The organism is Flavobacterium sp. N2550, from assembly GCF_025947265.1.
Lineage (GTDB): Bacteria > Bacteroidota > Bacteroidia > Flavobacteriales > Flavobacteriaceae > Flavobacterium > Flavobacterium endophyticum.
In genome coordinates, this window is the sequence record NZ_CP110007.1 from 3,576,698 (window position 1) to 3,634,368 (window position 57,671).

The 57,671-nt window shown below is 37.8% G+C and carries 61 protein-coding genes (2 of these 61 running past the window's edge); 47 read left to right on the forward strand and 14 right to left on the reverse strand.

Annotated elements, in window-relative coordinates:
- The 4 genes from OLM56_RS15930 to OLM56_RS15945 form a co-directional block, all read left to right on the forward strand.
- Positions 1-700, forward strand: partial view of a CCA tRNA nucleotidyltransferase gene (locus OLM56_RS15930; RefSeq protein ID WP_264527673.1) — the 3' end only. Its footprint begins 734 nt before the window's first position; 700 of the gene's 1,434 nt are visible here — the last part of the coding sequence; the start codon falls outside the window, past its left edge; its stop codon occupies positions 698-700.
- Between the two features lie 35 nt (positions 701-735).
- Complete coding sequence (locus tag OLM56_RS15935; protein ID WP_264527674.1) at positions 736-1,758, forward strand: COX15/CtaA family protein; 1,023 nt, start codon at positions 736-738, stop codon at positions 1,756-1,758.
- Between the two features lie 3 nt (positions 1,759-1,761).
- Positions 1,762-3,462 carry a S41 family peptidase gene (locus OLM56_RS15940; RefSeq protein WP_264527675.1) on the forward strand — a complete coding sequence of 567 codons (1,701 nt, stop codon included), beginning with the start codon at positions 1,762-1,764 and terminating at the stop codon, positions 3,460-3,462.
- An 87-nt stretch (positions 3,463-3,549) separates the two neighbouring features.
- On the forward strand, positions 3,550-3,732 hold the full coding sequence (locus tag OLM56_RS15945; RefSeq protein WP_264527676.1) for a CsbD family protein: 183 nt from the start codon (positions 3,550-3,552) through the stop codon (positions 3,730-3,732).
- A 162-nt stretch (positions 3,733-3,894) separates the two neighbouring features.
- Here the strand turns inward: OLM56_RS15945 and OLM56_RS15950 are convergent, their stop codons facing one another.
- From OLM56_RS15950 to OLM56_RS15975, 6 genes are all read right to left on the reverse strand, one after another.
- Positions 3,895-4,650: a LytR/AlgR family response regulator transcription factor gene (locus tag OLM56_RS15950; protein WP_121374781.1), complete on the reverse strand. Its 756-nt coding sequence runs from the start codon at positions 4,648-4,650 to the stop codon at positions 3,895-3,897.
- Positions 4,651-4,736: 86 nt separating this feature from the next.
- Positions 4,737-5,054, reverse strand: coding sequence for a 2TM domain-containing protein (locus OLM56_RS15955; RefSeq protein WP_264527677.1), 318 nt, complete (start codon positions 5,052-5,054; stop codon positions 4,737-4,739).
- 1 nt (position 5,055) lies between these two features.
- Positions 5,056-5,373, reverse strand: coding sequence for a 2TM domain-containing protein (locus tag OLM56_RS15960; protein ID WP_264527678.1), 318 nt, complete (start codon positions 5,371-5,373; stop codon positions 5,056-5,058).
- Between the two features lie 15 nt (positions 5,374-5,388).
- Complete coding sequence (locus OLM56_RS15965; protein ID WP_264527679.1) at positions 5,389-6,744, reverse strand: 2TM domain-containing protein; 1,356 nt, start codon at positions 6,742-6,744, stop codon at positions 5,389-5,391.
- Positions 6,745-6,776: 32 nt separating this feature from the next.
- Complete coding sequence (locus OLM56_RS15970) at positions 6,777-7,403, reverse strand: tetratricopeptide repeat protein (protein ID WP_264527680.1); 627 nt, start codon at positions 7,401-7,403, stop codon at positions 6,777-6,779.
- Positions 7,404-7,627: 224 nt separating this feature from the next.
- Complete coding sequence (locus OLM56_RS15975; RefSeq protein ID WP_264527681.1) at positions 7,628-9,781, reverse strand: TonB-dependent receptor; 2,154 nt, start codon at positions 9,779-9,781, stop codon at positions 7,628-7,630.
- Between the two features lie 164 nt (positions 9,782-9,945).
- On the opposite strand from OLM56_RS15975, the gene OLM56_RS15980 reads away from it, so the two are divergent.
- From OLM56_RS15980 to OLM56_RS16110, 27 genes are all read left to right on the forward strand, one after another.
- Positions 9,946-10,323 (forward strand): VOC family protein, encoded by a 378-nt coding sequence (locus OLM56_RS15980; RefSeq protein ID WP_121374786.1) that lies wholly within the window; start codon positions 9,946-9,948, stop codon positions 10,321-10,323.
- Between the two features lie 5 nt (positions 10,324-10,328).
- The gene (locus OLM56_RS15985) at positions 10,329-10,718 is read left to right on the forward strand and encodes a VOC family protein (RefSeq protein ID WP_182492399.1); all 390 of its coding nucleotides are present in this window, start codon (positions 10,329-10,331) and stop codon (positions 10,716-10,718) included.
- A 105-nt stretch (positions 10,719-10,823) separates the two neighbouring features.
- Positions 10,824-11,360 carry an IS1096 element passenger TnpR family protein gene (locus OLM56_RS15990; protein ID WP_121374787.1) on the forward strand — a complete coding sequence of 179 codons (537 nt, stop codon included), beginning with the start codon at positions 10,824-10,826 and terminating at the stop codon, positions 11,358-11,360.
- An 89-nt stretch (positions 11,361-11,449) separates the two neighbouring features.
- Positions 11,450-12,508 (forward strand): nucleoid-associated protein, encoded by a 1,059-nt coding sequence (locus tag OLM56_RS15995; RefSeq protein ID WP_121374789.1) that lies wholly within the window; start codon positions 11,450-11,452, stop codon positions 12,506-12,508.
- A 136-nt stretch (positions 12,509-12,644) separates the two neighbouring features.
- Positions 12,645-13,085 (forward strand): hypothetical protein, encoded by a 441-nt coding sequence (locus OLM56_RS16000; protein WP_264527682.1) that lies wholly within the window; start codon positions 12,645-12,647, stop codon positions 13,083-13,085.
- 111 nt (positions 13,086-13,196) lie between these two features.
- Positions 13,197-13,436: a hypothetical protein gene (locus tag OLM56_RS16005; protein WP_264527683.1), complete on the forward strand. Its 240-nt coding sequence runs from the start codon at positions 13,197-13,199 to the stop codon at positions 13,434-13,436.
- Between the two features lie 96 nt (positions 13,437-13,532).
- Complete coding sequence (locus tag OLM56_RS16010; RefSeq protein WP_264527684.1) at positions 13,533-14,429, forward strand: ABC transporter ATP-binding protein; 897 nt, start codon at positions 13,533-13,535, stop codon at positions 14,427-14,429.
- Positions 14,430-14,490: 61 nt separating this feature from the next.
- Positions 14,491-15,330, forward strand: a complete 840-nt coding sequence (locus OLM56_RS16015; RefSeq protein WP_121374793.1) for an ABC transporter permease — start codon at positions 14,491-14,493, stop codon at positions 15,328-15,330.
- 22 nt (positions 15,331-15,352) lie between these two features.
- Positions 15,353-17,653: a T9SS type B sorting domain-containing protein gene (locus tag OLM56_RS16020; RefSeq protein WP_264527685.1), complete on the forward strand. Its 2,301-nt coding sequence runs from the start codon at positions 15,353-15,355 to the stop codon at positions 17,651-17,653.
- Positions 17,654-17,684: 31 nt separating this feature from the next.
- A complete protein-coding gene (locus OLM56_RS16025) occupies positions 17,685-20,456 on the forward strand; it encodes a T9SS type B sorting domain-containing protein (protein WP_264527686.1) in 2,772 nt (923 codons plus the stop codon).
- Positions 20,457-20,653: 197 nt separating this feature from the next.
- Positions 20,654-23,056, forward strand: a complete 2,403-nt coding sequence (locus OLM56_RS16030; RefSeq protein ID WP_264527687.1) for a T9SS type B sorting domain-containing protein — start codon at positions 20,654-20,656, stop codon at positions 23,054-23,056.
- Positions 23,057-23,095: 39 nt separating this feature from the next.
- Positions 23,096-23,692 carry a hypothetical protein gene (locus OLM56_RS16035; RefSeq protein ID WP_264527688.1) on the forward strand — a complete coding sequence of 199 codons (597 nt, stop codon included), beginning with the start codon at positions 23,096-23,098 and terminating at the stop codon, positions 23,690-23,692.
- 68 nt (positions 23,693-23,760) lie between these two features.
- Complete coding sequence (locus OLM56_RS16040; RefSeq protein ID WP_264527689.1) at positions 23,761-24,321, forward strand: hypothetical protein; 561 nt, start codon at positions 23,761-23,763, stop codon at positions 24,319-24,321.
- A gap of 85 nt (positions 24,322-24,406) precedes the next feature.
- Positions 24,407-24,859, forward strand: coding sequence for a helix-turn-helix domain-containing protein (locus tag OLM56_RS16045; RefSeq protein ID WP_264527690.1), 453 nt, complete (start codon positions 24,407-24,409; stop codon positions 24,857-24,859).
- A 47-nt stretch (positions 24,860-24,906) separates the two neighbouring features.
- A complete protein-coding gene (locus OLM56_RS16050; protein ID WP_121374799.1) occupies positions 24,907-25,341 on the forward strand; it encodes a VOC family protein in 435 nt (144 codons plus the stop codon).
- On the forward strand, positions 25,325-25,777 hold the full coding sequence (locus OLM56_RS16055) for a DUF1569 domain-containing protein (protein ID WP_264527691.1): 453 nt from the start codon (positions 25,325-25,327) through the stop codon (positions 25,775-25,777). The genes OLM56_RS16050 and OLM56_RS16055 overlap by 17 nt, the downstream gene beginning before the upstream one ends.
- A gap of 108 nt (positions 25,778-25,885) precedes the next feature.
- Positions 25,886-26,767 carry a tetratricopeptide repeat protein gene (locus OLM56_RS16060; RefSeq protein ID WP_264527692.1) on the forward strand — a complete coding sequence of 294 codons (882 nt, stop codon included), beginning with the start codon at positions 25,886-25,888 and terminating at the stop codon, positions 26,765-26,767.
- A gap of 65 nt (positions 26,768-26,832) precedes the next feature.
- A complete protein-coding gene (locus tag OLM56_RS16065) occupies positions 26,833-27,297 on the forward strand; it encodes a hypothetical protein (RefSeq protein ID WP_264527693.1) in 465 nt (154 codons plus the stop codon).
- A gap of 58 nt (positions 27,298-27,355) precedes the next feature.
- The gene (locus OLM56_RS16070; RefSeq protein ID WP_264527694.1) at positions 27,356-27,658 is read left to right on the forward strand and encodes a hypothetical protein; all 303 of its coding nucleotides are present in this window, start codon (positions 27,356-27,358) and stop codon (positions 27,656-27,658) included.
- Between the two features lie 75 nt (positions 27,659-27,733).
- Complete coding sequence (locus OLM56_RS16075; RefSeq protein ID WP_264527695.1) at positions 27,734-28,324, forward strand: TetR/AcrR family transcriptional regulator; 591 nt, start codon at positions 27,734-27,736, stop codon at positions 28,322-28,324.
- A gap of 81 nt (positions 28,325-28,405) precedes the next feature.
- Positions 28,406-28,864 carry a hypothetical protein gene (locus OLM56_RS16080; protein WP_264527696.1) on the forward strand — a complete coding sequence of 153 codons (459 nt, stop codon included), beginning with the start codon at positions 28,406-28,408 and terminating at the stop codon, positions 28,862-28,864.
- 1 nt (position 28,865) lies between these two features.
- Positions 28,866-29,168 carry a DUF3817 domain-containing protein gene (locus tag OLM56_RS16085; protein WP_264527697.1) on the forward strand — a complete coding sequence of 101 codons (303 nt, stop codon included), beginning with the start codon at positions 28,866-28,868 and terminating at the stop codon, positions 29,166-29,168.
- Positions 29,165-29,524 carry a rhodanese-like domain-containing protein gene (locus tag OLM56_RS16090; protein ID WP_264527698.1) on the forward strand — a complete coding sequence of 120 codons (360 nt, stop codon included), beginning with the start codon at positions 29,165-29,167 and terminating at the stop codon, positions 29,522-29,524. The genes OLM56_RS16085 and OLM56_RS16090 overlap by 4 nt, the downstream gene beginning before the upstream one ends.
- Before the next feature lie 237 nt (positions 29,525-29,761).
- A complete protein-coding gene (locus OLM56_RS16095; RefSeq protein ID WP_121374808.1) occupies positions 29,762-30,148 on the forward strand; it encodes a helix-turn-helix domain-containing protein in 387 nt (128 codons plus the stop codon).
- Between the two features lie 81 nt (positions 30,149-30,229).
- Positions 30,230-30,985: an SDR family oxidoreductase gene (locus OLM56_RS16100; RefSeq protein WP_264527699.1), complete on the forward strand. Its 756-nt coding sequence runs from the start codon at positions 30,230-30,232 to the stop codon at positions 30,983-30,985.
- 1,004 nt (positions 30,986-31,989) lie between these two features.
- Complete coding sequence (locus OLM56_RS16105; protein ID WP_121374809.1) at positions 31,990-32,307, forward strand: hypothetical protein; 318 nt, start codon at positions 31,990-31,992, stop codon at positions 32,305-32,307.
- A gap of 62 nt (positions 32,308-32,369) precedes the next feature.
- Positions 32,370-33,050 carry a hypothetical protein gene (locus OLM56_RS16110; RefSeq protein ID WP_264527700.1) on the forward strand — a complete coding sequence of 227 codons (681 nt, stop codon included), beginning with the start codon at positions 32,370-32,372 and terminating at the stop codon, positions 33,048-33,050.
- A 105-nt stretch (positions 33,051-33,155) separates the two neighbouring features.
- On the opposite strand, the gene OLM56_RS16115 is transcribed toward OLM56_RS16110, so the two are convergent.
- Positions 33,156-33,377 (reverse strand): SymE family type I addiction module toxin, encoded by a 222-nt coding sequence (locus OLM56_RS16115; RefSeq protein WP_121374810.1) that lies wholly within the window; start codon positions 33,375-33,377, stop codon positions 33,156-33,158.
- A 138-nt stretch (positions 33,378-33,515) separates the two neighbouring features.
- Here OLM56_RS16115 and OLM56_RS16120 point away from each other — a divergent pair, with 138 nt between their 5' ends.
- The 9 genes from OLM56_RS16120 to OLM56_RS16160 all read left to right on the forward strand — a co-directional run bounded on the left by OLM56_RS16120 (position 33,516) and on the right by OLM56_RS16160 (position 42,513).
- A complete protein-coding gene (locus OLM56_RS16120; protein ID WP_264527701.1) occupies positions 33,516-33,926 on the forward strand; it encodes a helix-turn-helix domain-containing protein in 411 nt (136 codons plus the stop codon).
- A 29-nt stretch (positions 33,927-33,955) separates the two neighbouring features.
- Positions 33,956-34,303, forward strand: coding sequence for a hypothetical protein (locus OLM56_RS16125; protein ID WP_264527702.1), 348 nt, complete (start codon positions 33,956-33,958; stop codon positions 34,301-34,303).
- On the forward strand, positions 34,287-35,768 hold the full coding sequence (locus OLM56_RS16130) for a metallophosphoesterase family protein (protein ID WP_264527703.1): 1,482 nt from the start codon (positions 34,287-34,289) through the stop codon (positions 35,766-35,768). The genes OLM56_RS16125 and OLM56_RS16130 overlap by 17 nt, the downstream gene beginning before the upstream one ends.
- A 27-nt stretch (positions 35,769-35,795) precedes the next feature.
- The gene (locus OLM56_RS16135) at positions 35,796-36,809 is read left to right on the forward strand and encodes a hypothetical protein (RefSeq protein ID WP_264527704.1); all 1,014 of its coding nucleotides are present in this window, start codon (positions 35,796-35,798) and stop codon (positions 36,807-36,809) included.
- Positions 36,810-36,857: 48 nt separating this feature from the next.
- A complete protein-coding gene (locus tag OLM56_RS16140) occupies positions 36,858-37,430 on the forward strand; it encodes a hypothetical protein (RefSeq protein ID WP_264527705.1) in 573 nt (190 codons plus the stop codon).
- Positions 37,431-38,460: 1,030 nt separating this feature from the next.
- A complete protein-coding gene (locus OLM56_RS16145) occupies positions 38,461-39,165 on the forward strand; it encodes a hypothetical protein (protein ID WP_264527706.1) in 705 nt (234 codons plus the stop codon).
- A gap of 201 nt (positions 39,166-39,366) precedes the next feature.
- The gene (locus tag OLM56_RS16150; RefSeq protein ID WP_264527707.1) at positions 39,367-40,347 is read left to right on the forward strand and encodes a hypothetical protein; all 981 of its coding nucleotides are present in this window, start codon (positions 39,367-39,369) and stop codon (positions 40,345-40,347) included.
- Positions 40,348-40,398: 51 nt separating this feature from the next.
- Positions 40,399-41,190 carry a hypothetical protein gene (locus tag OLM56_RS16155; RefSeq protein WP_264527708.1) on the forward strand — a complete coding sequence of 264 codons (792 nt, stop codon included), beginning with the start codon at positions 40,399-40,401 and terminating at the stop codon, positions 41,188-41,190.
- A 249-nt stretch (positions 41,191-41,439) separates the two neighbouring features.
- A complete protein-coding gene (locus OLM56_RS16160) occupies positions 41,440-42,513 on the forward strand; it encodes a T9SS type A sorting domain-containing protein (RefSeq protein WP_121374816.1) in 1,074 nt (357 codons plus the stop codon).
- A gap of 391 nt (positions 42,514-42,904) precedes the next feature.
- Here OLM56_RS16160 and OLM56_RS16165 read toward each other — a convergent pair whose 3' ends face one another.
- From OLM56_RS16165 to OLM56_RS16175, 3 genes are all read right to left on the reverse strand, one after another.
- Positions 42,905-43,459: a cupin domain-containing protein gene (locus OLM56_RS16165; RefSeq protein WP_264527709.1), complete on the reverse strand. Its 555-nt coding sequence runs from the start codon at positions 43,457-43,459 to the stop codon at positions 42,905-42,907.
- A gap of 18 nt (positions 43,460-43,477) precedes the next feature.
- Positions 43,478-44,167, reverse strand: a complete 690-nt coding sequence (locus tag OLM56_RS16170; RefSeq protein ID WP_264527710.1) for a hypothetical protein — start codon at positions 44,165-44,167, stop codon at positions 43,478-43,480.
- Positions 44,168-44,372: 205 nt separating this feature from the next.
- Positions 44,373-45,107, reverse strand: a complete 735-nt coding sequence (locus OLM56_RS16175) for a hypothetical protein (RefSeq protein ID WP_264527711.1) — start codon at positions 45,105-45,107, stop codon at positions 44,373-44,375.
- A 325-nt stretch (positions 45,108-45,432) separates the two neighbouring features.
- On the opposite strand from OLM56_RS16175, the gene OLM56_RS16180 reads away from it, so the two are divergent.
- The 4 genes from OLM56_RS16180 to OLM56_RS16195 all read left to right on the forward strand — a co-directional run bounded on the left by OLM56_RS16180 (position 45,433) and on the right by OLM56_RS16195 (position 48,813).
- Positions 45,433-45,699 carry a hypothetical protein gene (locus tag OLM56_RS16180; protein WP_264527712.1) on the forward strand — a complete coding sequence of 89 codons (267 nt, stop codon included), beginning with the start codon at positions 45,433-45,435 and terminating at the stop codon, positions 45,697-45,699.
- Positions 45,700-45,945: 246 nt separating this feature from the next.
- Positions 45,946-46,620, forward strand: a complete 675-nt coding sequence (locus OLM56_RS16185) for a hypothetical protein (protein WP_121374822.1) — start codon at positions 45,946-45,948, stop codon at positions 46,618-46,620.
- Between the two features lie 306 nt (positions 46,621-46,926).
- Positions 46,927-47,472, forward strand: coding sequence for a dihydrofolate reductase family protein (locus tag OLM56_RS16190; protein WP_264527713.1), 546 nt, complete (start codon positions 46,927-46,929; stop codon positions 47,470-47,472).
- Positions 47,473-47,517: 45 nt separating this feature from the next.
- Positions 47,518-48,813, forward strand: coding sequence for an Ig-like domain-containing protein (locus OLM56_RS16195; protein ID WP_264527714.1), 1,296 nt, complete (start codon positions 47,518-47,520; stop codon positions 48,811-48,813).
- A gap of 35 nt (positions 48,814-48,848) precedes the next feature.
- Here the strand turns inward: OLM56_RS16195 and OLM56_RS16200 are convergent, their stop codons facing one another.
- The 4 genes from OLM56_RS16200 to typA all read right to left on the reverse strand — a co-directional run bounded on the left by OLM56_RS16200 (position 48,849) and on the right by typA (position 55,100).
- A complete protein-coding gene (locus OLM56_RS16200; protein WP_264527715.1) occupies positions 48,849-49,301 on the reverse strand; it encodes a hypothetical protein in 453 nt (150 codons plus the stop codon).
- 93 nt (positions 49,302-49,394) lie between these two features.
- Entirely contained in the window at positions 49,395-50,624 is a 1,230-nt protein-coding gene (xrtN, locus tag OLM56_RS16205; RefSeq protein WP_264527716.1) for an exosortase N, read from the reverse strand.
- Complete coding sequence (locus OLM56_RS16210; RefSeq protein ID WP_264527717.1) at positions 50,625-53,123, reverse strand: XrtN system VIT domain-containing protein; 2,499 nt, start codon at positions 53,121-53,123, stop codon at positions 50,625-50,627.
- 180 nt (positions 53,124-53,303) lie between these two features.
- Positions 53,304-55,100, reverse strand: coding sequence for a translational GTPase TypA (typA, locus tag OLM56_RS16215; protein ID WP_121374826.1), 1,797 nt, complete (start codon positions 55,098-55,100; stop codon positions 53,304-53,306).
- Between the two features lie 187 nt (positions 55,101-55,287).
- Between typA and OLM56_RS16220 the strand changes: the two genes are divergently transcribed.
- The 3 genes in view from OLM56_RS16220 to OLM56_RS16230 are tightly spaced (at most 36 nt apart) and all read left to right on the forward strand, a layout consistent with a single transcriptional unit that may run on beyond the window.
- Positions 55,288-56,631, forward strand: coding sequence for a sensor histidine kinase (locus OLM56_RS16220; RefSeq protein WP_264527718.1), 1,344 nt, complete (start codon positions 55,288-55,290; stop codon positions 56,629-56,631).
- Between the two features lie 36 nt (positions 56,632-56,667).
- Positions 56,668-57,099 carry a response regulator gene (locus OLM56_RS16225; RefSeq protein WP_264527719.1) on the forward strand — a complete coding sequence of 144 codons (432 nt, stop codon included), beginning with the start codon at positions 56,668-56,670 and terminating at the stop codon, positions 57,097-57,099.
- 2 nt (positions 57,100-57,101) lie between these two features.
- Positions 57,102-57,671: the beginning of a PAS domain S-box protein gene (locus tag OLM56_RS16230; RefSeq protein WP_264527720.1), read on the forward strand. Its footprint extends 2,928 nt past the window's final position; only the first 570 of its 3,498 coding nucleotides appear in the window; its start codon is at positions 57,102-57,104; its stop codon lies beyond the right edge, outside the window.

A 57,671-nucleotide genomic window follows, 5' to 3' on the forward strand; every position in this document is an offset into this window, starting at 1 on the left:
AACAGCCTTAGAAGGCGTTGATGAATCAGAAGGTCAAACCCATAAAGACAATTTTTACCATACGTTGGAAGTAGTAGACAACATTGCACCAAACACTGAAGATGTATGGCTGCGCTGGTCTGCCCTGCTCCATGATATCGGAAAAGCACCTACGAAACGCCATCACAAAAAAAATGGCTGGTCGTTTCACGGACATGAATTTGTGGGTGGAAAAATGGTCAAGAAATTATTCGAAAGACTTCATATGCCGCTAAACCATAAGATGAAATACGTTTCAAAAATGGTCATGATGAGCTCGCGTCCTATTGTCTTGTCTCAAGATATTGTGACCGATTCGGCCGTACGCAGGCTTGTTTTTGACGCTGGTGAAGACATTGAAGACTTAATGACGTTGTGCGAAGCCGATATCACGACAAAAAACCCGAATAAATTCAAGAAATACCATAATAATTTCAAAATTGTACGCCAAAAGATTGTAGAAGTTGAAGAACGCGACCATATCCGCCAATTCCAACCTCCTATTTCTGGCGAAGAAATCATGGAAACATTTGGCCTGAAACCAGGGCGAGAAATAGGCATCCTTAAAGAAGCCATCAAAGAAGCTATTTTGGAAGGAGAAATTCCTAATGAATATCAGCCTGCTTACGAATTCATGCTGAAAAGAGCGGCAAAGCTAGGCTTACAAAAAACAACAAAATAGCGCTATCCTAAAATACGCAATCCAATAAACAAAAGATGAAAAAATATTTCCCCTCCATTACCAAAATCGCATTAGTCTTAGTCTATTTGGTAATTATTGCAGGCGCCTTGGTCCGAATGACCGGTTCCGGAATGGGCTGTCCCGATTGGCCAAAATGTTTCGGTTATTATATCCCTCCGACAGATATTTCAGAACTGACTTGGTCTCCGGGCCGTGAATTTGAAAAAGGACAAGTAATCATCAGAGGTGAAAAACTACTGGTTGCCCAAGACGATTTCAAATCGGGAAGCGAATTCGATGAAAATCATTGGCAAGTCTATACAAAACACGATTATGCGCTGTTTAACCCGACGCATACTTGGGTAGAATATATCAACCGTTTGGTTGGAGCCTTGGCAGGATTAGCCTGTTTTGTCATGGCTATTTTTTCTTTCAGCCTTTGGAAAGACAATAAAAAAATCACTCTGCTTTCATGGCTTGTGGTCTTCTTGATGGGCTTTCAAGGCTGGCTAGGTGCAACGGTAGTGTATTCTGTACTCAATCCTGTAAAAATTACGATCCACATGGTGATGGCACTGCTCATTGTCTGTGTTATATTGTATATCTTAAATTTGGCCAAGCCAAAAGTTACCTCGTTGAAATTTGACAAAGTGTTTGACAGCGTCCTGATTATTTCACTGATCCTGACCCTGACACAAATAATATTAGGAACACAAGTACGCCAGTTTGTAGACGAGCAAGTAAAAATTTATGGCTATGATGCCATGCACAAAATTCTTGAAGATCCGATTATCGGGTTTTATTTCCACAGAACTTTTTCCTTTATAGTCCTGCTGATTAACGTAATTCTGATTACGCGAAATAACAAATTAAAGTTAGGCTTCAAAAAAATGAATTGGGTAATGTGGCTGCTGGCTATTGAGATTCTTTCTGGAATTTTGATGTATTGGTACGATTTCCCTTTCGGTTCCCAATCCGTTCATCTTGTCATCGCCTCGCTTTTGTTCGGAACGCAATTTTATCTAATTTTAGAAAGCAAAAACAGAGAAATAAAATAAAACATGAAGCAATCCTTTTACGTTATTTGCAGTTGTCTTTTGGTGACGGCGCTGGCTTTCGGCCAAAAGAAAAGTTCGATTTCAGATAAAGATTTGGTTACAATCTGCAAAACTTGGGGATTGCTGAAATATTACGACCCTATTGTTTCCAACGGAAAAATAGATGCTGATTCCTTATTGATAACGGCTTTAGATCAAAAACTGCCAGCCGAAAAAACGATAGCAGTTTGGATGGATTTTTTGAAAAGCAAAACTGCTGTAAAAACTTCGGAGTTGATTTCTTGCAAAGACCAAGACAACAGAAACGTTTCTACAGCATGGATCCAAAAAGATAAAAATCTTAGTGTTGCACAAAAAAATTATCTTTCAGGCTTAGTCTCGTCCAATCAAATTCCTGGAGGCTACTATTGCCAAAAGGCAGATAACATCCGTTATAATGGCCAGAACGAAAAAGAATACAAAGAAAAAGCACTGGAAGAAAATTACCGCATCCTGAACTTATTCAGAGCTTGGAATGTTATTGAATATTTCTATCCGTACAAATATGGGATTTCCAAAGATTGGGACGCCGTCTTGAAAGAATTTATTCCTTTGGTTAAAAACGCGACAGATAAGCTTTCTTATAAAAAGACAATGATGGCTTTTTCGGGTGCTATCGAAGATACGCATTCGAGAATTGAACCAAAAAAATACACTGAAATTTTCGGAAACTACGGTGCGCCTTTTACGTATCAGATTGCCGAAAATAAAATTGTAGTTACAAAACCAGTAAATATCGAAACCTGCCAAGCTTTAGGCATCGAATATGGCGATGTAATCGAAACAGTTAATGGTGAATCGATTGATAAAATTATCCAACGTAATTCAAAATATATTTCGGCTTCAAACAATTCCGTAAAACTTAGGGATTCTTACCATTATATGTTTTCTGGTGAAAAAGGAAGCAGTTTTACCATCAAAGGTTATGACAAAAACAAAAAACCGTTTGAAAAGAAGATAGAAAGAATTGACAGAAGTAATGGCATTTGGTTTGAAGACGGACTTCCAGATAACAATTTATTACGTTATGATGAAGTCGCACAGAAAGCAATCTATTCGGTCATAAACAAAGACAATGTAGGCTTTATAGACTTTTCTTTACTTGAAACTTCTGAGATTGATAGCATCATGAAAGCCATGAAAAACACCAAGGGAATTGTTTTTGACCTAAGAGGATATAATCCAAACGGCGGAGTCATAAAAACTTTCAACTATCTTTTTCCCGAACCAAAATGGTTTGGTATTGTGACCAAGCCTGATTTTGGCAAGCCTGGAAGATTTTGCTGGCAAGACTATATCATTACAGAAGATTACAAATATATAGGCAAGACAAATCCTGATTATTATAAAGGAAAAATCGTCATTCTTGTAAATGAAAATACGCAAAGCCTTTCTGAAATGTGGTCGATGATTTTCCAAATGGCTCCTACTATTACCGTTGTAGGAAGCCAGACTTCTGGTGCCGACGGAAATGAGACTCCAATTCCATTGGTGAATGGCGAAAAGATGATTTTTTCTGGTGTCGGAATTTTTTATACAGATAAAAAAGAAACGCAACGAATCGGAATTGTTCCTGATGTTGTAGTCAAACCGACCATTTCTGATTTGCAGAATAAAATCGATCCGCTTATCAACAAAGGCTTTGAAGTGATCCTGAAAAAATAAAGATGTAACTCTTTCCAGAAATGATGTAATACCTTTTTGATGTGATACATGTAACTTTACAATACTATTAATCGCAAAACAAAGTGTATGCCGAATTCAAGAGAAATAAAAGGAAACTGGAACGAGCTTAAAGGAAAACTTAAGCAAAAATTTGCCGAACTCACAGACGACGATTTGTTGTTTGAAGAAGGAAAAGAAGACGAAATGTGGGGCAAGCTTCAAAAAAAGCTAGGCAAGACCGAAAAAGAAATCAAATCATTATTTGATTAATACGAATCCATTTTTTTTGACCCTTGCAGCCGAAAGTGATTTCATCTAATTCATGTTCATGAATTCAAAATAATCAAATGCTGCTGCAAAATTTAGATTAAGATGCATTCAAGACTGTTTCATCAGCCCGATCAATTTGATTGGCTTTTGAAACAGTTTTTTTTATCCTATCCAGCTTTTAAAATCGTTGACACGCTCCCGGCTAACAATCACCTCATCTTCTTTATAGGTTGGCAGTATGAGTTTTAGCCTGGAATTACTGTACACTACAATATCTTTTATCGTTTTCATAGGAACGATGAATTTCCGGCTCACACGAAAGAAATCTTTCGGGTCCAATTCTGTTTCCAGCTGCTCTAAAGTTCCTTCCAAAAGATAGTCACGATTGTCGATGGTATGCAGGTACGTGCCTTTATTTTCGCTATAAAAACATTCAACTTCTTCAATATTGATCATTTTCAGATGCTGTCCTGTTTTGATGGTAAAACGTTTCTTATAACTTTTCACATCCGGACTAACCAGCATCTTCTTTATCATTTCCAAATCAAGCGACATGGGTTCTGACTTTGGCTGGCGTGCCTTAAATTTATTTATAGCAATCTCAAGATCTTCTTCATCTATCGGCTTTAAAAGATAATCGATACTGTTCAACTTAAAAGCTCTCAAGGCATATTCATCATAGGCTGTCGTAAAAATAATAGCACTCTTGATGTCGATAACGTCAAAAATCTCAAAAGACAGGCCGTCAGAAAGCTGAATATCCAAAAATATCAAATCCGGATGCGGATTATTCTGAAACCAATTAATCGCTTCTTCCACAGAATGCAGCATGGTATCCGTTTCTATGGCTAATTTCTGTAGCTTTCGCTGTAACAATCTTGCAGAAGGCTTTTCGTCTTCAATAATTATGGTGGTCATCTTTGGTTGATCGTTTAAAGTTTAAGGGAAAAATAATTCATAATTCATAATTCATAATTCATAATTCATAATTCATAATTACAAAACTATTCCCATTTAGCCGTTTTTTCTTTTTCCATGATTTCATTGATTTTCTTTTCTTCCCAGTTTTGTCCCCAAAAGGCATTTCTTCCGAAGACTCCTGCGGCATTAAAAGCCAATCCGATGCCCCAGAAGAAAGCTACTGAAAAATTAGAAAATTTAAAAAATTCTTCGCCTGGCTTAAGATTAAAATAGGCTCTCGAAATTAAAAACAGATTGACCAAGATGTATGCAATCAAATGTTTATAAAAACCCGAAATTGCTTTTACGCGTTTTTGCGCTCTTTCTAGCTTTTGTTGCTCTATGGCTGTCAGATTTTCCATTTTATTTATATTTTTGATTATAAGAATGTTGTTTTTGCTTTTCTTCTTCCATAAACTGCTTCAGCTTTTTTTCTTCCCAGTTTCTTCCTAAAAACGGATTGTAACCAAAAGCTGCCATTCCGTGACACAAAAGTCCTGTTCCCCAGCCTAACATCGAAAACCAAAACCAGTGAAATTGAGGAACAAAAACCAAATTGATCACAATTAAAATCGGTATAACGACACAGTAGCACGTAAGGTTAAAATAGAAGGATCTGATTTCCTTGGCCTTTTTTTTGGCTTTATCATACGCCATTTTTTCAGAATCAAAATTTTCCATGATTTCCAACTTAAATTACTGCCATTTATCCGACTTATCCTTTTCCATCAGTTCCCTGATTTTCTTTTCTTCCCAATCCCTTCCTAAGAACGGCATGTAGTTAAAAACCGACATTCCGTGAACGGCCACTCCGATTCCCCAGCCGATTGCCGGATAAAGAAACCACAGGTGGCTTGGAGAGCTGATCAGGTTTAAGATGGCCAATCCAGTAATAACGACAATATAGGAGGTAAGGTTGCCGTAAAATCCTTTGATATCCTCTACTCTTTTTTGAGCCTTGAGATACATGCTTTCTTGTGTATTATAATTTGTTTCCATAATTGCTATTTGTTTGGTGAGCATCGGCAATTCAACTTTAAAATGTTTTTCTGTCTGCTCAATTCTTACTTTTCTATTGGTTATGATGGAATAGCGGTCGACAATATTTTGCAATCCTACTCCTTTTCTGTCTTGTAATACTTCCTTTTTTTGGTAATCATTTTCGATAATCAGATAATCATCTCTTTCATAAATCCGGATATGAAGGGGCTTCATTTCGCTGGCAATATTGTGCTTGACCGTATTTTCTAGAATCAGCTGTAATGACAAGGGAACTACTTTTGCATCTGGATTATTTAAAGTTTCTGGCAATTCATAAAAAACGCTATTTTCGAATCGCATTTTTAGAAGATTCATATAGGTTTTTGCAAACGAAAGTTCTTCTTCTACGCTTACTAATTCTTTGTCTTTTTGCTCTAAAACATATCGGTAGATTTTAGAAAGCGACGTGGTGAATTTCTGCGCATTATCCGGATTTTCCTCAATGAGCGATGTCAGTACATTCAAGCTGTTAAAAAGAAAATGGGGGTCGATCTGATTTTTAAGCGTCTCGAATTTTGCCGAAGCCGTTCCTGCAATAATCTTTTGCTCCTTGACTTTATTTTCCTGTGATTTTTTATAAAAATAAATCAGATGGAAAAACAAGGTCACAATCATCGTTATAATCAGACAGACAACATAAAACCTGAAATTTTCCTTTTCTAAAAATTCAGAATAGGTCCTATTGTTTATGACCAGCGCGATAATCATCCTTACGATAAAAATACCTACAAGTGTCAATACAATACTCCCAAGAATGCTGATAGCTATCCTGTACTTTTTATATTTTCCCCAAACAATTTCGTTGTTCAGGTAGTCAAAATACGTAGAGTTTATAAAGGTCAGTACAATTCCATAAAGCGAGTAATAGCCCATTTCTTTGAATAACGAAGCATTCACGATAAAATCTCTTCCAAACATAGCCTCGATCACGAACATGATTGCCATGATTGCCATGCTGACAACAACGCCTGTTATGATTGTCTTAAAAATGTATCGGATTATTTCTCGCATGTGGAATAGTATTAATTGCTTAGTATTGTAGCTTATTTTTTATTGCACTCTTTTTGTGCTTCAAGCGCTCTGTCCAATCCCCAATTTGGGTGAAAAGGCGTTTCCGGTTTAAATTTAGCAAAAAGTTCTATTGCTTTGTCAATCTGTGCACACATTGGCTTCGTGTCGTTTCCGAAATACCTAGCGCCTCCGATTTCAAATTCGGCTTTCGAAAACAACGCTCTTGGGTTTTCTGGCGCAATTTTAAGTGCCTTGTCATAAATTTCAATTGTTTTTGCCGAAAGCTTCATTCCATTGGTCATCGGGTCGGCAACAATCCAAGCCGTGTTGATCATCGCTTGCATTACTAGCAGTTCAGGATTTTCCGGATTTTTGTCCAATTCCGTATTTAATGCCTCTTGCGCTTTTCCTAATAATGCTACAATCTGGTTTTTGTCTTTGGTCTGGAAAGCCGTCGTCGTATTAACCAAAGCCACATAATAATTAGGAAGCCAGTTGTTTTTTTCAGCTGAAGCGATTCTTTCAAACAAAGCCGAAGCTTCTGTAGTTTTTCCTTCGCTCCAAAGCGCAAATGCTTTTTGCATTCCTTGTTCATACTGTGTTTGGGCGCCAGCTAGCGTAGTGATAAAAAAAGCGATGGTAAGAATAAATTTTGTCATGATCGTGATGTTTTTAAGTTGATAGTATTTTTGATGATTAAAACTCTTTGTTGTTTCTGGTACAAATTTGCTTCAGAATCTGCTCTTATAAAAAAGAGACTTTCTGAACTGTCGATTTTTGAGGATGAATTGTTTTTTTGGAGGTGCTAAGGTTCTGAGAAGCTAAGTTTGAATTGTCTTCGCAAAACCTTAGCACCTCAAAACCTTAGTATCTTAGCACCTTTTTAAAGATTTTTCAACTGATTCTCCTTCTTATTCTCACTTATCGTCCAAAAGAATCCCACAAAGAAGAAGCGGTCGGCTGGCTGTCTGATAGCCTGGCGTTGGAATTCGCCATTCATATTTGGATTATCCGCATACTGATAGCCAAAGACATTGTCCGTACCTAGCACGTTGGAAACAGAGAAGTAAAGGATCTTTTGTTGTGAAACCAAGTAAGCCCAGCTAAAACTCAAATTGTTATACGCTTTTGTCTTGCCGTTCATGAAAGCCGATTCATTAGGATTGTTGTAAGGTCTTCCTGAATTAAAGCTGTTCGTAAAACCAACTTGAGACCTCAAATCGCTGATCCAATATTTGGTTACGATAGACAACGAATGGTCGGCCACAAAACTTGGAGTTACCTGTTTCGGATAATTTTTATAGTCTCTTTCTGTATCGATATACGAATACGAAATCCAGTATTCCAAGTTCTTAAAAGAGTTGTTGTCTCTCCAGAACAAATCGATTCCTTTTGCGAAACCTTTTCCGTTGTTATTGAACTGCGAATCGAATTGAGAAATCTCTGTATCGTATTTTACCAAATCTCTATATTGCTTGAAATAGGCCTCAGCTCGGAATGTTTTTCCTGTCTTATTGTATTGGAAGTTCAAAATATAATGTGCTGTCTTTTCGCTTTCAAATTGGCTAGAATATTTCAAGTATTCTTGCCTTGGCGACTGCACGAAATCTCCATAAGCGAGAGAAAACTGTCCATTTTTGCTCACCTTATAAGCTAGTGAAAGTCTTGGCGAAAGATTTGATTCTTGTAATAAATCAGAATGAGAGAATCGTAAACCAGCTTTTGCAGCAAAGTTTTTCGAAAAAAAGATATCTGTTTCAGCATACGCCGCGGCAATATTATTGTCGTATCCAGAAGAAAAAGCATTCCCTGCATTTTCTTTAAAATCCTCATCAAATTTTGTCGTGAAATAATCGGCTCCTACAGTAACTCTTACGCGTTCAGAAAGATTTTTTCCGATTTTTATTTTCATGTGAGTTGCATGTTCTGCATTCTTTACGTCGTCCAAACCAATACCAATCTTGTTATGCGAATAGCCATAGCTGATTCCTGTCGTAAGCTGATAATTGCTCCCAAAATAACCTTTATACGAAGAATTAAGATATAGGTTGTTATTTCGTACGTCTACTCGAATTTTCTCAGGCTGGTTGATGTTCTCTTGATTTAGGTCGAAATCTGCAGCATCAAAAGCTATATACGTTTTCAACAAACCGCTATTAAACTGATACCTGTAAACCATTTCGCCAGAAATAGATTGATAAGCCCTGTTCCAATCCACTGCTTGAGGGATAGCTACCTGATAAGGTGCCAGATTCACGTAAGAAGTATTTACGCTCAAGGAACTTTTTTCCCACTTCTGCGTATTTCCTATTCCCAAACCCACGGACATTAAAGAAATATCCGTCTTTTCATTATCTGGCTCGTCAATCGTATTCAGCAACAGAACGCTAGAAAGCGCTTCTCCATATTCTGCACTATAGCCTCCCGTTGAAAATGCAATACCGCTGAAAAGAAAAGGCGAAAATCTTCCGCGAGTTGGCAGATTGTTTGTCGTTGCTCCATACGGTTGCGAAACACGAAGTCCGTCTACATACGTCTGTGCTTCATCAGCCTCTCCTCCTCTTACAAAAAGTCGCCCGTCTTCACCGACAGTCTGCGTTCCTGGCAACGTAAGAAGCGCTCCAATAATGTCACCAGAAGCTCCGGCAGTTGTTACGATATCCATCGGCTTCAATACTGATACTCTTGCTTTGTCGCCCGATTCAAAAGTTCCCGCCGTGATTACGACTGCATCGAGTGTATTGACCGATTCTTTTAATTTTACCGTCCTGCCTTTAAAATCTTCAACAGCAATTTCCTGATTCAAAGTTTCGTAAGTCAAAAAAGTAATGACAAGATTTTGTTTTCCTGCTGCTGTCGTTTGGAAACTGAAATTTCCTTGTTCATCAGAAGAATCTCCATCATACGTTCCTTCTATAAAAATATTGGCTCCTGCAATGGGATGCCCTTTTTCATCTGTGACTTTTCCAGAAATAGTCTGTTGCGCAAAAGCAGCAATCGAAAAAGTAAGAAATAAAAATGTAAAGATAGTTTTCATGGTCTGTTAGTTTTGATGAGGCAAAGTTGCATTCCCGAAATCATGTTTCATAATAAAGATTGCCGAATTGTATTTTTTTAGGGATGAATTGCAATCCAAATCATAAAACCCTTCGCCATGTGGTTTTGTTTTTATAATTTTAATCTATCGTTAAAACCGCTATCATGAGAATCCCGCAACAATACCTTCCGGTCATGCCCTACCTTATCTTGAATAAGGCGAATGATTTTTTTGAATTTTCAAAAGCAGTCTTCGGAGCCAAAGAACAGCTGATTGTTCCCGGAGAAAACAATTCGATAATGCACGGAGAAATTAAAATCAAGGATGCTGTCATTATGTTCGCCCAAGCGACAGACAACTGGCATCAAAAAACAGCTGGCATGTTTCTCTATATAGAAAAGGTAGACGATGTTTTTAATCTTGCCATGCAAAAAGGCTCCAAGAGCCTAAAAAACCCAGGCCAGCAAGACTACGGCTATACTGCAGGTTTTGAAGATCCCTTCGGAAATCAATGGTGGATTACAGAACCTTTAAGCGAATAATTCTTATGCTGAAACTAAAAAAAGTACATCACATTGCCATAATCTGTTCCGATTATGAAGTATCAAAACATTTTTACACCAAACTATTAGGCTTCGAAATCATGGCCGAAACCTACCGCAGCGAAAGAGATTCTTATAAATTGGATCTTGCCTTGAATGGAAATTATTCTATCGAACTCTTCTCGTTCCCCAATCCGCCAAGCCGTGTTTCACAGCCGGAAGCCTGCGGACTGCGCCATCTGGCATTTGAAGTCGACGATATCAAGCAGACGTTGCATTATCTTGTCGATAATAATTTAAATCCAGAACCCGTCAGGACAGACGAATTCACGAACAAAAGATTCACATTTATAGCAGATCCTGACAATCTGCCGATTGAATTCTATGAAGCTTAAGAATTGAGTCTTTTTTAGGGCCGTATATTAAAAATTCCAAGAACGCAAAATCTAAAAATCAGAATTTAAATTTTACCTTTGGCGTTTCAACAATACATTTATATTATGGTTTATAAATTCAGGGTAATTCTCGATGCGGAAGAAGATGTTTTCAGAGATATTGCCATTCTAGACGATGACAGCCTAGAGGATCTACACAATGCTATTGTCAATGCTTTTGGCTTTGACGGAATGGAAGTTGCCTCATTCTACACAAGCGATGACCAATGGAACCAAGACGAAGAAATTCCGATGTTTGACACGGGCGACGTTCCTGGCGAGCAAAAAGTAATGTCGGATTTTATGCTTTCCGAAGTCCTAGACGAAGAAAGAACAAAAATCATCTATGTGTATGATTTCATCAATATGTGGACTTTCTTTGTTGAATTGGCAGCAGTCGAAGAACACGTTCCTGGACAAATTTATCCAGACGTATTGTTCTCTCATGGTGAAGTACCTCTTGAAGCTCCAGACAAAGATTTTAGCGATTCAGCTGTTAATGATTTTGACTACGATGAAGACGATTTTGACGAAGACGACCTAGACATGCTAGACGGAGGCGACAATTTTGAAGACTACGGCTTCGAGGAGAACTGGAATTAAAACTTATCAACATACATTTTTTGAGCCAAGAAAGAAGCTACTTTTGTTTTCTTTCTTGGTTCTTTTATCTAAAAACAAATTCTTTCTAAATGATCAACTTATTTAACACCCACATCGAGACTCTTTCCATTCATAGAGTCGGAAACAAAAGCCGTAACGAAGCCTTCTTTTTGTCTGAATCCCCATACGGGCTGAACGACGAGATCATGCCTTTGCTTAAAGAATTTTTCTTGAAATCATTTAGAGAAAAAGAAGAAAACTATTTCCAATTCGCACACGATGTAGATTTGGACTATAATGAAATGTACAATCTGGCCAGCGAGATTTTTACCAACCCGAGCAGCGTTCACGAAGTTTCAAAAAAGATAACCAAACATTTGTTTGAACAGTCCAACCATCCGCACATCAAAAACGGAGAGGTATATGTAGCGTATCTGACCAACTTGAGTATTGATAACAATGTAGTTGACGCCGTTGGTATTTTTAAAAGCGAACTGCAGTCCGATTTCCTTCAATTTGAAGAAAAAGAAAGCAATCTAGAGATGATCCTGCAGCAAGGAATCAACCTTAACAAGCTCGACAAAGGTTGCCTTATCTTCAACCACAAAAAAGAAGAAGGCTACAAAATATTGACTGTTGACAGCAACAGATATGACGCACGTTATTGGCTGGAGCATTTCCTTTCGGTAGATGCTTTCCAAGACGAGAACTTCATCACTAAAAAATATTTGAAATTCTGCCAAGACTTTGCAAAAGACGTGGTCTTGCCTGCCGAAGACAAAAAAGAAGAAGTCATGTTCATGAACCGTTCTGTGAACTATTTTGCGAAAAACGACGATTTCGAAGAGCAAAATTTCTTAAACGAAGTTCTTGACAATCCAGACCTGATGTCGGAATTCAAAAACTATAAAGTGGACAAAGGAGAAAAATACAGCATCGAAGATGTGACAAGCTTCCCGATTGCCAACGCTGCTGTTTCTGATGCCCGAAAAAAAATCAAGAACGTGATCAATTTAGATACAAACATCCAAATCAAGCTCGATTTCATCAACCCAGAAAGCGCAGAAAAATTTGTAGAAAAAGGCTGGGACGAAGAAAAACAGATGTACTATTATCTAGTTTATTTCAACAAAGAGCAAAAATCTTAATTTTCTAAAATAATCTAAGCATCCCCAATTGGTAACAGTTGGGGATTTTTATTTGCTTATAATTATATAAAAATAATCTTCTTTCGTAGTTGTAATTTTAGGAACTAATCTATTACAAATCAAAACCCTACTAGCTATGAAAACAAAAAATAAAGACATAGAAACTTTTTTTAATCATTACGAAAAAAGAGTCAACGATGCGTTGATTGGAAAAAAAATATATGCTGATGAAGCAGCCGATTCCTTTGCCGACTGCTTTATAGAATCAAGTCCGCTGGGAGTGATCTGTGGAAAAAACGATGCTGAATTCAAAAAGCAGATGCTGAAAGGCTATGAATTCTATAAGAAAATAGGGATTACTTCAATGGACATACTTTCAAAAGAAATCACCGTTCTCGATGAATACCATGCCATGGCGAAAATTTACTGGAGATCGAATTACCAAAAAGACAAAGCAGCAGGAAAAATAGACTTTGAAGTCACTTATTTCCTGAATTTCAAGGACGGCAAACACAAGATTTTTGCTTTTATAACAGGTGATGAAGAAAAAGCCTTAAAAGAACATGGCTTGGCATAAAATCCATAACGTTTTGTTTACAAATCAGTTACATTATGCATTTCGTCGATTATTTTTGCCTTTAATCGGATAAAGTAGTATGTTTATAACCCCAAAACAAACATAACCTACATGAATCCACTAACCTCCCGCCACAATGTGCTTTTTGAAAAAGCATTTTGTCGATTTTTTGGACACAAGTTCAAGACTATCAGAAAAGTAACCGACCACTTCAAGGAATTTGAATGCAAAGTATGCCACTGCCATGCAACAAACGATGTGAAAGGCAACAAGATTCATCTCTCTGATGAATTAAAAGACATCAACAAGACGTTAAATCAACTATATCAGAAAAGGCAGGTTGCCCTATAAATCTTTTCAAAATTCGGTTCCAAAAAAGAGTTTTTAATTCCTTGTAACAAATTGTTGCCTGAAACGTCCTATCTTTAAACCAAACCTCTATATATTTTGGAAACTATACTTAAAATTGAAAATCTTTATAAAAATTTCGGGCTGGTCAAAGCCGTCAAAAACGTTTCTTTAGAAATCAAAAAAGGAAATGTCTACGGTATTTTAGGACCAAACGGAAGCGGAAAATCCACTACCCTCGGAATAGTCCTCAACGTTGTCAATAAAACCTCAGGAAGCTACAGCTGGTTTGGGGGACAGATGGAAACTCATGAAGCTCTGAAAAAAGTAGGCGCAATCATTGAAAGGCCTAACTTTTATCCCTACATGACTGCTGAGCAAAACCTACAGCTAGTCTGCAAGATTAAAGGAACCAACTATTCTAAGATTCAAGAAAAACTAGAAATTGTCGGGCTTCTCGATAGGAAAGACAGCAAGTTCAGGACCTTTTCGCTCGGAATGAAACAAAGACTTGCCATTGCTTCTGCACTTCTAAACGACCCTGAAATCCTAATTCTCGATGAGCCTACAAATGGCCTTGATCCGCAAGGAATCCGTCAGATCCGCGACATCATTAAGACCATCGCTTCTCACGGAACTACAATCCTTTTAGCATCACACCTTCTTGACGAAGTAGAAAAAGTGTGCAGCCATGTACTCGTTTTAAGAAAAGGAGAAATTTTATACTCTGGTACTGTCGACGGAATGAACTCCCAGGATGGCTTCTTCGAATTACAGGCAGAAAACCTGCAAGAATTAAAAAATGCTTTGGCACAACATCCTTCCATAGACAAGATCGAGGAAGAAGAAGGGCGTCTTATTGCCTATCCAAAAGGCAGCGTGAATGCTTCCGAGCTGAATAAGTTTCTTATCGATAGAAACATCTTCTTAAGCCATTTGGTGAAACGCAAGCACAGCCTAGAGGAACAATTCTTGCAATTGACCAACAACAAATAACAAACCGAAACAATCCAAAACCCGATACCTTTCATAGTATATCAGGATAAAACTAGCAACCATGAAACGATTACTATCCATCGAACTTCAAAAAATATGGCAGAACAAGGCGAGCAGAGTACTTACCCTTACCTATTTCGTCCTGCTTTCCTTCATCGCCCTGATAGCCTCCATCAATTTTAGCTTTCTAGGCATCAACTTTAGGATTGCCGATCAAGGAATTTTCAACTTTCCTTACATCTGGCATTTCAATACCTATGTAGCCTCCATACTGAAATTCTTCCTGGCCGTAGTAATTGTTTCGATGATGGCAAACGAATACACCTACGGTACTCTCAAACAAAACCTTATCGACGGCCTTAGCAAAAACGAATTCATCAAGTCCAAGCTTATAACTGTAATTCTGTTCGCCCTAGGTTCGACCATTTTTGTTTTTATAATGTCGATGATATTAGGCCTGTGCTTCTCATCCTATGACGAGGCAGGCATTATCTTTTCAGACCTCGAATACCTTTTAGCCTATTTCGTAAAACTCGTGGCTTTCTTTTCTTTCTGCCTTTTCTTAGGAATATTAGTAAAACGTTCCGCATTTGCACTAGGATTCCTTCTCGTATGGTTTTTCTTCGAAGGAATTATTTTCGGTCTTTTGAGATGGCTTGTTTTTTCAAGCACAGAGCAAGTTCAGAAAGTAACGGCTTTTTTACCATTGGAATCCATGTCAAATCTGATAAAAGAACCTATAACACGATTCCAAGCCTATAAAGCCATCGAAAACCAAGTCTCTGGCGGCGTGGCCCCAAAAGACTACAGCGTCCACTGGTATGAAATTCTCATTGTGGTCGTTTGGACGGTTATTTTTATGTTAATGTCGTATAAAATTCTGAAAAAACGAGATTTATAGTATCTTTGCCGATACTATGAAAATGACAAAACCCCACATTTTTATTTTATTTGTTCTTTGCCTTCCGTTTCTGGCCAAAGCTCAATATATAACAGTCAACGACACCTATACAAAGGAACAGCTGGTCAGAGATGTACTCATCAACAATACCTGCGCCAGCGTTTCAAATATTTCGGTGCTTGGAGGAAATTTTGCTTCAGGACAGCAAAGCTACGGCTACTTTAATGCCGGGAGTAGTACCTTTCCTTTTGCAGACGGAATCGTATTAAGTACCGGAAGAGCCGTCGCAGCACAAGGCCCGAACAGCAGCTTGCTCGATGACGGCCAAGGAATGGACTGGCCGGGCGATACCGATCTGGAAGCTGCCTTGGAAATAAACAATTCTATCAACGCTACCATACTCGAATTTGATTTTATTCCACTCGGAAACAAGATCAGTTTCGACTATATCCTCTCTTCAGAAGAGTACCATGACAATGCTCCATGCCGCTATTCAGACGGATTTGCGTTCCTTCTAAAAGAAGTTGGAGGCACGGAAGGTTATAAAAATCTTGCCGTAGTACCAGGAACTACCATACCCGTAAAAGTAACATCTGTTCACCCAGAGATTGGAGGAAACGGCGGCTGTGAAGCCCAAAACGAAGAATATTTTGGAGCTTTCAACGGCTTTGAGCATCCGACCAATTTTAACGGACAGACCGTAGCTCTGACTGCTCTTTCAGACGTAACACCAGGAGTACTTTACCACATAAAATTAGTCGTAGCAGACGAAGGCAACTACCGATACGACTCGGCCATCTTCTTAGGAGGCGGAAGCTTCAAGATAGAAACCGATCTTGGCGAAGACAGGCTATTAGCCACAGGAAATCCGCTTTGCAAAGACGAAACCTTGCCCCTAAATGCTACGAATGCCAATGCAATACGATACGAATGGTACAAAGACGCAGTGCTGCAGCCCGAAATCACGCCTACCTACCCTGTTACTGTAGCAGGCACTTATGCGGTTAGCGTTGAGCTGACAGGCGGTTGTTTTTCTACAGGAGAAATCAAGATAGAATATGCTGGAGCACCCACAGTTTCTAATGCTGTTCTAGTACAATGCGACGAAGACAATAACGGCCGTGCCTTGTTCAACCTCAACCAAGCAGATGCTCAAGTCATTGCGGCAGACCCGACTTTGACCGACCCTGTGTATTTTAGGACAAATGGCGAAGCAGCTTCAAATACCAATCCAATTACCAACGTTACAAATTTCGAAAATACCCAGCCGGTTGTTTATGCCCGTGCAGAAAACCAATACGGCTGTTACGCCATTTCAGAAGTAACGCTGAACGTTTCCAATAATAATATTGCCGATCCGCAAGACCTGAAAAAATGTGATACCGATACCAATCCTACAGATGGCAAGTCGGTTTTTAACTTGCGTGACAGAGAGGCTGATATACTCGCCAACCTGCCATCAGGAAACATTAACTATTATACCTCATACGAAGACGCCCTATCCGGATTAAATCCGATTCCGGCTCCTGATGTCTTCCCAAATACCATTCCTTTCCAACAGCGTATCTATGCCAAGCTAAGTTCGGGAATCGATTGTTATGGAATTGCCGAATTTAACGTCATAGTCAATTCTTTCGGCAGCAGCCTAAACGACGTACAGGCAATTGTCTGCAGAGGCGGCGATGTATTGCTTAATGCAGGAAGCGGCTTTTCAAGCTACAAATGGAATACTCCAAACAACGAAACGACGCAGATCATCCGAGTAACCGCAGCAGGAACCTATACCGTTACCGTCACCAATTCAGATGGTTGTGAAGGCACTAAAAAATTCATCGTCACGGCTTCCAGTATTGCCACGGTAGCATCCATGAATATAAGAGATTTCCAAGGAGGCAATAACTCCGCGACGGTAGTCTTGACATCAGACAGTATCGGAACTTACCAATATTCTCTAGACGGCATCACTTTCCAAGACTCGCCTACCTTTACAAATCTAGATCCAGGCCGATACACAGTCATCATAAAAGAAGCCAACTGCGGTATCATTACCCATGTATTTTACATCATGGATTACCCTAAATTCTTCACTCCAAATAACGACGGTACTAACGATATGTGGAGGATTCCATACCTGCAGTTCCAGCCCAGTGCTACCGTTGCTATTTTTGACCGCTACGGCAAGCTGCTCTACTTTTTTAAAGGAGGACAGCCTGGTTGGGACGGCAAGCTGAACGGCTACGACCTGCCTGCAAACGACTACTGGTTTAGGATTATACTTCAAGACAAAAGAGAAATAAGAGGACACTTCTCACTCTTAAGATAATTCTATATCTTTGAGAGCTAATCGGCTCGTTATGAGAATAAAACTACTTGTCTTTTTTCTATGCTTGTCCCTACAATCCTTCTCGCAAGGAGAAGCCTCCAATTGGTTTTTTGGCAACAGGGCGGGCATTAAGTTCAATAGCGACAATACCATAACCACGCTTTCCAACTTCCCGAATCCTATTCGAATCGTTACCGACGAAGGATGCAGCTCTTTCTCAGATGCTAATGGCAATCTTCTCCTATATACCGACGGAAGAACCGTTTGGGACAGGAACCATATCATCATGCCCAATGGAAACTATAACGCAGGAACAGGACTGCTAGGCGACCCTTCCAGCACACAGTCTGGAATAATCGTACCGAACCCCGCCAATCCAAACCTCTATTATATTTTTACGGTCGATGAGCCGCACCATCAAAACGCATCGGTCTATCCGAACCAATTTTTAGGAGACTATGACGGAGGCGGAGGGCGCGTTCCCACAGCAGACGATGGCTTCAACAACGGACTCAACTATTCTGTAGTCGATATGTCAATCACAGGAGCCAACGGAAGCATCGGCAACATAACCGTTCGCAACACCCATCTCGTTACTTATAATCCCGACCCAACAGGAGAAGAAATCAAATACAAATGCTCCGAAAAAATTACAGCCGTCAGGATTCGTAACGGAGGAGGCTATTGGGTCATAACCCATTTTATTGACAAATTCTACGCTTTTAAGATTGACCCGAGCGGCGTAAGCACTACGCCCGTAATTTCGCAGCTAAATCCTGTAGTTCCCGTTTCTGGCTATCGGAGAAATGCTATCGGACAGATCAAAGTTTCCCCAAACGGAAAAAAGATTGCGATCGCCCACGTACAGAACGGACAGATCGCGGGCGGAACTTCTTCAGGAGGAGCCATGTATCTCTATGACTTTGACAACAGTACTGGAATCGTATCAAATGGCCAAGCCATAATAACAGACAGCGGCTGCTACGGAGTTGAATTTTCTGCCGAAACCAAAAAGCTCTACGTTTCTACAGAAAGTGGTGTCGTACAATTCAATCTCGAAGCCCCATCCATACCTAACTCAGGACAGCTCATTTCAAGCCGCAGCTATTCTTCATTGCAGCTCGGTCCCGACAAAAAAATCTACAAGGCCAACATCAATACCGGATTAGACGATGGCTTCCTCGATGCCATCAACAATCCCGAACTTGACGGCTCTGCCTGCGGTTATCAAAATGCCGCAGTCAATCTAGGAGCAGGCACATCGCGCTTTGGACTGCCTCCGTTCATTACCTCAGTCTTCAACACCAATATTATTGCAAAAAACCTATGCGCCGGACAGGCTACTACCTTCGAAATAAGCACCAACGGATTTGTCCAAAGTGCCATTTGGAATTTTGGCGACGGCAGCGTCTTCAGCAATTCTCTATTGCCTTCCCACGTCTTTCCTGGCCCGGGTACTTATACCGTCACAGCAACCGTAGTCGTTGAAGGAACAACCATCAGAAGCACCAAAAATCTGCAGATTAATGCCCTGCCCGTAGCCACGCCTGCAACCCTCGTGCAATGCAGCCCTACTGCAGCCGACACCAATATTCCGTTTAAGCTGTCAGAAGCCACACAGTCCATCATAGGAAAAGACCCCAATCTGAGTCTTACTTTCTTTCGCTCGTTGCCAGAAGCCATCAACGACACGGATGCTTTGCCAATAAACTATCCAAACGCAGCCAATCCGCAACAACTCTTCGTCAGAGTAACCGATAATACTACGGGCTGCTTTTCCACTACTACGCTCGACCTCTCTGTAAATGCAATGGCCAACACCCCATTGCAAATTAAAAAATGCGATGAGCTGAATAGCGAAGACGGAATATCCGACTTCACCCTAACTGATGCTCAGATACCAGGACTGCCTCCGACTGCAACTACGCTATATTATGCCAATACCGACGATGCCCTGCTTGAGCAGCATCCCATAGCCGAAAACTATACCAACCCGGTTCCTCACCAGCAGACAATCTATGCAAGAGTCGAAGACAACAATCAATGCTGGGGCATCTATCCCATCAACCTCATCGTCAATCCGCTGCCACAGCTCAAGACCGAGGACACCTATTATGTATGTACGAACCTGCCGAACCGCTACACGACACTTACACCTGGCTTATTGCAAGGAATTCCTTCCGACTATACGTATGAATGGTCTACCGGAGAGCACACTTCGACCATACAAGTCAATCAAGCCGGAACCTATACCGTCAAGGTAACCAATATCCACGGATGCTCAAAAACCCGCACCCTGACCGTATTGCCTTCGAATAATGCCACCATCCAAGAAATTGTCATCGTCGATCTTGTTGCTAACAATACGGTTACTGTGCTGTTGGCACCTGAAAGTATCGGAAGCTACCAATACAGCCTCGACCTACCAGGCGGACCTTTTCAAGACTCCAACCATTTTGAAAATGTCTCGCCTGGATTCCATACGGTCTATATCTATGATATTCACGGCTGCGGCATCGTGAAGAAAGACATTTCTGTCTTGCAGATACCTAATTATTTCACCCCGAACGGCGACGGCTATAACGACACTTGGAACATCATCGGAATCAATTCCATATTCTATTCCGATGCAAAAATTTATGTTTTTGACCGTTTCGGAAAGCTTCTGTCCGATGTAGATCCTAGAGGCGCTGGATGGGACGGAATCTACAACAATCATCCCGCTATCGCGACAGATTATTGGTATCTTGTTATTTTGAACAACGAAAGAACTGTAAGAGGGCATTTTTCGCTAAAAAGATAATAGCCATCTCCTAGCTACTAGCAAGTCAAATCTATCGAATCCTCATTCACAATAGCCATTTGCTATTTAGATATTGCCTTATTGCTATTAAAAAACTAATTTTTAGCGGATTAAAACGATTGAAACTCTTAATTTTCAGAAGGAATTAAATTTCAAATACTAAAAATATAATAAATTTGAGTAAACATACGTAACGAATGACTTTAAAAAAATCCCTCATTGCCCTCCTCCTCCTTTTTACAATCACCAAGACTTTTTCGCAGAATGACTGCACCAATGCCATCATTGTATGCGGAAATACTGGATTTGAAGGATTGAGCGCAACAGGAATTGGCATTCAAGAACTTGGATTCAACAACTGCAGCAGCCAAGAAAACAACAGTATTTGGCTTATGCTTTCTATAGACACGGGCGGTACGCTTGGATTTACCCTTACTCCCGAAAGCAGCGATATAGATGTCGATTTCGACTTTTTTATATTCGGACCCAATGCTGACTGTACTAATTTAGGGCAGGCTATCCGCTGTTCGACCACCAACCCAATAGCGGCAAATGCTTCAGACAATCTTACAGGCCTGAACCAAGACGAAACCGATACTTCCGAAGGCCCGGGGGCAGACGGAAACAGCTTCGTGCAATGGCTCACCGTCAACAATGGCGAAAGCTACTTTTTAGTCATCGACAGGCCGGTAGGCTCGAGCAATTTTTCGCTCACGTGGACGGGAACGGCTACCTTCAATCAGCCCCCGACATTCCAGAATCCAACAGGTACGGCGCTCAATATTACGAATTGCGACAACGACGGCCTTATCGACAACAGTACTACTTTTGACCTCGAGCAAAACACCAGCACCATTATCGGCAGCCAGACTTCGGTAGCCGTTACCTATCACCTCAACACCAATGACGTGTTGACGGGAGAAAATGCTATAACACCATCAGGCAGTTTCCCGAACACCATAAATCCGCAGCCTATTTTTGCACGAATCACCAATACTATTACCGGATGCTTTTCGACTGCCGAATTTTCTATCGAAGTAATCAACTCCGTCGATATCCCAAACGACCAATTTGCAATCTGTGACGATAATAGCGACGGCGACGACCAGAATGGCCAGGCCACCTTTAACATGAGCGATGTTACCATTGGTATCCTGTCAGGCACCAACCAATCTGGAATTACCGTAGACTACTACCCCACTTTTGGAGATGCTATCAATAATACTGCAGCTTACGGAGCCGCACATTACAATATGACTCCGAATGAAGAAAGCGCCTTTATCAAAGTCACTAATTCAGACGGATGTTTCAAGATCAAAGAAATCAAGCTCGTCGTTAATCCCTTGCCAGCAAAAACGACAGCCACTTTGGTACAGTGCGATTCCGGACTTACTCCAGACGGACTTACTTTATTCAACCTCAATGAATCCATTCCTTCCCTTACGGGCGGAGACCCCAACTTGGGCGTAGAATTTTTTAAGAGCAACATCCTGTTACCGACAGCCTATACCAATACTGCAAACCCTGAAACCATCGATGTAAAGATTACCGACCTTACGACCGGATGTTCCAGTATGAGTACCCTAGACCTTAACGTAAACGTAATCAACAGGACAGTAACCATCGCACCGCAATGCGACACCGCCGAAACCGGCGTCATGCCGTTTGACCTAAGCACCACAGACCTTCTCCTGACACCGACCGAAACAGCACATTTTTACGCCAACCTAAACGATGCCCTGCTAGAGCAAAACGAAATTACAAATACCGCCAACTATCCGAATGCTACGCCTTATAACGCGACTATCTATGTACGCGTTGAAGAAGCCAATAGCTGTTCTGTAATAGCTCCAATCCAGCTAACAGTAAACCGCCTCCCACAGATTGAAGTACAAGACACTGGTTATGTTTGCACCAACTTGCCCAACCGTTATATTACCCTCGATGCAGGACTGCTGCAAGGCAATCCGACGGATTATACCTACGAATGGTCGACTACACCCGTACAGACAACTCCCGCCATCCGCGTAAACGAAGTAGGAACCTATACTGTAAAAGTCACGAACGCCAACGGATGCATCCAGACCAGAACCATAACTGTCTCCCCGTCTAACAATGCCACGATAGCCGAAGTCGTAATTGTAGATTTGGCACAAAACAATACCGTAACCGTTATCCTAGACCCTGCCAGCATTGGTAGCTACCAATACAGTCTTGACCTGCCGAACGGCCCGTTTCAAGATTCCAATCATTTTGAAAACGTAGCCGCAGGAGTCCATACCGTCTATGTCTATGATACCCATGGCTGCGGCATCGTATCCCAAAAAATATCCGTGCTAAAGATTCCTCCCTTTTTTACGCCTAATGCAGATGGCACTAACGACACTTGGGACATTATCGGCATCAACCCGCTATTTTTCGCCAGCTCAAAAATCTATATCTTTGACCGCTTCGGAAAGCTACTTGCAGATATCGACCCTAAAGGCGCAGGCTGGGACGGAAATTACAACGGACGCCCTTTGCCAGCCAATGATTACTGGTACTTAGTCAAACTAGAAAGCGGCAGGACCATTCGAGGGCATTTTAGTTTGTTGCGATAAGTGAATTATCAAGAAATGTTAGTTCTCAAATCATAATACATGAGAAAAATATTTACAATTTTATATCTCTTTTTTTTATGTAATTGTTTTGGACAATCTGTCGAAGAAATAAATGATGTCAAAAAAATAAATAATCGTTTAGGGATTTCAGATATACTCTTTGATAAAGAATTTAGACTCTATAAAAGCCATGCTATAACTAGTAGTACTGAATTATTTAGGATGTTTTATGACGATAATAAAATTTGGCATGCCTATCTTTATCATTATCGTAGCGATCAAGAAACTTATACTGTTACGAAACTTTCAAGCGTCAAAGACCTTGATTTCATATGGTTGCAGTTATTTGCTTTCTACATAGAAAAGTTGCCAAATATAAAAGACATAGCATACAAATTTAATGACACCAAAGTAGTTTCTGAAAAAGGACAATATTATCTCCAGACAACAGTTTCAACTATAAGTGATGGAACTAGTTACAAAGCTTATTTTAAATTTAAAAAGGAACAGCATATTATTGACTTTACCAACTATAAAAGTTATTTAAAACGCTTTCCAGAAGTAGACGAACTTATCGCATATCAAAAAATCATGGCTCTTATTTCAAATAATTTTGGAATATGGGAAGAGGAATAATGTGGTTCTGAAGTAATCAGAAACTATTTTTGATTTCTTAGGAATTCATTTAAAACAAAAAACAATTTATGCAACGTTTTATAAAAAAACTCTTATTGCTAGTTATTTTAATCTTTTCTATTTCATGTAAGGTGAAACAAAATGACGAATTATATCTAAATTACATAGCCGCAATAAATAATGGTAGTACATTCCAATATCACCTAGTTATAAAACTTAAGAATCTCAATACAGGAGAAATTAGGGAAGTTTGTACAGAAGGAAATTTTTTACAAGGCGCTTTACATAGAGAATATGATTTGGCATATGATGAAGAAGGAGTTGAAAAAGCGATAAAACTAGCCATCGAAAATAAAAAACGATATTATGAATTCAAGAATGATAGCGCAATAATCAACATCGGCAGTGAAGATTACACTATGAAAGAGCTTGAAAAATTAGAAAAAAAAATAAATTTTGATTCTCTTGCCACTCAAATAAAAGCGAAAAAAAAGTGGGCAATAGCGTTAGACAATAAAGAAATGATGATGTATGCCCATGCTTTGTTTAATCGCGGTGTACTGACTGGCGAAAATAATTGTATGGGAGGCCGGCTTTATTATATAGATAGAGATAATCCCCCTTTTTAAGCATAGTGTAACTATTTCTATTTCTGCTGTTTTAGAAAACCCTTTTTTTCCTAACTTAGTAAAACCCAGAAAAGAAGACAACACCATGACAGCAGCCCAATATCCAAAGATCTACCTCTATCGCAGGATTGTTCAGGCAAAAGTCTTTATTGATAAATGCTATGCTGATAAAATCGACCTCAACAATATCTCAGACGAAGCTTATTTTTCCAAATTCCATTTCATACGGCTGTTCAAATCCATCTACGGAAAGACGCCCCACCAATACCTCACAGGCGTACGCATCGAAAAAGCCCAGCAATTTCTACAGCAAGGCAAGCCTGTAACCGAAGCCTGTTCCTTAGTAGGTTTTGAAAGTCCAAGTACCTTTAGCGGCCTCTTTACCAAACTCGTCGGCAAGACACCCTCCCAATACCTCGATAGTCATAAAGAAAGACAATCCCAGATACAGCAGACGCCTTTGGCCTTTGTACCCGGCTGCTATGCCTATATGCACGGCTGGAAAGAAAATAGCAATTTTGAAGAAGCCGAAAAATAAATCATTGCCCATCTTTGTAATGTGTTCAACATTAAAAAAGAAAAGCCATGATTACAAAAATGACCATTACCAACATCCATGTCTTAGACCAAGACAGCGCCTATGACTTCTACATCAACAAATTAGGCTTTAAGCTCGTAGATGATATTCCAATGGGACCCGAAACTCGATGGCTCACCGTTTCTCCACCAGAACAGCCCGACCTGCAATTAGTCCTCTTCCCTGTTACCGTAAGCAAGATGTTTCCTAAAGAAGTCGCAGAAACATTAATCGACCTGATCAAAAGAGGAATATTCGGCTGTGGAGTACTCACCTGCAACGACATCTTTGCCACCTATGAAGAACTAAAATCAAAAGGCGTAGAATTCATAAAGCCGCCCACAAAAGAATTCTATGGCACAGAAGCCTTGTTCAAAGACGATTCTGGCAACTATTTTTCATTACAGCCGCTTAACAATTTCGACAATGAAAACAATATTTGATCCAGCAGCACGAGAGGAATTAATCAGCAGGATCAATTCCCTCGATGAAAAAAGCACAAGACAATGGGGAAAAATGAACGCCTATCAAATGGCCAAACACTGCACGATATGGAACGAGTGGGTTTTAGGCAAGGAGAATCATGTCTATAAACAAGAATTTCTAGGCAAGATATTTGGCAAGATGGCTCTCAAGAGCAATACCAAAGACGACCGTCCTTTAGGCAAAAAGATGCCCGCCGGAACAGCATTTACAGTAAAAGAAAAAGAAGGCGACCTAAAAGCTCAAAAAAACATCTGGGCAGAACAGATTGCAGGCTACGGACACTTCTCTAATCCTGACTTCGTCCATGACTTTTTCGGCAAAATGACAAAAGAAGAAATCGGCATATTCGCCTACAAACACAACGATCATCATCTGCGGCAGTTTAGCGTTTAGGGCAACAGCTTGTTTCCATGTGTTAAAAAATATCCTTGTTCCAATTATACAAGTTTGTCATTCTTTAAGGAAATATTTTTATCTTTAAAAAAATCATCAATCAAACACATGAAAAAAAGAATCCCTTTTCAAATCCTCTTATTGCTGCTTTTCACATTGCAAGCATTTTCACAGACAGACAATCCCGAATTGCAGAAAATGGCCGACGACGACCAAAGTGCAAGAATGGCTTCAGACATCAACTGGATGATCCTCAACAAAGAAGACAGCCTCAGGCGCGTGAGGATTTTCGAACTGATAAAAGAAGACAAAGTCAAGACCGCCAAAGACCACTTCAATTCCGGAATCGTCTTCCAACACGGCAACGATACCATCGATTCGCGAATAGCAGTACAAAGTTTCAAAAAAGCCATAGAGCTCGATGCAACCCTCAACAAATGGTGGTATGCCGCAGCAGTCGACAGAGACCTGATGCGAAGAGGACAGCCCCAGATTTACGGAACCCAGTTCGTAAAAAACCAAGCCACAAACAACAAATGGGCGCGATACAAAATCGATACCACAAAAGTAACCGACGAAGACCGCAGCTATTACAGCGTAGAATCCCTTGCCGAGCAAATCAAAAAAGAAAGATTCATGAACCTAAAATCGGTTTCTTCCTACTATGCAAGCAACAATTCTATTGACAAGACCATCAAGTTTATCGAGCAAGAATTCAAAAAAGGAACCGAATCCGAATACAACAGTAGCGAAGAAGAAATCAATAATTTTGGCTATAGCCTGCTGAATGCCAATAAAAACGAAGACGCCCTAAAAATCTTCAAGCTAAACACAAAACTCTATCCAAACGGCTTCAATACTTTTGACAGTTATGGCGAATGCCTGATGAAGCTTGGCCAGAAGAAAGAAGCCCTAAAAGCCGATAAAAAATCATTAGCACTCAATCCTCAAAATGACAATGCTAGAAAAATAATAGAAGAGAATAAATAACCTTTATTAAATTGTATTTTTGAGGTGATGCTAACTTGTTCTGTAACAAAACCTAATCAAAAACCATGAGACTAACAGGAATTATTATTATTTTACTCTTAACAACCATGGGATGTAAAAACCCTGACGCTATTACCAAAACGGAGGAAATAAATCATTTATCGCGTAAGATTTCTGAACTTCAAAGGCAAAATAAGATTTTAAGAGATTCATTATCTGAATATGAAGAAAATTTTTTATACTCGCAGACATTAGTTGGTGTTCCAGACAAACCTTTTTTAAAAGTCGGCAAAAACAATAATATAGTTATGCTATTTCAAACTTTTGATAAAAAATTACCCAAATACGATATCTATAAACTTGAAGGCGATAAACAAATAAAAATAGGCAGTAACACCAGTACTAGATTTGACTACAATTTTACTCCAAAATCCATTGACGATAAAGAATTAAAACTTTTAGTAAAAATACCATATAATAAAAAGACAATTGAAATTCCAGGTCTTATGATTTTCGATGTCAAGGAATAAAATATTGGCAGCCACAAACAATAAATGGGCACAATACAAAATCAATGTTAAGAAAGCCATGAGACATATAAAAAGGTTTAGTATATTCTTTATTTTAATCCCCATCGCTTTTACATTATCCTGCAGCAACACGAACGACAAATTAAAAGAAGGATTCTGGAAACATGCCGGAGGATTTTACATAGGCGATATTATTGATTTCAAAAACAAGTCCATCCAAATAAAAAACGACACCATTTTCAAGAACGATACCGCAATAGCTAGAATCGAAAAGCTAGAAAGCCGATGGTTAGCAGGAGACAAAGTACTCCATATCAAAGCAATTCCGAGCGGAAAAAGCGCAAGATATGTAGAGAAATAATCCCTGCACTGCCAAGACGTCGTTTGCAGGAATTACAAATTATCTCTTTCTTTGTTTAAAAGAAGACCAACCCACATGAAAAAAGCGGCAATCACTCGGCTGAATATCCTCCAGAAAGCCTTTGAGCTCATCTACGGAAAAGGCTACCTGACTACCAGTATCGACGAGATTTTGGCCACTACTCATGTAACAAAAGGAGCCTTCTACTACCATTTCAAGAACAAAGACGAGATGGGCATTGCTATCATCAACGAACTATTAAAGCCCACGTTCGAAGCCACATTCCTGAAACCCCTTGCGTCCGGCGGCGATCCTGTACAGATTATCTACGACATGATGCACGAGATACTCATGGACAACGAATTTCTCAAAGTAGAATACGGCTGTCCGGCGGCCAATTTCACCCAAGAAATGGCTCCTTGGAATACCGATTTCACAAAAGCACTAAACGACCTTTCCGCAGCATGGAAAGACGCCATTATTGCCTGCATCGAAAGCGGCAAAAAAGACGGAAGCATTCGCCCAGACGTAAAAGCAGACCAAGTCGCCATCTTTATCATGTCAGGCTACTGGGGCATCCGAAACATAGGCAAATTAAGCAATAGCAAAACCGTCTACCTCGTGTTTTTAAAACAGCTAAAAGACTATCTCGAAACCCTCCGATAATTTTTTTATTCAAAAACATACTAATTAGTATGTTTTTTATTTACTTTTGTTCCCGTAACAAACAAATAGTCGTTTTTCGATATGTATCAAGCCCTTACCTTCCTCCATTCCACACTGCGCTGGCTTGTTTTGGTCAGCCTGATTGTTTCACTATACAGAGCCTACCGTGGCTATTTCCGCAAAGCAGCATTCACAAAAACAGACAATGCCGTTAGGCACTGGACAGCCACCATAGCCCACACACAATTGATGGTCGGCATGACGCTATACTTCCAGAGTCCCATCATCAAATACTTTCTCAACAATTTCAGCACCGCCAAAGAAAGCTTCAACTTGCTTTTTTTCGGAGTCATCCACAGCCTGCTCATGTTGCTTGCCATAATCATCATTACCATTGGTTCTTCTTTAACAAAAAGAAAAACAACAAGCCCTGAAAAATTCAAGACGATGCTCATCTGGTATGCCTTGGCCCTGCTCATCATTTTCATTGCCATACCTTGGCCGTTCTCCCCTTTCGCAAACAGACCCTATTTCAGATAATATGCAGACACTTTTAAAAACACCCATCGGGCGCCTTCGCCTCCTCGGATACATCGAAGGACTTTCGCTCCTCGTCCTTTTCTTTATTGCCGTACCTCTTAAATATGCAGCCGGCGATCCTTCGCTCTCAAAAATTATGGGACCGCTTCACGGAGCCCTATTCCTGCTTTTTATCTTTAACACTTTGAGCGTTGGAGTCGAACAACAATGGAAGTTTAGGCAAACCACCTACAAGGTCATGCTCGCCTGCATCATTCCGTTCGGAACCTTTTATATCGACCGAAAAATCTTAAGCAAAATATGAAAAAAGCAATCCTCATCGTCGGCATCCTTTTGCTTGCCTATATCGGATACCGCATCTACAAGATCTACACCCTAGACAAAGGACTAGGCCAGCTCATTTCAGAAGGTGCCATCATCCTCGACGTCCGTACAGAAAAAGAATTCGAGATGGGCCATATCCAAGGCGCCCTCAACATCTCTTTAGGCGAAATCCGCCACCGCTATACGGAACTCGATACCTCAAAAACCTACATCACCGTATGTTCCCACGGACTCCGCAGCGTCAAGGTCGAAAACATCCTAAAAGAAAAAGGATTTAAAAAAGTATACAACGGAGGCGCTTGGAACGATCTGCAGCAAAGCCTTAAAAAACACTAATTCTTTTTTACTCCCCGCTAATCCTCACTCATACAGCCTCTTTGCAGTTTTAGGGTATAGAATAGCAAAAATAATTGCCATCTTTGAATAATACTACATTATAAAGATAAGAGCGGAGTATAAAAGTTTAAGAGGCATTGTTGTTAATAGTACTCCGCCTATCTTTATTCCGAAAAGTTCACCACGCCCCTTTGCGTCCGGATGCCGACTTTTGTGAGTTACTAAAGAATATGCGACATGGCCAATAAACAAAAAAGCGACCAAAAAAGAAGTGCCGAAATAACCAGGCGCTATTTCGATTTTATAGACAAGCATACAAACGATGTCAGCAGTGGCCGTGTTTCCGAATTCATGGAACTCAACCAAATAGCACGCGAATTGGCCGTTTCTCACAAGCACCTCACAGACAGTGTCCAAAAAGAAACACAGCACCATCCCTGCCATTTTTACGACACAAAAATTATCGAAAAAGCAAAACAGCTTATGGCAGACCCGCAGCTCTCTATTGCGCAAATTGCACTAGCGCTTACCTACGACCCTTCCAATTTTTCTAAATTCTTCAAAAAGTTTACAGGAGAGACACCCGGAGCATTCAGAAAAAAGCAAAAAACAAACAACACCTAAAGTTCCGAAAAGTTCACCACATTTCAGTCATCGATTTTCCGCTCCTTTACAGTAGTAATAATCGTAAAACAATCAATGACCATGACAAGAAATGATCTAAACGGAAAAGTAGTTTTAATTGCCGGAGGCGCTAAAAACTTAGGAGGCCTATTAAGCCGCGGTTTTGCCGCAAAAGGCGCAAAAGTAGCCCTACATTACAATAGCAGCAGCACCCAAGCAGATGCCGAAAAAACACTGGAAGCCATTCAAAAAGCAGGAGGCGAAGCCTTTTTGTTTCAGGCCGATTTGACAAAAGTAGAAAATATCAAAAAACTTTTCGAAGCAACCAAAGCCAAGTTCGGCAGTATCGACATTGCCATAAACACCGTAGGCATGGTATTAAAAAAGCCTTTTTTAGACACTACCGAAAAAGAATACGACACCATGTTCGACATCAATTCAAAAGTAGCCTATTTCTTTATCCAAGAAGCAGGCAGAACGCTTAATGACAACGGCAAGATCTGCACCATTGTCACCTCGCTATTGGCAGCCTACACCGGACTGTACTCTACCTATGCCGGAGCCAAAGCTCCCGTAGAGCATTTTACCAGAATGGCCTCAAAAGAATTCGGACAAAGAGGCATTTCCGTTACAGCTGTAGCCCCAGGCCCAATGGACACGCCCTTCTTTTACGGACAAGAAGCCCCAGACGCTGTAGCCTATCACAAATCAGCCTCAGCCCTAGGCGGCCTGACCGACATTAAAGACATAGCCCCATTAGTCGAATTTCTGGTAAGCGAGGGCTGGTGGATCACAGGCCAGACCATTTTTGCTAATGGTGGATATACAACGAGATAGCAACAAAAAACCAGCAGTAGTACTGCTGGTTTTGTTATAACGCTCCTCAACTATTAATACTATATTTGATTGATAAACTAAAAAAGCTACCCAATGGAAAAGATTTTATTATCTCTTCCAACCTTTAGCTCTTAATTTATATCTTAGTTAAAAACAGCTTTTAATAAATAATTCGATCAAAACATGAAAACACTTTCTTTAATCACATGCTGTGCTAATTTCGTTGATAGTAACGCCAATCATAAGTAACAAACTAAACTGATGCTAAAAAAAGAAATAATTCTGCTCCTATTTTTTCCAATATTCTATTTGGACAAGACAATAGCGAATCTAAGAAAGCACTTGCCGAAATTGACGCCTATGTAAAGCAAATTGATAGTACTTACAAAAATGCAAGCGAAGGAATCATAGAAGGCCCAATCGAACATAAAAAACCAAAAAAAAAAATGGCGGTTGGGAAGCTTATTATATTAGTGATGAACAATCGAAAAACCTGCCCTTAAGAATTCGTTACACTGCAACCGAATTTGATAAAAACATAAAATTAGATTTATATTATAGAAATGAGAAACTAGTTTTTGCTGATTTAACAGTCAGTTATACTACCGAAAAAAAGTCAAAGCCAAGCTATAAAAGACAATTCCGTTTCCCTGATGGAAAATTGTACTGGCAAACTAGAACCACAAGCAAAGAATTTCAAGATGCGGAAAAAACTTACAGCTATGACTATTTATTTAAAAAAGAAAGTGAAATCCGAGAAATGATCTATAAATAAACATGATCGCGTAGATTTGCGATACAGGCCAGACCATTTTTGCAAACGGCAGATATACCACGAGATAGCAACAAAAAACCAGCAGTAGTACTGCTGGTTTTTTTATTTAATCATTAAACATCCCTTCACTTTCAACTTTCAACTTCCAACTTTCGACTATCAACTTTCGACTATCAACTATCAACTTTTACAATAATTCCCTAGCTTTACTACAAATTAAATTAAACAAATGAAAAACCTTTGGTGTTGGCGTTGCCAGATGGAAGTACCTATGCTCGATGAAGAAGAATATGCAATAGCAGCAAAGCTATATTCTCAAGGCTTCGAAAAAATAGAATCAGGCAAATCAAGAGAAGAAAGGTTCAAGCCGATGCTCGACTACTACAACAACCTTACAGGATTTGAAGAAACAGAACCAAACGCAATAATGCATCATCGCATCGAACAATATGGCCCACCCTGCGAAAACTGCAGCAAGCCCTACCGCACGCCTCTAGCTTCTTTTTGTGCTGCCTGCGGAAACAAAAGAGTACTCCAAACAAATTAAAATTAATCACCACAAACTATCAACTATCAATTATCAACTACTCATAATAGTATCATCTTTTTATGAAGAATCTATTCCTAATAACACTCTTTCTTTTTGCAAGCCTAATTTATGCAACAGAACAAATTCCTGATGTCTTAAAATACAACGGAAAAGAATACGAACTAAGAAGCTTCTCTCCCGCCCACAAATATTTTCAAGACAGGGGATTTCAGCCCCCAAAAGAAGCAATTCAAACAACGGGCAATCAAAAAATTTTTCTATTCACGTACGAAATAATCAACGAAAAACTTTACTTGACAGATGTTGAAATCCTTCTACTGGAACCAAATAAAAAATACCCTAATATGACAGACCTCAATTCAAAAAGCATTTTCAAAGAATACTTCCCACACGAGGACAAAATACTAATGGATGTCTCCAAAATAACAGTTATTCCATACGGAGATCTAATCGAAGAAGATTCTTGGTCAGACGGATATTATAAAAACTATTTGATATTTGAATTCAAAAGCGGAGAAATAACAAAAAAATTAGATTTAAGCAAGCAAGAATATATAACCGAATCAAAAAAACAGTTTAAGCTATTCAAAACAACCAAAGAATATAAAGAAGTCAAAAAAGACATAAAAGCAAAAAAATCAGTAGATTTTTTTAATGAATTTAGGCCAAAAAAACTTCAGGTAAACATCAATCAATATATAGAAAGACATATATTTTATAAAATCAAGCATATCCAATAGACTATCTTTTCGACAAACAAAAAACATTGCCAAAAGCACAGTTGTTTAATAACCTCTCAACTTTCGATTTTCGACTTCCAACTTTCGACTTTCGACTTTCAACTTTCAACTCTTAACCTTCCTAATCACAATCTTTCCCCTCCCTACGCTCACCTTCACGCTGTCGCCTTCATAAAAGCCGCAGTCTTGGAGCCATTTTCCTTGAATCCTGATTTCCGGAAAAAAAGCGATGCGCCGATACGCCCTTGCAAAACCTTTACTAAAAACCGTAAGGTAACGTTCTTTCCCTTTTTTATTTTTGTTGCTGTTTGGTGTAGAATTTTCCATATCGTTATCATTTAATACGCCAAAGCAACAAAAGCCCAAAAGCATAATCAAGTGGGCAAAAGCATACATTATTCTAAAGCAAAGAATATTTCAGAAACAATATTTGTTTATATTTAACAAAAATTTATACATACAGTTATGATACACAACAACATGCCAGACAAAAAAATACACCAAGGCCGAAACATCAAACGCTTTCGCGAAATGCTCGGCATCAAGCAAGAAGCCCTAGCTTTTGAACTGGGCGACGACTGGAACCAAAAGAAAATCTCACTCCTCGAACAAAAAGAGTCCGTAGAAAAGGATATTTTAGAACAAGTGGCTAAAATCCTGAAAGTGCCTACCGAAGCTATTGAGAATTTTGATGAAGAACAAGCGGTAAATATTATCTCAAATACATTCACAAGCAACGATACATCGACTTTAAATGCTATAAATATTCAACCAACATTTAATCCTCTTGATAAAATGGTTGAACTTTATGAACGTATGCTTCAACAGCAAAAGGAAATGATTGAGAAGTTGGAGAGGTTGATTGAGGGGAAATAATATTAATAATTAACTAAAATATAGTAGTTATGTACCACACAATATTACCTGTTACAGATAGTCATAATCCAATTATTGTAGAAGGAGAAAGCGAAACTAAAATAATTATTTTCAATGCAGGGCCTTCAACGATTGAAGCACAAGTTTGGCAAAATTGGAAAGGAAAAGTAGATGGTGAATATCTGAATTCAAAAGAACCAAATCTACAGCTTGAATTAAGAGCTGGGAATCAAAAAATTATTTCAGGTTCCTTTATAAGGGCTCGAATTAAAAATTCAGAATCTAATTACGAAGACATTAATAAGTTTGCAGCTGTGGGTGTAAGAATTCTTATGATACACCCTGATAATAGAATTTTCCATGATTACATATACTAGTCAAATTCAGATTTTACATCTTTCTGATTTACACTTTGGGGAACATCACATTTGTAACCCAAAACCATCTGCATCAAAGGAAGGTATACCTTCCTTAGCTGATTTAATTTCTGATGATCTTCAAAAAGACTTTGGAGCTACTGTTATAGATAAAACAGATTATTCTCAGCAAAAAGAATCTCCATTAATAATAGCTGTAACTGGAGATTTTACTCAGAAAGCAGCACATGAAGAATTTCAAGAAGCATCAAGTTTCTTAGATAGTCTATTATCAAAAAAAATTCTAAATCGGGAAGTTACAAAAAAGAACATTTTTATTGTTCCAGGAAATCACGATGTACAGTTTACTAAACCGTCATCGGATGAGAGATTCCAACCTTATTGTAGTTTTTATAATAAATTTTACCAAGAAGTTCGACCTCCACAACTTCCTCATGAACCAATAAAACTAACACAAATTCATTTACGGAATGAAAATGATAATAAATTTCTTATAGCAGAGATTAACTGTTGTATGTATGTTGAAAAAGATACCGTTGATAGTAGCAGAGGTCAGGTAGATATTGCATCAATAACAAAACTTAGAAAAGAATTGAAAGAAATTAAATCTTCTAATTCTGATTTTGCTGATTATATAAAAATAGTTGTAATACACCATCATGTAGTTTTACTCCCCTCTTTTATAGAAGACGGAAGAGGTGTTGATTCTATAATGCATTCAGGATATTTATTAGAGCTATTGAACGAATACGATTTTCATTTGATATTGCATGGACACAAGCATTATCCACATATTTTTAATTATGAACCGGTTCCTCTCTGGAATGAGTCAAGTAGTAAAATTCCACAAGTTGTTATAGCTGGTGGAAGCTGTGGAAGTAAAGAATTACCTACAGAGGTTTCAGATAGAGCCCGCAACACATATAGTATAATAACTATAAAATGGCATCCTGCAGCTAAACAAGCCCGTGTGAAAGTTATCACAAGAGGATTAAAAAGAACAGGTTCAAAACCATTAACTCCTGATCAATGGAAATGGGAAACAGTTAATATTAGCGATAAAGTTGTTGCTCCATACCAAGCTATACCTTCAGCTGGGTCAATAACATTCGAAACTATCCAAGATGATGTTTCAAGATTAGAACAATATGAAAATCAGAGGTATCATATGGCGGTCGCCGAGGTAATGCCATCGTTAATTCCTGGGCAAGCATATGAGGTAAGAGCATGGATTGTTCAACATAGACCAGACCTTTATACTTTACCTCCTTTAGTTAAAGTGGAATGGACTGCAGGAGAAAAATTTAAATGTATTATTTGTGAAGAGAAAGACAACCCTAACTTTTCATTTTCTTATCACTACTGGGGGCCAATGCTCATACAAGCAAAACTTTTTTTCGCTGATGGTTATGAAGGATTTGCTTATGTATATGCTAGAATGCCTAAAGATGAGTCAATCAATTAACCGATAAGCCATATCAAAACTAAAGAAATGGATACAATCAACGGAAATATTTTAGAAATTCATTATTGGTTCAATGACAGGTCACATTCTATGGATGCTTTTGTAGAAAATAAATGTGAATTTGAGATTTTAGGAATAATAAAAGAAATTGCAAATATTTATTCTGTTGAAATTAAAATTGAAACCGAGCCAACAGCCGAAGGCGGTTTGAGAAAATGGTTAAAAGTCGTTTCTAAAGATGAAAATAAAAATGCCTCAATAACAATTGCAATTATAGTTGCTCTTATTACAACAATTCTAACTACTCCAATTGCAAAAGTTTCAGAAAAACTCATTGACAAAATATTTGAAGATACTGAAATTCAAGATTTAGAAAAGGAAAAGCTTAGGCTTGAAATTGAAATACTGAAACAAGAAGCAAGCAAAAAAGGTATACCTATAGAAAGTAATACTATAATAAAAAAGAAGAAATCAAATTTTTATGAAGCTTTAGAAAAATATCCTAAAGTTGATAAAGTTTCATTCTTTGTAGTGGATGAGGATAAAATTAAAATTTCAAAAGAAAAAGTTGTTAATAAACATGAATTCAAAAATTTTGTTCTAGTATCAGATGACTTAGATCCAATTGAAATTGAGTCAGCAGTTATTGAGATTATATCTCCTGTTTTAAAAAAAGGAAAATACAAATGGATGGGGTATTTTAGCGGAGAGCCTATTTCATTTAATATGCAATCAAAAGAATTTAAAATTTTAGTACAAAATGGAGAAGTTGAATTCAAAAATGGTTCATCAATAAATTGCTTACTTAGAATACGAAAAAAAATTGACAATGAAGGTCTAGAAAAAATAGTTGGTTATGATGTAGTTATGGTCAATCATTATTTTGAAAATGAAAAATCAATTGAGACAAAAGAAGGTCGTAACAAAGACAAATTAAAGAAAATGCTAAAAACCAAATCAATTTGTTTGATGATGAAAATAATTTATTTAATCTTGGATAATTCTGATAGTGCACATTTACAATCAGCACCAAATATCTAGCGTAAACCTCTATTCTTGCTATAATCATAAATAATTCGTTTACAACCAATGAAAAAACTTCTTCTACTAATCCTACTAACAATAAATCTAACCAACACGTTTGGGCAAAACACAAACGAAGAAAAATATAGATTTGCAAAAGAAGTCTTCAATTCAAAAAAATATAAAAAAGACAACTATCCAAGGTTTCAGCAAAACATTCAATTGGTTGGAGATAGTACTTATCAATTTGGAGAAAAAATCTTAACGCTCTCAATAGAAAACAAAAGCTACGAAAAGCTATTCAAAAAAGGAATATTCAATCCGGACGTAGTTTTCGGAGCAGGAACAACAAAAAGAGACCAATCCCAACTCGATACACTAACACAAGTTCAAAAGATTGTTTATAATCTAGTCAGAAACGACAGTTTATCCATTTGTTGTTTTGAAGAGCTCGAAAAATTAAACCCCAATCCTCAAACAAAACGTTTTATATTTTGGCTGTTACGGATTGGCGTAGCCAATCCAACAGAATATTACCTTGAATTTTATAATAAAAAAGCAACCAAAGAAACCTCAATAGAAGAATTTATCGAAAATGCTAAAATGACATTCTATTATCAAGGAACCACCATCATATAAAAGCCTGCCTTGTAGCACAGATTTGCAATCCGCGTTAAATACTACAATCCGCGTCCTTATTCAAAGCCAACGTCACCCTTCATACAATAAAGATTTGCATAAAAAGAAACCTGATAACGCAGATTTACAATCCACACCAAATACCACAATCCGCGTCCTTATCAAAAACCCAACATCACACTTCACACAATACAATCAAAAAACTTGCGATTAATGGCGCAAAAAGAGCCCATTTATAGCTTCAAAATCGCATTTTATATCCCTTTTTACGGCTCCCGTTTTCCCACTTACACCAAAAAAACGACCACTTACGCCCAAAATCGACCACTTATTACTTCTTGCTAGGACTTCTCAAAAAAAAATAAAAATTAGCATCACAAAACTTGGTTCTATAATTAATCCCATCTTCCAAGTTTTTTTAAGAAGGCGGCGGAGCATCATTTTTAGATTTTAAAGGCATAAATTTTCTCAATAGCTCCGTCGTCGTCTTTTTGAAGACATAACAAGACAGCAATCTAGCACACAAGTGCCAAAAGTTTATAAATAGATCTAGCGAAGCAAGGGAGGCCATCCACTAGATACTAAGATGTCGGCGGAAGAAATAAGGTTCTGGGCAATGAATAGTATGTAATTCCGCCGCATCTTTTTTAAGATAACATAAATAAGAGACACACATGAAAACAAAAAAAACAATTCTATCTATAATTCTCGCAGGTTTATTTATATATCTAATATTCGTAATAAAAAATGCAATACAGATATACGACGCATCTACATTGACCCCGAAAGAATTTCTAGAAAAATATAAAGATTAAACATTCTAAACAACAAATAATGAAAGCCAAAAAAATAATACTTTATATAGTCTTGATTTTACTCGCCATCTACTTAGCCTTTGCCATACCAAACGCAATAGAAAAATACGATTCAACCAGATTAACCCCAGACGAATTTTTCAAAAAACACAAAGACTAGACAAAATCCAAACCCTCCAAAAAAGAAAAAGTAATTTTTTAAAATCTGAGATAGTATGGAAAAACTAACTAGAAACTACAGCGTAAAAGACGTAGACATGATCATCACGGCATCTACAATCATCAAAAATGCCATCAGCCAAAAAAACTTCCTGCAGTCCAAACGTTCCAGCTGGAGCGGCACCTATTTTGAAGACCTCGAAAACAGGATAGACGCCATTGCCGCAGACTATCTTGGGGCAGACAATGCCCGCGAGCTCCGCATCTCGACCGCTGCCATCTATGAAGCCCGCGACAAGGCCCACAAGCTCGCCTCCGAAATCAAGGTACAGATAGAAGAAGACTTCCCCGCAGAAAAAACCGAGATGCTCCGCACCCTGGGCTACACCAGCTATTTTGCAAAAGCACGCCAAAAAGACCAAGAAGCCCTCATCAACCTGCTCTTTCAGTTCAAGGCCAATCTTACGCCTGCCCTCAAGGCACAAATGACAGCCAATGGCATCCTGCAGGCAGACCTCGATGCCTTGGCGGCTATGGGAGAAGAGCTCAAGACCCTCGACACCGTGCAGGAAGCCAAAAAAGGTGCCCGCCCTATCAATACCGAAGAAGCCGTAAGAGCCTTTAACGACATCTACGAACAAGTCATGGCAGTCGCCCGTATCGCCTCCCGATTTTATAAAGACGACAGGCCCCGCCAAGACCTCTTCAGCTTCTCCAAAATCGCAAAAGCCATCAATACCCATAATAACACGCCTAAATAAAAACCATAAATCCCGCCAAAAGCGGGATTTTTTTGTCTTGTCGATGCAGAGTATCACACTATAATCAATAACAACCAGACAAAGTAAGATATCAAGAGAGATAGATTTACATAAAGAGTTTTTTTATTAATTTCGTCCAGAAAAGCATGCCTATTTTTAATTCATTTTCAACACTTAGCTTCTTTATTATACTATAAAAAAATGAAACATATATTTTCACTCGTAGCATTATTCTATTCAATAACAATTTGTTATTCGCAAAATAAAGAACTAACTGGAAAATGGATTCTAGTTAAGACCATTTATAATGATGGCAAAAACATCGAAATCAACAACCCCACTTATTCACAAGAATTGGTGTATACTATTAATCCGAATAACTTAAAAATCAATAGTCAAAATTTTAAGGCAACGTTTACATCAAATAAAATCATTACTCCTTTTCGAACTATCAATTATGCCTTTGAAGAAAAATATTTGATTGCTTATGATGAAGGAGATAATAAGACAAGCTTTTTCCTTCCTGTAAATGAGTACGTCAAGACGTATCCCGAATTTTCATTAAAAGAAATTGAAAGAAACGGAAATACAGTATACCTAGACAACAAACTATCAGGATACGAATTTAATAACGAATTAGATCTTGATGAATTTATTAGTAACAACAAAAAAGATAAAGATTCAAAAGTTATCAATAACCTATACTTTCAGATAGAATTTATCTTAACAAGCAACAACAAAATTAAAGACATAAAAGTTTTAAATTCAATCAACCCTCAGCATGATACTGATTATATAAATACTTTAAAAGAAGCCGAAAAATATTTAAAAAACATTTCTGGTAAAGACTTATTGATTGTAAATGAAGTACACCATGCCAAATTTAGACAAGATCTAACCGACAAAAACGAGAAAAAATTTTATGAATTGATGGTAAAAGGAGGTGATTATTACAGAAATAATAAGTTTGAAAAAGCGATTGAAACCTTATCGCAAATAAAAGACATAGACATAAAAAGCAACAACTTTAGAATGTTTATTCGAGAATATAAGAAAAAGCTTGGAGTGTCATATTTAGCTATTGGAAAAACCGAAGAAGCTTGCCAGATTTTTAATCAGATTGGCGATAAGACAGATTTCGAAGTCAGAAATTATTTGATTGATTTCTGCGAAAAAAAATAAACAGTTACTATAGCACTTACAATTGTATAAAGTGTAAAAAATGCAGACATAATGAATAAATTTCTATATAGTATTCTAATTTCTTCTTCCCTTCTTAGCTGTAAAAAAGAAAAAGTAGACGTACAAAAACCGACTAAAACAGAGCAGATTTATGCTGAAAACAACTACGGACAAATAGGAGTTACAGAAAAAATAGGATTAAAAATATATTCTGACAGTTCCTATTTATACGTAAAATTCAAACAGGATTATGATAACTCTGAAAAAATAGAAAGGTGTATAGGCAAGTTTAAGATTATTAACGACACTATGCTATTTTTTCCCTCTAATTTCAAACTAAATAATTCAACAAAGGCAGTCATAAAAAACAATTTTGTAGAATTTGTAGATGGTAAATTTCCATTAAAAATCGAAATAAAAACAAATGCACAAAAGTCAAAAAATAATTTGAATTTTGAGAAATTCAAAGATTATGCGGTTTTCACATTCAACGAAAAACATTATGGCTCTAGATATTATGGTTATAAGCCAAACTCCATAAAACCCTATGATTTAAAACAAACTGAATTAGAAGAAGTAGACAACATAGTGAAGAAATGTTTTGTAGAAAACAATTCTGAACTAAGAAACATGAACGATTACGTCAAGCAATGTATTCCTATAATAAACGCGAAACAAGAAGTAGAAGTTTGGATTAGTTGCTATTGTAAAGGAAACCATGTAAATGAGAATTATAAATATTTCACGATCCGTATGCACGATGGCGGAAATTGTAATATTCATTTCAAAATAAATCTAACAAAACATGCTTACTCAGAATTAAACATCGCTGGAGACGCATAAATTCGGATATCTTAAGTAAAAAAATCCCGCCAAAAGCGGGATTTTTTTGTCCCAAACCCACGCCTTTCAAAAATTATTGTATAAGAATTACAACAGACATAAAGACAAGCACCACAAAACAATTGCTTTATTCTAAAGCAAATAGAGCAAAAAACAACCGCGCCCCATGCAGAGTAATGAGTAAAATTTTGTAAGTTAGCACTACCAAACCAGCGCAGCTTAAAAGCAGCCCGACCAAAATACCCCCCTATGAAAAAAACACTACTCCTATTTTCTTTTTTAGTGATTTCTGCCGCCGAGGCCCAAACCATGTCCACCGTACTTGCAGGTACAAATACAGGTATAGGTCAATCGCTACACCCTTCCGGAATAGCCATACACGACAATTTTTTATATGCGGGAACGGGTATGAATGCGAACATCATTTATAAAGTAGATCTTTCCCAGTCCAATACTTCCCCGTCAATATTTATATCCGGACTAGGAAAAATTACCGACATTTGTTTCAGAGGTAATTATTTGTATGCATCAGAATACAACCATCCCAATCCAAATCGAATCATAAGAATAGATGTCAGCCAGCCCAATCCTGTAGTTGAAAATGTAGTAGAAATGTATTTGCCAACAGGCCTCACAATCTATAACCAATACCTCTATGCAAGGTCAAAAAACAACATTTTCAGAATTAACCTCGACATGCCCGGCCAAGAACCCGAAGTAATTGCAAGCGACTTAATTGGCTCGGGAACAGTTGGATTGGCAGTCATTGGCAATTATCTTTTTGTTTCAGAACGCGAGCAAGGCAAGCTAGTCAAATACAGCTTAGTGACGCCAAATCCAACAAAAATTGTTGTTGCTACTGGTTTGAGTTCCATAAGCGGAATAGTTAAAGGAGAAACAAATAACATTATTTATGCAGCAATAGGAAGTTCTTCTGGCGAGATCTATAGAGTCAACACAACTAATGGAACCTATACCCTCTTTGTTACAACTCCATTAACAATGAACTGGGATATGCTTTATACAGACAACAAGCTGTATGTTTCAGACGTTGAAGGAAATGAAGTAATAAAAATAGGCGTAAATGCGCTCTCTGTCGATGATGTAGAGGCTAGCAAAATCAAAGCCTACCCAGTGCCTTCGTCAGACATCGTAAACTTTGAAAACTGTACCTTTTTAGGATTGACAGACGTTAGAGGCAAACAGATCGACATCAAAAGCAACAACGCTCAAATTGACATAGCGCCCTTGCCAAGCGGAATATACATTGCAAAAATAGAAGCCGAAGGCAAGACATCCTATAAAAAAATAGTAAAGAACTAATCAAAACCTGCGGTATTCTTTGTGATTCAGCAATCTGATAAACAAGAAGAACAGGCAAAACAATATTAAAAAAATCCCGCTTTTGGCGGGATTTTATTTTGCTAGAAATTCTTTTCAAGTCTCTAGCAACTATTTTACTGTCCTGATACTAAAACATTCCTTCCAAAATGAATCGGCTAGGCATTGTTCCTAATTTTACCATCCGTCAGGTACTATATCTTTTGGGATTTCTCCATTTTCGCTGATGTAATTAAAAAAGTCTTCAACCTTTTGGGGAGCAGGTTGAAATACCGTTATCAAAGTTCCCAGATTATTTTCAATACGATTAATCACCGTATGCAAAGTTCCTCTTGGGAGAAACGCCGTATCTCCCGATTTTACACTAAAATCTTCACTCTATTTTTATAGGTTCACCGACTACCGGAGAGTCTGGGTCTATTTCATAGTCTGGTAGTTTTTCATAAGTACATAAATAGTTAAAAAACGCTTCATTTTTACCTGCCGGCTGATGTATTGAAATGAGGATGCCTGGATTGTTTTCGATCGGATTTGCATAGGTATGCGGAATACCTCGAGGAATAAAAACAGTATCACCTGTTTTTACAGTAACTATTTCTTTGTCTATCTGAACAATAAACTCGCCATTGGCAACAAAGAATATTTCATCCTGATTTTTATGAATATGCAGCGGCGGGCCTCCCTTAAAGGCAAAAGTTTTTTTACTCGGAGCAACAATCAGTAAATCTCCATCAGTATCTGCCGAAGAAACAATACACCTGCCGAGTACATTCTCTACCGTTTTTTGTTTTCCGTCAAAGCGGCTTTCATTGGAACGGACTACAAAGCCCTTTTTGGGCCTTTTGCCAAATTTAAAACTTCCAGTTTTTGCAAACGAAAGTGCCGGTATGGCCAGCAATAGTACAGATATAAATCTTTGCCTTTTCATATAATTAAGGTTTTTTAGTTAAAAAATGTTGGCCACAAAATCCCTCCAAAATTCTAGGTTCGGAATCGTCATTAATAACACGATCTCTAAGGTCCAGCAGCAAAGAAAAAGAAAATAAGGGCTTTTTAAAACAGGAGCTTTGAATCTCATCTTTTCAACGCATAGCACTGTTATTGAAACAATAAAAGGCAGGAGAACCGCAAGCAATAACCCCAAGCCCGGTTGTATCAAATTTGCCAATCGTGACATTCCAGGATTCAGGACAACCAATGTTGCGGCAACTAAAAAAGCAACATGCCATCGTAAATTCCGCTTGTTGACCATGGCTATGAGGTAATAGACAGAAAACGAAACAGCATCCAACACCCCTATAAAAGCCGTTAAGGCAGCTTTGTTTTCGGAAGCACTTATTTCTCTTTGCGTTTGATTTTTGACCAAAATAAGTATGGTGATTACCAATACAGGCGCTATGAAGTAAGAAACCTTGCCGATTTTTCGGTGTAATTCGTATTTTTTTTGACGGATGAGAATGGGCTGTACAATAATAAGCGTAAACCATAAAATAAAGGCCGAAAAATGGACATGGATAATTACAGGAAACCGGTCTGTATTGGGCAAAAATCGGATATACGAATTAAAAAATCCTGCAAGCGACAGGACTGCCACCGCAATAAAAAACAAAATAAAGATGTTGGTTTTCCTTTCCATGCCTATTCATTTAGGAACAATTGCTAGAACATCCCAAAGAAAGCCGAAATAAAAAATACGGCTTTCTGGTTGAGATGATTTTTTTATCTTTTGATAGTGTGAGCTTTTGTTTTTATAATCTGAATCTGATTGCCCGCTGTATTATAATTTTGATGAAGCCTAAAATTCATCCGAGCAAGCAGTGATTTTAAAAGCCGATAATCATTTACTCCGGAAGTTTCGTCCCCGTAATTTCAAAAGGCAGGCTTACCGTTTGTCCTCCATCTACCAAATTATCCCAAGTAGAATTGGCAACAACAAATTGTTTTGCATTATTCACTCGGCTCGGGTCGTGTGGAAACTGCGGATAAAAATGACCGCCGCTAGAAGTTTTAGATCCCCATTTTATCCAGTAAGTCCCTGAGCTAAGAGTAAGATCGCCTGCCTGGATTTTCATTTTATAGATTTTCCTAGTAAGGTCATCACTCTGCCCTTGCATAATTCTGTACATTTTAGCATCTTCCGCAGACACATATCGGTTGGTAGTAAGATCGCCATACACCTTTACGGCACCTGCAACAGACGGATCTGAAGAGTAAATCTCAAAATAAAACTCACTCACTGGAAACGTAGCACCCGAAAAACCAGTCTGGTAGGCATAAAAATAAAAATTCTCGATCGTCCATTTTTCACCCGAAGGAATCTGAAAATCGTCGGTAAGCATTCGGTCATTTATCGTTCCATTTAAACCCCAGCTGGTTTGAGGCGTTTTTACTTGGCTCCAAGTATAACCCGCAGGTGAAGTCGTTCCTGCTATAGAAACGGTTCCCGTACTCATTCCCGAAACAGCTCCATAACTAAAAGGTTCGGGTTGCGGGCTGTCGTCATCCTTGCTGCACGAAGCAAAAAACAAGGCAATAACTGCTACTGACAATAATTTCATACTAAATTTAGTGTTCATAATATTCTGGTTTTAAAATTTCTATTTGCAAAAAATAACTGCTGTCATCACCGCTACAGAAATTGTACAAATGGAATACAATCCCTGCCTGATAGGGTTTTGATGGTGTGCATATAAAAACAAAGATGTTCACATTGTTCTCACGAAAAAAACACCAATAGACGAACAACATTTTAAATAGACCAATTGCAAATCCGTTTCCAAATTTTTATGGACAGCTTTACTATGCAAAAAAGGGCTTGCTCTTTTAGAAACTCTTTTCACCTTTTTAGAAATTTATTCCACGCCTTTAGAAACTTCTTTCACGCCTTTAGAAATTCATTTCATGTCTTTAAAAACTCTTTTCACGCCTTTAGAAATTCATTTTATGCCTTTAGAAACTTATTTCACGCCTTTAGAAATTCATTTCATGCCTTTAAAAACTCTTTTCACGCCTTTAGAAATTCATTTTATGCCTTTAGAAACTTATTTCACGCCTTTAGAAGTTCTTTTCACGCCTTTAGAAACTCTTTTCATGCCTTTAGAAATGCAATCCTTTGCTAAAAAAACAACGTCTCCTGTTATCATAAATAACTATATATCTGTAAGTTAGACTCTCATTTTGCAAGCCCTAGAAAAAAGACATAAATACTTCACAACTACAGTGAGCTGCGTTCAATACGACACTATAATTGGTAAAAAAAATGTTAAAACTAGCCGGAAGTAAAAAAAATTATACTACAAAATAAATTTTAACGTTAGAATTCCCTCTAAAAAGTTAGAAAAAATAAAAAACAATCCATTTATTTGCAAAACAAATTATCCAAGACATCAATCAAATCAAAAATTAATTAAAAACATGAAAGTAAAATTTTTAGTAAGCACTTCTATTGTTGCTTTATTTTCAAATTTCGCGTTAGCACAATCAGCTGCCAATACCACATCAGTTAGCGAAATTAAGTTCCTCCCTAAAAAAGTTGTCCAAGACAACACGCCAGGTTCCCAATATTTTAATGAGACTTTCCAGCCTGCAAAAATTGGAAATTCAAATGAAATCGTTTTTATACGACACAATGCCTATACAGACGAAATAGAAATTAATATTGACAATGTAACCAAGATTGTCCCTTCTGAATACAGCCCTATCAACCTAACAAACGGTGCTGCATCTTATGAATACGTAGAATATACGACTGAAAAAGAAGCAAGAAAACAAGGCTATTTAAAAACCATAAGCAACAATCAAAAAATAAAAATTTACAAATCGGAAGCCATCTATCGTAAAGCTCCAGTAGAAGCCGATTTAGGATACGGCACCTCTAAGCCAGCTACTTATGCAAAATTAAAAGATGAGTACTTCATAAAAATAGGCGATTCAGAAATAAAACCATTGCCTCTAAAGAAAAAGAACATCATTGCTATCTTGCCAGAAAAAGAAAAAGAAATTGCAGCTTTCATTAAAGACAATGATCTTTCGATTTCAGAAGAAGCATCCCTTGTAATGTTAGGCCGTTACATTAATTCACTTATGTAAGACAAATAATGGTTTGCAAACCATAGAACATGTATAAATACTACTATAATCCCGCCAAAAGGCGGGATTATTTTTTGTAAAAAATCATCTTCCCGCCTTTTAGAAGTTCCACTAGTGCCAAAAGAATAGGACTGCTTTTTAACAAAGCAGCAGCACCTATAAAAAATAATTTGTCCTAAATAACCTCAACCCCTTTAAATTGTTTTAGTAAGTTTGTTAAGCAACCCAAAGAAATAAAAGCAAGCACCCAAAAGCCTGTAAACAAAGGCTATAGTTTACAAACAACCACAAAAAATAGCATAAACATTGAAAAAAGTAATTTTAGACCTAGCCGTAACCCTAGACGGATTTATCGAAGGCCCTAACGGAGAAATCGATTGGTGCATCCTAGACGACGATATGAATTTTGACGGCTTCTTAGCCAGCATTGATACTATTTTCTATGGTCGCGCAAGCTACGACGCTTGGGGCAACTATCAGCCCGAAGCCGAAGCCGGCCCTGCAGAACAGCAACTATGGCAAGCCGTACATTCAAAAAATAAATTCGTTTTTTCCAGCCAGGAAAGACAAGACGATAAAGCCACATTTATAAGTTCCGACATAGCCGACAAAGTAGCAGAAATTAAAAAGCAAGGAGGCAAAGACATATGGCTTTATGGCGGAGCAGGATTGATCAAGACATTCCTGCAATTAGGCCTTATCGACATCTACAGAATATCTGTGCACCCAATAGCTTTAGGCAGCGGCAAGCCATTATTTGAAGACCTCAAACAGCGAGTACCTCTGCGACTGATAAAAACCAATACCTTCAAGTCAGGTGTCGTGCAATTGATTTACGAACAAGCCACATAACCTAAAAGCGCTACAAACACAAAAAATCATCATCAAAAATAGCAAATGAAACAAGCCATTACAATCATCGTAGCCTTTATTATCACGAACGCCTATTCTCAAAGCCCAAGCAAAATTTTTACCACAGACATCGATAACTTTTGGACAGCTTACGACAGTATCCAAAAGACAAACGATTTTTCTAAAAAGATACACTTTATAGACAAGCTCTATATCGACAAAGGTACCGTAGGACTCAAAGCCTTTATGAAAGCCCGAGACTTCAACGACACCCTTTGGGTAAATCTTATAAACGAATATCCAAAATTTTGGAATTCCATAAGACCTAGTACGCTGACGGCCAAAACCAAAATCCAAGAATTCGACAACGCGATCAGCTCCTTAAGAAAACTCTATCCCGAATTAAAAGACGCTGAAATGTATTTCACCATCGGCGGACTTCGCTCCGGAGGAACCGTAAAAGGGAATATGGTACTTGTAGGTGCCGAAATAGCAACCGGAAATCCCGCAACCGATGTTTCAGAATTTCAAAACAACTGGCTTAAGAATGTTTTTGCAGAACAGTCGCTAGACAATATCGTTACCCTAAACATCCACGAATACATCCACACCCAGCAAATAGGCGATAGGAACAGAGTACTGAGCCAATCCATAAAAGAAGGCGTCTGCGACTTTATTGCAGAATTAACCATGCAACAGCCTCTCCAAAGAAAATATTTCACCTATGGAAGAGCCAACGCCGAAAAGATAAAAGAACGCTTCAAAAAAGAAATGTTCTCCAGCAACTTTTCAAACTGGCTGTACAATGGCGGCAGAAAAGGAGAAAGCGCCGATTTAGGCTATTATGTAGGATATGAAATCTGCAAATCCTATTACAACCTTGCAAAAGACAAAAAACAAGCCATCAAAGACATCATTGAACTAAATTACGACAACGATAAAACAGTTGAAGATTTCCTTTCAAAGTCTGAGTTCTTCAAAGAAAAGATCAACAAATCGAAACTCATAAAAGAATACAAAAAGAACCTGCCTTACATAACAGAAATAAGCCCTTTTAAAAATAATTCCAAAGACGTCGATCCAAGTTTGACAGCATTGCGAGTGACATTTTCAAAAGAAATGGAACCCGACAACTATTCCATAAACTATTCTAAAAAGGGAAAAGACTTTTTCCCGATAAAAAAAGTAAAAGGTTTTGAAAACAACAACCATACGCTGGTCATATTAGTTGAACTACAAGCCAACAAAGACTATGAATTCATACTGACCAACAGAAGCTTCAAATCAAAAGACGGATACCCGCTAAAAGAAGAATATCTAGTAAAATTCAAGACAAAATAAAGACATAATCTTATTATATTGCCTCAACAAAAAAATTACCTTATAATCAACTTCATGACCTTCTCCTCATTATACTCAGTTTCATTATAATCTTTAATCGGGAATGACCTTGTTGTTTTATATTTCTTTCCGTCGATATTAATTACGGTAAAATCAACAATAAAATATTGAACATTTAAAGCTTTGAAAGTAGGGTAAAAACCAAACTCAAACAAATATTCTATTTCTTCAGCAATATTTTCATCATCTAATTTAGCCCTAAAAGTAGGATCCATATCAGCCCCATTATAATCAATAGTATGAACAACAATCTGTTTTATATTTGAATTGCCATCCTTTTTGGCTTTTACAGTTTGAAAATCTCTATCTCCAAATTCCTCTTGCAATTTGGCATTATAAGCTTTGGCCAGTTTATTAATATCGGTAGCTTTTAGCTGTGCAAAAGAACTTGCAGAAACCATAAGCAATAAAAATAATAGTTTTTTCATCTTTGATTTTTTTTGTAAACATACTAGAAATTTATAAATTATCAATGCCTATTCCTTTCAACATGACCGAAACTAATTTCGACATGATAGTTGCTACATTCTACTTGTTATATTAATCAGCCTAATTGGTTTATTATAAATTAGTTTCATCAGCATTACCTCCACAAACGAAGTATATTTTTTAGAGCCACACTCATACCACCAATACGATTTATAAAAAACTCCGTCCTTTTCCATTATATTAAACCATACTTTCTCGTTCTCTTGAGTGATTTCCTCAGACTCAATGATTTTATACCCATCGCCCGTCCAGCAAATCAAAGGCTTGTGCGACGGCGTTTTGATATACGTTAGCTTTTGAGGCGTTTCAATTTTGAAAACCTCCTCATTCACCCACTTTCCTTTCGTCACATCATAGTCCTCATTTAAATTATATAGCAAATCATGACGTTGTTCATTGTTTATTTCCCAGCTCGTGACAGCAATCAGTGCAAAAGCAAAAAAAACAGGTAACAGTTTCGGTAAGAAAACGGCAGGAATAACCTCAGTATTCTTAGGTTTGAAGTAGCGTATAAGCAATACCATTGGCACTACTTGATACAATGCAAAGCATAGCAACCCAACCGTGTGGTGTAGGATATTTTCCTGAGTACAGTCGAGCAAGACCAAGGCAATAATTCTAAAATAATTAGAAACAATATTCAAGACAATCACCACAAGGCAAAAAGCAAGAATCTGAAAAATCCCGAAATACCTTTGACTCTTTCGTTCCTCTAGTGTCAGCAACGCAGCACCCGTTAGCAATCCCGTTTTGAACATAGACAATCCCATGCAGGCAGTATCAATCGTAATCTTTGCTCCTTTCACATAAAAATTCGCGCCTTCAATTCGGTCAATCGCCATGAAATTCTTTAATGTCAAGAATACAGTATAACACAGGGTTTGCTTAATTTCTGTCGTCAAGTGTTCAAAAAACTTGTTGAAAAGCGTAGAAAACAGCAAGATGCAGATAAAAGCAATAAACGAAAACTTTTTAGTAAAGCTATAATAGATCAGGCAAACCAAAAGCATGAGCGCTAAAAAGTGTAGCGACTTTGTGTGAAGTCGATAACTTACAAACTCAAAAATAATAATGAGTCCAATGAGCAAGTAGCTAATCTTAAAGTTCGTTCTCCTTCCGCCAATAAAAAACAGCACGACCGAAAACAGTATCCCAAAAAAATTGCTATCTATACCAAACGTAACTATGTTATAGTTCACTGCCAAAATAGAAATCAAGGCAAGAATAACAAGCAATTTTTTATTTTGAGATAAGAATTCCATCTAAGCAGTTTGTCTTTTAGATTTTTTATAGTAGAAAAATAATACTGCCAATCCAATGATAATCAATAGCCATTCGTGCGGTTCAGGTACAGCTCCATCATTATTGATTGAAGCATTGCCAAGCGTATCTACATTTTTTTCAATGCCGTTATTTTCATAATCAGCATCCGTTTCAAGAACGATAAGCGACGAAATTGGCGTCACGATATTCGCATCTTTAGCCAAAGTAACATATTGATTCTCTGCCAAGCTATCTTCTTGGATTTTCACCTGCTCCTCTAAAACTTTTCCAAAAGCATACATTCTATAAATATGATTAGAACCACTGCTTTCTGTTTCCTCAGCCTTTAGATTTTCTTGAATAGAAATATTTGCTGGTTCAATATTTACGCTGTTTTCTCCCGTTTTTAAAGACACGAACTGATTTTGTGCCAGCAATTTTAAAGCATTTTCTAGATCGGTTTTATAATATTCTACATAATGCTGTTCTTTCACAGTTTGCCAAAAAGGATTTATCTCGTCCGAAATATTTATCACCCGAATTTGTTTCTGCTTTGCTTGCGTTTTTAGCTTTTGCAAATAACGAGAAGAAGCCAGCTCTTCAAAATTTGCCGAAACTGTACCGCTTTTAGTAATCACCAAGCTATTTTCCAAAAGCTTGTGAAAAGGCAATAACGAATAGTGCAAATCTTCAAATTGAGACAACATGCTTTCATAATTAGCTCCATTAATTGCCTGCTTTTCATTATTGACAAAGACAAAATAATTTTTCTCCTTTTGATTTACTATAGCCTCTACCTCTTTTGCAGACCAAACACTGTTCAAGTCTAAAATCACCTCACTAGCTACAAATGGAATTGTCTGTTTTTCGATAGCCTTGATTTCATATATTTTATCCTTCCAAGCAAACGAAGCTGAAGGTACTTGCTTGCTTAACGGTATTACAGCTTCCCAAGAATCTAATCCTTTTGACTCATTAATATAGAAACCTTTTTTAAGTTCAAAATCTTTATCAGCCTCAAATTTAGCGTCCCCAACCATCTGGATTCTTGAAAGCGTTTCCGCATTCGAAATATTCGGCCCTTTGATATCCAAGCTTTGGTATTTCATTTCGTTATTTTCAACCTTCAACGGTGTAGTAAAACCACATTTGAAAGTTCTTGGCAATTCATAACTTATTGGAAAAACGCGAACCACAACCCTATTTCCTTCTCTCCATTGCATTAATGAAGGATCTCGAGCCTCAACCCCAACAACCTGCTTGTATGCTTTTTGAGCTTTCTCTTTAGTAGTCAAAACACCTTTGCGTTCAACACCATTCACCCACAACGATAGCGAAGTAGCAACAGCACCCTCTGGCAGTTGAAAAGAATAAATCGCTTCTTTTTGTCCCCAAGAATCCTTGTCGCAGGCAATATCCATAGTTATTTCAGTATAAGCCAATCTTTCGTCTGCATAAATCTTGATGTCCTCCTTTATATTTTTAGTAATCAAATCTCTGCCACTCCACAATTGTTCTTCGGTCTCCAATCGTTTATCGAAATTAGATTTCAAGATGTTAATCCTATCGTCAACACTCAAATCCAAATCCTGAGAAAAGAGATAAGCAATATTCACAAATGGATTGTGCGTTCTTCGCTCATTATATTGACTTCCTCCAAAAGAATCAAAATTCTTAAATACAAAAAAATCTTCAGTATAAACATAAACTATTCCTTTCTTAAGCAATATTTCATTAAAGAAATTAGGTTGCAGGTGTTGCGAAATAGTAATATATGAAGGCAAATCATCATTGCTTTCAAAAGATTTTGTAATTGAGTTTTCTCCCAGTTTTTCACTTTCCATATTCAGCATCACAATAAAAACAGACAAGCCAATTAGAACGCATGCAATTCCAGAAGCAAAAGCCACCATATTAGTTTTATTAGCGGGGAACAATTTGACTAGCATTGTAGCATGGCTAATAAACACAATCATGGGCACTAACCCATAAAACCCAAGTCCCAATGCTATGATTCCAACAGTTGATATTGGTGCAAAAGGAATGAGATAGATGGCGTAATAAATAATCAGCAGATAAGAAAAACCATTTACGAAATAGGAAACAAGTACCGCAGTCCTATTCTTAACCGCAGAATAGATGAAAAAATTAGAAATGCAGAATAAGAAAGTAACCACATAAACCCACACCGGAAGATTCTCAAAAATATTAATTATCACATTTGTGCAAAAACACCCTATGAACCAATTCAAGAAAAGAAAAGGCACGAGATGACTGTATTTCTTTTTCTTTTTCAAGACCTTGAATGAGACAATAACTCCATAAATAAGCTCAATAATCAAGCTGAAAAAGCACAATGATTCTAAAGCATCAGCATCATATTGTATTCCTAAAAGTGCAATGACGAGCATTAATGTGCTCAGGAATGTTACGGCTATACTAACTCTCACGCCTGTTCTGTCAATAAAGTTTCTGTAATTCTCAAGACTGTTTCCCATAGTAAAATATAATTAATATTTAAAAGTACTTTGAAAAACAAAGTTATTGAAAAAAGTAAATAATAAAGCTTTTTTCTTCATTATTTTTTATTCTTCTGAAAAAGAAGGATTTACATAAAAATAGGGAAATAAAAAAGCCATTCCTTTCAGAATGGCTTTTCAATTATATAAAAAAACGAATTAGAATTTAAAACGTTTTCTGTCTGTTTCAGATAAATAAATCTTTCTCAAACGTAAAGATTTAGGCGTAACCTCAACATACTCATCTTTTTGGATGTATTCTAAAGCTTCCTCAAGAGAGAATTTGATTGCAGGAATAATTCTTGCTTTATCATCAGCTCCAGAAGAACGAACGTTAGAAAGTTTTTTAGTTTTAGTTACGTTAACAGTCATATCATCACTACGAGTGTTTTCACCAATTACTTGACCTTCATAGATATCCTCATTTGGATCAACGAAGAATTTACCACGATCTTGCAATTTATCAATAGAATAAGGAATTGCTTTTCCGTTCTCCATAGAGATTAATGAACCGTTGTTTCTTCCAGGAATTTCTCCTTTGTATGGTTCATATCCAATGAAACGGTGCGCCATGATAGCTTCACCAGCAGTAGCAGTCAAAAGTTGGTTTCTCAATCCGATGATTCCACGAGATGGAATATTGAATTTCACAATCATTCTTTCTCCTTTACCTTCCATTGAAAGCATTTCACCTTTACGGATAGAAACGAATTCAACAGCTCTACCAGAAAGACTTTCTGGCAAATCGATTGTCAATTCTTCAATTGGCTCACATTTCACACCATCAATTTCTTTGATAATAACTTGCGGCTGTCCAATTTGAAGCTCATACCCCTCTCTTCTCATTGTTTCAATAAGAACAGACAAGTGAAGTACGCCACGACCAAAAACCATGAATTTATCAGCAGAATCAGTTTCACCAACTTTCATTGCCAAGTTTTTCTCTAATTCTTTAGTCAAACGCTCTCTAATATGTCTAGAGGTAACAAATTTACCTTCTTTACCAAAGAAAGGAGAATCGTTAATTGTAAACAACATGCTCATTGTTGGCTCATCAATTGCAATAGTCTGCAATGCTTCTGGGTTTTCAAAATCAGCAACAGTATCGCCAATTTCAAAACCTTCAATTCCAACAATCGCACAGATGTCACCAGCGATAACTTCTTCTACTTTCTTACGTCCAAGACCTTCGAAAGTATGCAATTCTTTGATTCTTGATTTTATGATTTTACCGTCTCTTTTTACTAATGAGATTGGCATTCCTTCTTTTAAAACACCTCTTTCCAAACGACCAATAGCGATACGACCTGTGAAAGAAGAGAAATCTAAAGAGGTAATCAGCATTTGTGGAGTTCCCTCAGAAACTTTAGGAGCTGGTACATTTTTGATTACCATATCTAATAATGGCTCAATGTTTTCAGTTTGGTTTTTCCAATCATCAGACATCCAGTTGTTTTTTGCAGAACCGTAAACCGTTGGGAAATCCAATTGCTCTTCAGTTGCACCCAATTCAAACATCAAGTCGAAAACTTTCTCATGAACTTCTTCTGGAGTACAGTTTTCTTTATCTACTTTATTGATAACAACACAAGGCTTCAATCCCAAATCAATCGCTTTTTGCAAAACGAAACGAGTTTGTGGCATTGGTCCCTCAAAAGCATCTACCAAAAGGCAAACACCATCTGCCATATTTAATACACGCTCTACTTCTCCACCGAAATCCGCGTGACCAGGAGTATCGATAATGTTGATTTTTGTTCCTTTATAAACAACAGAAACGTTTTTAGAAGTAATAGTAATACCTCTTTCACGCTCCAAGTCGTTATTGTCTAGAATCAGATCTCCCGTATTTTCGTTTTCGCGGAAAAGCTGACAATGGTACATAATTTTATCAACCAAAGTAGTTTTACCGTGATCGACGTGGGCAATAATTGCAATGTTTCTGATAGATTCCATCTGATTTTTTTAGAAGGTGCAAATGTACGCATTATTTTGATATAAAAAATGTTTTTTTCATAGGGCTTAACTTATTCATAATAAGCAATTAACTTATCAATTCAGAATCGATTGAAACGTATTTTTTTTAACATAAATAATCTGAATAAATACTTTTCATTATATTTACATTGAAGACCATTTCCCCATGTACAAACCTTCAAGCAAAATAATCTCCATCTATCTTGCGGTTGGAATCCTTTGGATTTTAATCAGCGACCGGTCGTTCGCCTATTTTGGCTTTACCGGCGACTCGATTCTCTTTCAAACTTTGAAAGGTTCAGCTTTCATTGTCATATCCGGTTTTGTCTTCTGGATTATGCTAAGGCGCTATGAAAATAAGAACCAAAAATACCTCAACAAGCTGAAAAGCACAGCCGAAGAGCTCATGCTCTCCAACAAACGTTATACAGTAGTTACGAAAGCCACCAACAATATCATCTGGGACTGGGACTTTAAAAAAGACAAAGTCATCTGGGGCGAATCACTAAAAAGGATTCTTGGCTATCCCGATCTCGAAAACCACAGCAGTTGGTGGACGGATAAAATCCATCCGGAAGACAAAGCGAGAGTCGCCCAAAAGTTCGATAAATTTATCGAAACAGCCAATAAGGAAAAATGGTCTGATGAATATCGCATCATCACTGAAACTGGTACAATAAAGCATGTATACGACAGGGGATACCTACTGTTCAATAAAAAAAGAAAAGCCATCCGCATGATCGGATCGCTGGAAGACATTACCGAAAGAAAAGTAAACGAACAGCGGTTAAAGGAACTCAACATACAAATCAACAAAAGAGTTGAAGAACTGGCGCTTTCAAATGCAGAATTGGAACAATTTGCCTACATAGCATCGCATGATCTTCAAGAACCTTTACGAATGATTACCCGATTCTTGTCGGAAATCCAAAGAAAATATGACGATAAGCTGGACGACAAAGGCAAAGAATACATCCATTATGCAGTAGATGGCGCACATAGGATGCGGAACCTAATTCTTGACTTGCTTGAATATTCAAAAGTTGGAAAATTTGACCAAGAAATCGAGGAAATCGATCTCAATACGCTCATCGAAGAAGTCACTACTTATAACGAAGCTTTTATAAAAGAGAGCAAGGCAGTCATAAAATGGGACAATCTTCCAATAATTAATAACCGAAAAACTCCATTGCAGCTCGTTTTTCAGAATCTTATTGGCAACGCCTTAAAATATCATAAAACCGCTATTGCCCCAGAGATAACGATTACGCATGAAGACATGGGAAATCAATGGCTATTTTCAGTAAGCGATAACGGTATCGGAATCGATCCTATGTTCAACGAGAAAATTTTTGTGATTTTCCAAAGGCTCCATGCCAAAAACGAATACTCTGGAACCGGTATAGGTCTTGCCATGTGTAAGAAGATTATTGAAGGACAAGGAGGCAGAATCTGGCTGAAATCGGAGGAAGGACAAGGAAGCACATTTTATTTCACAGTAAGTAAATAGTTTTCTTATATTTGTTAAATTCTAATCTGTGCCCCCATGGAATCAATTACTATTTTACTGATTGAAGACAACGAAGGCGATATCCTGCTTACAAAAGAGGCATTGGGCCACGGCAGGATAAAAAAAGAAGTTTCAGTCGCAAAAGACGGATGGGAAGCTGTACAGTTCTTGGAAAAAAAGGGAGCCCATGAAAATGCTATAATGCCAGATCTTATTCTTCTGGATGTGAATCTCCCAAAATTAAACGGCCATGAAGTTTTGGCCAGAATAAAATCGAATCCCCAAATTCAACATATTCCAGTAATTATGCTAACCACATCGTCATCAGAAAGCGACATCCTGAAAAGCTATCAAAACCACGTCAATTGCTTTATAACAAAACCTGTCGAAGCGAACAACTTTCTAGATACCATAGCTGCAATTGAAGATTTTTGGATATCAATAGTTCAATTGCCTAAAAAAGACTAACGATGACGTTTCAAAAAGAAGGTATTCATTTTTTAATAATCGAAGACAATCAGGGCGATTTGGTCCTGATCAAAGATTATATAAAAGAAGAATTCCCTGACCCTGTTTTTTATGAGGCACGAAATCTCAAAGAAGCCAAAAGCTTCCTGAATTCGGCAAAAAAAATAGATATTATTCTTTTGGACCTCGTTCTTCCTGATGCAGAAGGCGAAAAGCTTTTTGACGAAATAATTCCGATATCTAGAAATATCCCGATTATCATACTGACAGGTTTTTCGGATAAAGAATTCGGCATTAAGTCCCTTTCCTACGGAGTCTCAGACTATCTTCAAAAAGAATATCTTAATGCACCGTTGCTATTCAAGAGCGTGCTTTACAATATCGAACGCAAAAAAATTGCGCAAAAGCTCAGCGATTCTGAAAAGAAATACAAAGACATCTTCCAGCATAGTCCGCTTCCAAAAGCAGTCTATGACATCGAAACATTAGATTTTCTGGATGCCAACGATGCTGCCTTGAGAAAATACGGTTACACCAAAGAGGAATTCCTAAGTCTAAAAGCCTATGCCGTT

Bases quoted from the DNA above. Each gene is read 5' to 3' on its own strand.
- OLM56_RS15935 (WP_264527674.1), top strand. From the start codon at position 736: ATGAAAAAATATTTCCCCTCCATTACCAAAATCGCATTAGTCTTAGTC.
- OLM56_RS15940 (WP_264527675.1), top strand. From the start codon at position 1,762: ATGAAGCAATCCTTTTACGTTATTTGCAGTTGTCTTTTGGTGACGGCG.
- OLM56_RS15945 (WP_264527676.1), top strand. From the start codon at position 3,550: ATGCCGAATTCAAGAGAAATAAAAGGAAACTGGAACGAGCTTAAAGGA.
- OLM56_RS15950 (WP_121374781.1), bottom strand. From the start codon at position 4,650: ATGACCACCATAATTATTGAAGACGAAAAGCCTTCTGCAAGATTGTTA.
- OLM56_RS15955 (WP_264527677.1), bottom strand. From the start codon at position 5,054: ATGGAAAATCTGACAGCCATAGAGCAACAAAAGCTAGAAAGAGCGCAA.
- OLM56_RS15960 (WP_264527678.1), bottom strand. From the start codon at position 5,373: ATGGAAAATTTTGATTCTGAAAAAATGGCGTATGATAAAGCCAAAAAA.
- OLM56_RS15965 (WP_264527679.1), bottom strand. From the start codon at position 6,744: ATGCGAGAAATAATCCGATACATTTTTAAGACAATCATAACAGGCGTT.
- OLM56_RS15970 (WP_264527680.1), bottom strand. From the start codon at position 7,403: ATGACAAAATTTATTCTTACCATCGCTTTTTTTATCACTACGCTAGCT.
- OLM56_RS15975 (WP_264527681.1), bottom strand. From the start codon at position 9,781: ATGAAAACTATCTTTACATTTTTATTTCTTACTTTTTCGATTGCTGCT.
- OLM56_RS15980 (WP_121374786.1), top strand. From the start codon at position 9,946: ATGAGAATCCCGCAACAATACCTTCCGGTCATGCCCTACCTTATCTTG.
- OLM56_RS15985 (WP_182492399.1), top strand. From the start codon at position 10,329: ATGCTGAAACTAAAAAAAGTACATCACATTGCCATAATCTGTTCCGAT.
- OLM56_RS15990 (WP_121374787.1), top strand. From the start codon at position 10,824: ATGGTTTATAAATTCAGGGTAATTCTCGATGCGGAAGAAGATGTTTTC.
- OLM56_RS15995 (WP_121374789.1), top strand. From the start codon at position 11,450: ATGATCAACTTATTTAACACCCACATCGAGACTCTTTCCATTCATAGA.
- OLM56_RS16000 (WP_264527682.1), top strand. From the start codon at position 12,645: ATGAAAACAAAAAATAAAGACATAGAAACTTTTTTTAATCATTACGAA.
- OLM56_RS16005 (WP_264527683.1), top strand. From the start codon at position 13,197: ATGAATCCACTAACCTCCCGCCACAATGTGCTTTTTGAAAAAGCATTT.
- OLM56_RS16015 (WP_121374793.1), top strand. From the start codon at position 14,491: ATGAAACGATTACTATCCATCGAACTTCAAAAAATATGGCAGAACAAG.
- OLM56_RS16020 (WP_264527685.1), top strand. From the start codon at position 15,353: ATGACAAAACCCCACATTTTTATTTTATTTGTTCTTTGCCTTCCGTTT.
- OLM56_RS16025 (WP_264527686.1), top strand. From the start codon at position 17,685: ATGAGAATAAAACTACTTGTCTTTTTTCTATGCTTGTCCCTACAATCC.
- OLM56_RS16030 (WP_264527687.1), top strand. From the start codon at position 20,654: ATGACTTTAAAAAAATCCCTCATTGCCCTCCTCCTCCTTTTTACAATC.
- OLM56_RS16035 (WP_264527688.1), top strand. From the start codon at position 23,096: ATGAGAAAAATATTTACAATTTTATATCTCTTTTTTTTATGTAATTGT.
- OLM56_RS16040 (WP_264527689.1), top strand. From the start codon at position 23,761: ATGCAACGTTTTATAAAAAAACTCTTATTGCTAGTTATTTTAATCTTT.
- OLM56_RS16045 (WP_264527690.1), top strand. From the start codon at position 24,407: ATGACAGCAGCCCAATATCCAAAGATCTACCTCTATCGCAGGATTGTT.
- OLM56_RS16050 (WP_121374799.1), top strand. From the start codon at position 24,907: ATGATTACAAAAATGACCATTACCAACATCCATGTCTTAGACCAAGAC.
- OLM56_RS16055 (WP_264527691.1), top strand. From the start codon at position 25,325: ATGAAAACAATATTTGATCCAGCAGCACGAGAGGAATTAATCAGCAGG.
- OLM56_RS16060 (WP_264527692.1), top strand. From the start codon at position 25,886: ATGAAAAAAAGAATCCCTTTTCAAATCCTCTTATTGCTGCTTTTCACA.
- OLM56_RS16065 (WP_264527693.1), top strand. From the start codon at position 26,833: ATGAGACTAACAGGAATTATTATTATTTTACTCTTAACAACCATGGGA.
- OLM56_RS16070 (WP_264527694.1), top strand. From the start codon at position 27,356: ATGAGACATATAAAAAGGTTTAGTATATTCTTTATTTTAATCCCCATC.
- OLM56_RS16075 (WP_264527695.1), top strand. From the start codon at position 27,734: ATGAAAAAAGCGGCAATCACTCGGCTGAATATCCTCCAGAAAGCCTTT.
- OLM56_RS16080 (WP_264527696.1), top strand. From the start codon at position 28,406: ATGTATCAAGCCCTTACCTTCCTCCATTCCACACTGCGCTGGCTTGTT.
- OLM56_RS16085 (WP_264527697.1), top strand. From the start codon at position 28,866: ATGCAGACACTTTTAAAAACACCCATCGGGCGCCTTCGCCTCCTCGGA.
- OLM56_RS16090 (WP_264527698.1), top strand. From the start codon at position 29,165: ATGAAAAAAGCAATCCTCATCGTCGGCATCCTTTTGCTTGCCTATATC.
- OLM56_RS16095 (WP_121374808.1), top strand. From the start codon at position 29,762: ATGGCCAATAAACAAAAAAGCGACCAAAAAAGAAGTGCCGAAATAACC.
- OLM56_RS16100 (WP_264527699.1), top strand. From the start codon at position 30,230: ATGACAAGAAATGATCTAAACGGAAAAGTAGTTTTAATTGCCGGAGGC.
- OLM56_RS16105 (WP_121374809.1), top strand. From the start codon at position 31,990: ATGAAAAACCTTTGGTGTTGGCGTTGCCAGATGGAAGTACCTATGCTC.
- OLM56_RS16110 (WP_264527700.1), top strand. From the start codon at position 32,370: ATGAAGAATCTATTCCTAATAACACTCTTTCTTTTTGCAAGCCTAATT.
- OLM56_RS16115 (WP_121374810.1), bottom strand. From the start codon at position 33,377: ATGGAAAATTCTACACCAAACAGCAACAAAAATAAAAAAGGGAAAGAA.
- OLM56_RS16120 (WP_264527701.1), top strand. From the start codon at position 33,516: ATGATACACAACAACATGCCAGACAAAAAAATACACCAAGGCCGAAAC.
- OLM56_RS16125 (WP_264527702.1), top strand. From the start codon at position 33,956: ATGTACCACACAATATTACCTGTTACAGATAGTCATAATCCAATTATT.
- OLM56_RS16130 (WP_264527703.1), top strand. From the start codon at position 34,287: ATGATTACATATACTAGTCAAATTCAGATTTTACATCTTTCTGATTTA.
- OLM56_RS16135 (WP_264527704.1), top strand. From the start codon at position 35,796: ATGGATACAATCAACGGAAATATTTTAGAAATTCATTATTGGTTCAAT.
- OLM56_RS16140 (WP_264527705.1), top strand. From the start codon at position 36,858: ATGAAAAAACTTCTTCTACTAATCCTACTAACAATAAATCTAACCAAC.
- OLM56_RS16145 (WP_264527706.1), top strand. From the start codon at position 38,461: ATGGAAAAACTAACTAGAAACTACAGCGTAAAAGACGTAGACATGATC.
- OLM56_RS16150 (WP_264527707.1), top strand. From the start codon at position 39,367: ATGAAACATATATTTTCACTCGTAGCATTATTCTATTCAATAACAATT.
- OLM56_RS16155 (WP_264527708.1), top strand. From the start codon at position 40,399: ATGAATAAATTTCTATATAGTATTCTAATTTCTTCTTCCCTTCTTAGC.
- OLM56_RS16160 (WP_121374816.1), top strand. From the start codon at position 41,440: ATGAAAAAAACACTACTCCTATTTTCTTTTTTAGTGATTTCTGCCGCC.
- OLM56_RS16165 (WP_264527709.1), bottom strand. From the start codon at position 43,459: ATGAAAAGGCAAAGATTTATATCTGTACTATTGCTGGCCATACCGGCA.
- OLM56_RS16170 (WP_264527710.1), bottom strand. From the start codon at position 44,167: ATGGAAAGGAAAACCAACATCTTTATTTTGTTTTTTATTGCGGTGGCA.
- OLM56_RS16175 (WP_264527711.1), bottom strand. From the start codon at position 45,107: ATGAACACTAAATTTAGTATGAAATTATTGTCAGTAGCAGTTATTGCC.
- OLM56_RS16180 (WP_264527712.1), top strand. From the start codon at position 45,433: ATGTCTTTAAAAACTCTTTTCACGCCTTTAGAAATTCATTTTATGCCT.
- OLM56_RS16185 (WP_121374822.1), top strand. From the start codon at position 45,946: ATGAAAGTAAAATTTTTAGTAAGCACTTCTATTGTTGCTTTATTTTCA.
- OLM56_RS16195 (WP_264527714.1), top strand. From the start codon at position 47,518: ATGAAACAAGCCATTACAATCATCGTAGCCTTTATTATCACGAACGCC.
- OLM56_RS16200 (WP_264527715.1), bottom strand. From the start codon at position 49,301: ATGAAAAAACTATTATTTTTATTGCTTATGGTTTCTGCAAGTTCTTTT.
- xrtN (WP_264527716.1), bottom strand. From the start codon at position 50,624: ATGGAATTCTTATCTCAAAATAAAAAATTGCTTGTTATTCTTGCCTTG.
- OLM56_RS16210 (WP_264527717.1), bottom strand. From the start codon at position 53,123: ATGGGAAACAGTCTTGAGAATTACAGAAACTTTATTGACAGAACAGGC.
- typA (WP_121374826.1), bottom strand. From the start codon at position 55,100: ATGGAATCTATCAGAAACATTGCAATTATTGCCCACGTCGATCACGGT.
- OLM56_RS16220 (WP_264527718.1), top strand. From the start codon at position 55,288: ATGTACAAACCTTCAAGCAAAATAATCTCCATCTATCTTGCGGTTGGA.
- OLM56_RS16225 (WP_264527719.1), top strand. From the start codon at position 56,668: ATGGAATCAATTACTATTTTACTGATTGAAGACAACGAAGGCGATATC.